Source organism: Microbacterium sp. NPDC060117 (genome assembly GCF_042729315.1).
GTDB lineage: Bacteria > Actinomycetota > Actinomycetes > Actinomycetales > Microbacteriaceae > Microbacterium.
Genome location: NZ_JBHWXR010000002.1, coordinates 1 through 55035, shown reverse-complemented (window position 1 = coordinate 55035; position 55035 = coordinate 1). Strand labels below are relative to the sequence as shown.

The following is a 55035-nucleotide window of genomic DNA, read 5'->3' as shown; positions in this document are numbered from 1 at the left end:
CTCGGCATGCTCCCGCTCGATCGCATGCGCGATGAGGCCCAGCGACGGGGCGATGTGCTGCTCCGTGGTGCTCCACGCGCCCTCGACGGCGGCGGTCGGGCGGAAGGCGGACGCGTCGATGCGCTCGAAGTAGGCGGGCATGTTCGGATCCTATGTCGGCCGCGGCTGTTGCAGAGACCGGTCGGAACGACGTCACGCGGAGATCCTCCGCCGCTCAGGCCGCGGCGCTGGGCGTCGTCGAACAGGCGGAGAAGCTCCTGAGCGCCTGACGCTCCCACCGGCATCGGCATACCGCCTTGGGAGTACACGCAATGCATCCCGTGAGACGATGCGGGTCCCCCGGCGATCAGGAATCCTGAAGGCGGCGGATCCGCCACCGAGTCCTGGAGCGCGAATGACGAGCCCTGCCCCCACTCCCCCCGCACCGTCTGCGCCGGTGATCTCCGTGCGCGACGTGCAGAAGTCCTACGGCCGCGGAAGCGGTCGCTTCGACGCCTTGAAGGGGGTGAGCCTGGACATCGCGGCCGGCGAGAGCATCGCGATCATCGGCAAGAGCGGATCCGGCAAGTCCACGCTCATGCACCTGATGGCGTTGATGGATGAACCGAGCTCCGGGGCCATCGCGCTGAGCGGCCAGGACACGGCGACGTTGAAGGGGGCGGCGCTGAACCGGATCCGCAACAAGACCTTCGGGTTCGTCTTCCAGCAGTTCTTCCTGACCCCGAATCAGAGCGTTCTCGAGAACGTGGTGCTGCCGCTGAAGATCGCCGGGGTCGGTGCAGGTGAGCGGAGGCGACGCGGCATGGCCGCCCTCACGCAGCTCGATCTCGCCGACAAGGCCAGGAACAAGGCCGTGAACCTCTCCGGGGGGCAGAAGCAGCGCACCGTCATCGCTCGCGCGCTGGTCAACGACCCGCGCATCATCTTCGCCGATGAGCCGACCGGCAACCTCGATTCCGTGACCGGACGCGTCGTCGAGGACATCCTGTTCGCCCTGAACCGGGAACACGGGATCACCCTCGTGATCGTCACCCACGACGAGGATCTCGCCGCGAAATGCGACCGGCGCGTGCATATCAAGGACGGGCTGATCGAGGAGCCGGCGGCATGAGGACGCTCGATCTCATCGGCACCGCGATCTCGAGCACCTTCCGCTCGAAGACGCGCACCACGCTCACCATTCTCGCGATCTTCGTGGGCGCCTTCACGCTGACGATCACCAACGGGCTCGGCACGGGAATCAACAGGTACATCGACGACACGGTCTCCGGCTTCGGAGCGAGCGACGTCCTGACCGTCACGAAGAAGGCCGACTCCAGCACCGCACCGGGCAGCACGGCGCCGAGGGAGTACGACCCGAACACGGCGACGGCGGGAGGAGGGCGAGGCGGCGCCACCACCGTGGCCGTTCTGACGCAGAGCGACCTGGACGCGCTCGCGAGAGTGGACGGGGTGACCGCGGTGAAGCCGGTCCGCGCCGTCTCGGTCGACTACGTGCAGTTCGGCGACGGTAAGAAGTACATGATCAGCGCCGGCGGTCTCGTCGCAGGACAGACCGTGAAGCTCGCCGCGGGCTCCGCGCCGAGCGATTCGACCGGCGATCTGCAGCTCGCGCTGCCCACCGATTTCGTCACTCCGCTCGGCTTCTCGAGCGCCGCAGATGCCGTCGGCAAGACCGTGACGCTCGCGGTGACGGATGCGACCCGCACGCAGCACACGATCGAGGCGACGGTCTCCGGCGTCTCCGAATCGACCTTCAGCCTGACCGGGGGTGCCGCGAGCATGCTGCCGAATGATGCGCTGACCGGAGCGCTCTACGATGCCCAGCAGACGGGCGTGCACGCGGATCAGCAGAACCGCTACACACAGGCCAGGGCCTGGTTCGCCCCCTCGTCCTCCCCCGCGCAGGTGACCGCACTGCAGCATCGCCTCACCACGGCCGGCTTCAGTTCGACGACGGTCGCGCAGCAGCTCGGCACCTTCAAGGCGGTGATCGACGGGATCGTGCTGGTCCTCAACGCCTTCGCGATCATCGCGCTGCTCGCCGCGAGCTTCGGCATCATCAACACCCTCTACATGTCGGTGCAGGAACGGACCCGCGAGATCGGTCTGATGAAGGCGATGGGCATGGGCTCCGGGCGCGTGTTCGGGCTCTTCAGCCTGGAGGCGACGTTCATCGGCTTCCTCGGCAGCGCCCTCGGCGTGCTCGGCGGCATGCTGGTCGGCAGCGTCGTGAGCCGGATCCTGGGGCGCACGCTGCTGTCCGATCTGTCCGGACTGCAGCTCGTCGCATTCGACGCGAGGTCCATCGTGTCGGTGATCCTGCTGGTGATGGTGATCGCCTTCCTCGCCGGCACCCTCCCCGCGGCACGGGCCGCGCGCCAGGATCCCGTCGAGTCGCTCCGCTACGAGTAGCCGGGTCACCGGCCGGTCCGGAGGCGCCGGCGCCGTGGGAACACCTCGCCACGCGCGGTACGGTGAACTCGTCGAGCATCGACGTCGCATGAGAGGAACAGAATGCGCCCCTACCTGGACAAGGCGATCCCCGACGCGTGGAAGGCCGCGTCCGAGTACTCGGACGCGGTCGCGAGGGCGACGGCGGCTCGCGGCCTCACCACCGCCGAGGCCGAGTTCATCAAGGTGCGCGCGTCGCAGATCAACGCGTGCGCGTTCTGCCTCGACCTGCACGCCCGCGAGGCGCGGGGGGCCGGCATCACCCAGCAGAAACTCGATGCGCTGCCCGCGTGGCGCGAGTCCGACCTCTACACCGAGCGGGAGAAGGCCGTGCTCGCGATCGCCGAGGCCGCGACCCGGATGCCGCTCGGCGAGGAGGCGAAGGCCGATCTCGCCGCCGCCCGCGGACTGCTGGGCGACGACGTCTTCGCCGCCGCCGAGTGGGTCGCGCTGACCATCAACATGTTCAACCGCCTCTCGATCCTCAGCGAGCATCCCGTGCGCCCGCGCGACGCCGAAGGCAACCTCATCCGCTGATCCGCACCTCGGAGGTGGGAGATGATCCAGGGAACCGACACGCGGCGACCGCCGTCAGGGCCGGGTTGCGCCGAGTGCGAGCGCGACGCCGGCTGGTGGTTCCACCTGCGCCGATGCATGGAATGCGGGCATGTGGGCTGCTGCGACGACTCCCTCGGGCAGCACGCCACGGCGCACTACACCCAGACGGGCCACCGCTTCATCCAGAGCTACGAGCCCGGCGAGGACTGGTTCTGGGACTACCGCACCGCGCAGGTGGTCGACGGTCCCGAACTCGCCCCGCCGCGGAGCCACCCCGAGAATCAGACCGCACCCGGTCCGGCCGAGCGTCTGCCGGCGGACTGGCAGGACCAGCTCCTCCGCGCCAGAGCGGAGCGTGCTGCGGACTGACCGGACGGACTCAGCCGGTCTGTCCGGCCCGTCCGCGCCGTGACGCCGCTCCGATCGTCACGGCGAGTGCGGCCAGCACCACCGCCGCCCCGAGCAGCGCACCATCGCCGAGCCACTGATGCGCGGCCGCGCCGGCGACGGCTCCGGCGGCCAGCGAGGCCCAGAGCAGCAGCGGACGACGCCACGCGGTCGCGGAACGGCCCGTGACGAGGGCGGCGAGCGCGAGGCCGAGGCTGACGAGCGTGCCCGTCGCGTAGGTGATCGCGATCCGTGCCCTCCCCTCGGCCAGGTAGAGGGTGTTCAGAGCGCCCATCGCACCGGCCAGCAGCGCGAAACGCCACACGGCGTGCGGGAACGCGAATCCGACGGACGCGCACACCGCCACGGCGACGGCGCTCGCCGCGACCACGAGGCCGCGACGCCGAGCGCGCGGCCCCACGACGACCCCGCCCGCGGTGACGCCGACCACGAAGGCGGCGACGAGCGCGAGCGGGAGCAGGGCGCGCAGCGGGCCGTCCGCCCAGATCTCGACTCCCGCCTGCGTGGAGTTGCCGCTCATGAACGAGACGAAGAGCCCGCCGGTCTCGATGAAGCCGACGGCGTCGACGAACCCGGCGACGGCGCTGAGCGCCAGGGAGAGCGCGACCCCGCGCCGGGAGACCTCTCTCACGATTCGGATCCGCTCACTCGCACCGGTCCATCCTGAGGCCGGGTGCGGCTCTGCGGCAAACCGGGAAGAACGTCGGGCCCGCCGGAGGATCCGACGGGCCCGACGCGCGGACGGCGCGCTACTGCGCGACAGCCTCGTTCCGACGCGGCAGCACCCATCCCGCGCGCGGGAAGTGGCACGTGTAGCCTTCGGGGTACCTCACGAGGTAGTCCTGATGCTCGGGCTCGGCCTCCCAGAACGGGCCCTTCGGCTCGATCGTCGTCACGGCCTTGGCCGGCCACAGTCCCGAGGCGTCGACGTCGGCGATCGTGTCGCGGGCGACGCGCTCCTGCTCGGGGCTGAGCGGGAAGATCGCCGAGCGGTAGCTCGTGCCGATGTCGTTGCCCTGGCGGTTCATGGTCGACGGGTCGTGGATCTGGAAGAAGAACGCGAGGATGTCGCGGTACGTGGTCTTCGACGGATCGAAGACGATCTCCACGGCCTCCGCGTGTCCCGGGTGGTTCCGGTAGGTGGCGTGATCGTTGCTGCCGCCCGTGTAGCCGACGCGCGTGCCGAGCACACCCGGCTGGCGGCGGATCAGATCCTCGACCCCCCAGAAGCAGCCGCCGGCGAGGACGGCGGTCTCGGCGCCAGGAACCTGGGCGATGGATCCGGTGTCGGCGGGTCCGCTGGTCATGATGCGTTCTCCTCTGGGGTCTGCGGGGTGGGTGGTCTCGAACAGTCCACGGTACGCGCCGTAGCCCTGCTCCTCGAGCTCGGCGGCGGGGATGAAGCGGAGAGAAGCCGAGTTCATGCAGTATCTCAGCCCTCCGGCGTCCCGCGGGCCGTCGTCGAACACGTGACCGAGGTGGCTGCCGGCTCCGGCGGAGATCGCCTCCGTGCGCACCATGCCGAAGGTGCGGTCGGACTTGGTGGTGACGGCGTCCGCGTCGATCGGCCTGGTGAAGCTCGGCCACCCTGTTCCGCTGTCGAACTTGTCCGTCGACGAGAACAGCGGCTGTCCGGAGACGACGTCGACGTAGATGCCGGGATCGTGGTTGTCCCAGTAGGCGTTGCGGAACGGCGGCTCGGTGCCGCCCTCCTGCGTCACCGCGTACTGGTGCGCGGTGAGCGCGCTCAGCGCCTCATCGGTCCTGCGATAGTCGGTGGGATTCATCGTGATGCTCCTCCTCTGACGCCGCTGGCTGCGGCGTCATCAGGAAGAACCACGATCGCGGCGGATTTGGTCCCGCGAAGCTGTGGCCCTGCTGTGAGTTCCCGGCCCGCGGCTCAGTCGCTCGCGCCGACGGCATCCCTCGGCGTGCGCCCGCCGGCGAGAAGCAGCGTGAACGAGACCAGCACGCACAGGGCGGTCAGGGCGAGGAACGACAGCGTGAACGAGGTTCCCGCCGCGAGCGCGCCGATCGCCAGCGCACCGATCCCGGTGCCCGCGTCGAACGCGACGTTCCACGCGGTGCTGGCGACGCCCTTCGCGTGCTCCCCGGCGACCTCGAACGCACGCACCAGGGTCACGTTCTGCATGGTGCCGAACGCCGTGCCGACGAGGAGCGCACCGCCGATGAGAAGAACCGGGCTCGCGGGACCCGCCACCCCCGAGATCGCGGCCGCGATGGCTCCGAGGCCGAGCGCCGCGATCGCGAGCCCGGGCAGCACGAACCGATCCGCGCCGAATCGGTCGGCGGGGCCCCCGACCGCCCAGCGCGCGAACGCCGCGGCCGCGGTGTAGAGGAACAGGACGACGACCGTGAGCGCCGCATCGGGCACGAACTGAGGCGTGAAGGTGGTGATCGCACCGCCGGCGCACGTGACCGCGGTGAGCGCGAGGATGGGGGGCCAGAGCCGCACGAGTGCGCGACGCTCCTCGGACGGGCTCTCCCGTGGATCAGCCGCCGGTCCGGCACCGCGCCGGAGCCCTCCCGCTGCGGCGGCGCGCGCATGCCGCGCGATCGCGCCGCCCGCGGCGAGCGCGAACGGGACTCCGACCAACGGCAGCCCGGCGACGGTCAGGGCGACCGGCATGCCGGCCTGATCTGCGATCCATGGCGAGATCGGGGTGAGCACGAGCTGGGCGCCTGCGACCGCGAGCCCGTAGGCGCCGATCGCCCGTCCGCGTCGCTCGGGCGGGAACAGCGCGCCGATGGCGGAGGACCCGCTGACGGTGACGATGCCGAACCCGATGCCGCGCACCGCCGCGAGGGCCAGCACCTGCCCGGGCGTCGTCGCGAGGATCTCACCGAGCGCCGGCAGGCCGAGCAGCAGGCATGCGAGCGCGAGGCTGACCCGCCAGCCCATCCACGAACGCATCCGCTCCACTACCAGCTGAGTGAGGATCGTGGCGGCCATCAGCACCGCGTTGACGAGCCCCGCGAGGAGCTCGTCACCGCCGAGCGCGACCATGTGCATCGGCGCCACCGGCAGCATCACCGCGAACCCTGCGAAGGCGAACGTCGTCATCGCCAGCAGCGCGGGCATGCCGGGCTCACGCCACGGCGGGCCCGCGGGGTTCGCGATCCGCACCGCGTCACCCTGATCCTGAGCGCTCATCACCGCGCCACCCTATCGAGTCCTGCGCCAGTGGGCCCGCCCGCGCTGCCGCGCGGCATCGACAGCACGGCCTGCCGGTGCCAGAATTCGGCGTACGGGGGCTGGACGAGGGGACGTCGTCATGGGCAGAGTTCCGAGCGCCCTGCGTATCCGCCCCCGTGCACACGGCGTCTGCACCCTGGTCGTGCTCGCTCTGCTGCTGACGGCGTGCACGGCCGGTGAGGCTCGACCGCAGCCGTCCGCGACGACCACCTCGTCCGCGACGCCGGCAGCTCCCATCGCGGGTCTCTTCGACGTCGGCGGCGGCCGCAGGATCTATCTCGAGTGCCGCGGGAGCGGAGCGGCGACGGTCGTCCTGATCGGCGGACTGCGTGCCGCCGCCGATTACTGGAACCGCACGGACACCAAGCCGATCACGGTGATGCAAGGCATCGGCGAGAGCGCGCGGGTGTGCGCCTACGACCGCCCCGGCACCGTGCGCGAGGGGAACGCGTTCAGCAGATCGGATCCGATCCCGCAGCCTTCCAGCGAGCGCTCGGCAGTCGCCGACCTCCATGCGCTCCTCGCCGCCGCCGACGTGCACGGCCCGTTCGTGCTCGTCGGCCATTCGTACGGCGGCTGCATCGCGCGGTTGTATGCGTCGACCTACCCCGACCAGGTGAAAGGGATGGTGCTGGTCGACGCGCTCTCCGAGGCGGTCGCCGATGCGATGTCGCCTGAACAGTACGCGCAGCTGCAGACGTCCCAGCAGGTGCCCGCGGAGGACATCGCCGCATATCCGGGGATCGAACGGCTGGATTCCGAGGCCGTGAACGCTGAGCTCCGCACGGCACCGCCGATCCGGCCGATGCCGCTCACGGTGCTGTCCGCCGACCGGCTCATCGCCCCGCAGTGGCAGGCGATGATCGACTCCGGCCAGCTGCCGCCCGGGACGCCGAGCGATCTCGGCGCGGCGGTGGACAAGGCGCAGCAGGTCTCGCAGGCCTTTCAGGCTCATCTCGTCCCGGGCACGGTGCACATCACCGACACGCACAGCGGACACGACATCCCGCTGGACAATCCCGTGATCGTGATCGACGCCATCCGCGACGTCGTCGCCAGGACGCGCTGACTTCGCGCCGTCCCGGCGGGTCAGCCCGCCGCGATCCAGGGTCGGGTGAACCCGAGCACGCGCTCGCCGTCGAGATCCGCGAGCGAGACGCCGACGAATGCGGTCGCCGCCTCCGAGCTCTGCCAGCGGAAGCGGTACTCGTCCGCCAGGACCGCTTCGGCGATCGCGGCACCGGCGGACTCCGCGGTCTGCGCGTTCGCGAAAGCCCCCGACGAGCGCGCGACGTAGGCGGCGAGGAGGGATGCATAAGGGCCGCCCTCCTCGGGACGGACGACGTTCGCCACGAAGGAGCTGGCGACCGCCGCCGGCTCGATGACGCTGACGCGGACGCCGAAGCGCTCGGCGACGACGGCGAGGGACTGCATGAACCCCTCGACGGCGAACTTCGCCCCGCAGTACGCGTCCGCGAAGGGCTGCCCGACGGTGCCGCCTACGCTCGTGATGGTGAGGATGCGGCCGCTGCCGCGCTCGCGCATGCCCGGCAGTACGAGCTTGGTGAGGTTCACCGGCGCCAGGTAGTTGACGTCGAGCTGATCCTGCACCTGCTGCATGCTGAGCTGCTCGGCCGTGGCGACGCTGCCGCGGCCGGCGTTGTTCACCAGCACGTGGATTCCGCCGTGTTCCGCCTCGATCTCGGCGACGAGCCGTGCGGCGGCGGCATGATCCACGACATCGAGCGCGCGCACCTCGACCTCGACGCCGGCCGCAGCGGCCGCCTCCCGCAGCTCCCCCGCGCGGCCCACGTCGCGCATCGTGGCGACCACGTGCAGCCCTCGGCGCGCGAGTTCGACCGCGGCGTGCAGCCCCATGCCGGAGGAGGTTCCTGTGATCAGTGCGACGTCGGTCATGCGAGAACACTATGCCCGTCGCGCCCACGCGGAACACCGGATTCTCGCCGCCCGTCCGTGGTCGGCGGGGCTCACTCCCGCCGTGGGGACGCCGCGCCCCGCGGGTACCCGCCGGGCAGGCGGTCCGGCGTCCAAGGACCCCAGTGCGGGGGCGGTCCCTCGCTCGGGCTGAGCGGGGCGTACCGTCGCCAGGCAGTGACGTAACGGAAGCCGGCGTACCAGACGGCCAGCGCCACCACGCAGAGCCCGATCAGCACGCCGGCCACGACCGCGATGACCTTTGGCGCGCCGAGCGCGGTGCACATCCCTCCGACGAACATCCCCGTCACGGTCGCGTTCACGAGCACGCTCAGCATCATCGACGAGCCCAGGATCTGCTCGATCCCGCTGCGATGCCGGAAGAACGAGTACGTCACCCTCATGCCCAGCTCGTCGTCATGCGTCGAGGCGAGGAAGTAGGCGGCGGAACCCGGATCCACGTCCGCGTAGCCGGCACGGATCCGGTTCATCGCCGTGACGTACATGAAGTCCTCTTCCGAGACCACAAGCACGCGCATCAGCGTCAGCAGCCCGACGGCGGCGAGGAAGCCGAGGATCCCGAGAGCGGCCGGAGGGAACCAGTCCGCGAAGTGCGACGCCTGGCCGAGGAGCCCGATCGTGACCAGTCCGGCGGAGACGAGCGTCAGGTGGATCGTGATCCGGGTGAGCACTTCGCTCTGCGCCGTGCTGCGCGCGGCGAGCAGCCCCCAGTGCTCGGTCGCGAGTATCTGCAGCCGGCGCGCGAGGGCCGCGTCGGCGGTGCCATCGTCGACATCCGTCCCCATGATCCATGGTCCCACCGAGGCGGGGACGGCGGAAGGGGCGACGGCCGCGGGACGATGGATCCGGCGGCACGAACCCGGCCCGGTGTCCCGCCGGGCGTGCAGGATGGGGGCATGACATCGCACACCCCCTCCCCGCGGCAGCTGCGCCTGATCATCGAGACCGACGATTTCGACAGCGCGATCCGGTTCTATCGCGACGTGCTCGGGATGCCGGAGCAGCTCGCCTTCGCCACCGAGGGTGACGACCGAGTGGCGATCCTGCATGCCGGCGTCGCCACGATCGAGCTGGCGACGCCGACGCACGCGAAGAACATCGATGACGTCGAGGGGGCGCCGCACACACCGGGAGTGCTGCGGATCGCCCTGGAGGTCGCCGACACCGAACAGGCCGTCGCGGCCGCGCGAGACGGCGGCGCCGAGGTGATCGCCCCGCCCGTGAAGACGCCCTTCCAGAGTCTCAACGCCCGCGTGCAGGGCCCTGCCGGCTGGCAGGTGACCTTCTTCCAGGAGCTCGAGACGCTCGAGGAGCGCGCCGCACGGGAGGGCTTCACGACGGACGACGTGCGCGACCGGTGAACGGCGCGTGACGCGCGCCGCGGTCAGGTCGCGGTCAGCGCGGCCTGGAGTTCGCGGATGGTGACAGCCAGATCTCCGCGCGCGAGCAGTCCGGCACCGAGCGGCCCCGCCCGGTCCTCCCCCAGCGCAGGCAGCTGGGCGAGCGCCGCCCGGACGGGCGCGGTGAGGTGCGCGAGCTGCCAGCGGACCTCGTCCTCCCGCGCACTATCGCGATCGGGCGCCACCAGGCCGGCCGCCTTCGCGGCGTAGGCCGCCGCTCCGAGGGCGTGCGCACCCATGTGCGCCACACCGGACGCCTGGCCCGCTGCCCGCGCTGCGGCGACCGCGGCGGGACCGATCACCGCCTGCGCCGCCCGGCCGGCAACGAAGCGTCGGCGGATCTCTCCCGCCGCATCGAGCTCGCCCCGCCCGAACGCCCTGGCCCGTGCGATCCCGTCCCGCGGGCGGTCGTCATCGGGCGCCTCAGCCTCGAACAGACCGAGCACGCGCTCGGCGCAGTCCGCGGCCCACAGAGCCACGACTCGCCGTTCCGCCTCGCTGAGCGCCTGCCGAGATGCCATCGCCGCCATTCTCGCGCGCAGACGACGGAACAGCGAACGGCGCAGCGGGTCGAGGCAGGTCAGCCGACCGGCCTGCTGTGCCCGCGGCGGGCATCGCGGTCGAATACGCCGAGGATGTCGGCCGGTCCGCCGGCCGCGCCGATCGCGTGCGGGATCATCGTGGGGAACTCGGCGGCCTGGTCCGCCTCGATGAGGAACCGTCGGTTACCCAGGCGCAGGGTGACGGCTCCCGAGAGGACCATCAGCCACTCCTTGCCCGCGTGCGCGCGCAGACCGGTCGGACCATCGGGCACCGGGTCGACGAGGCGTCGGCGCACGACGGTCAGGTTCGGATCGGATCGCATCGGCCAGCGCAGCAGACGTCCGCCCTCCTCCCGGGTGGGTCGGATCACCACATCGGCGACGTCCGTCTCGACGAGCTGATCGAGAGTGGTGTCGAGCGCTCGCGCGAGCGACGCGAGCTGGTCCAGCGCCAAGCGGCGCTGTCCGTTCTCGATGCGACTCAATGTCGAAGCGCTGAGGTGAGAGCGTTCGGCCAGCTCGTCGAGCGACCAGCCCTGCGCGACCCGGAGCGCGCGAAGGCGCTGGCGCACCAGGGCATCCACCGAACCATCTTCTTGCGTCATACGCAAGACTCTATGCGCTTGAGGCATGCACCGTCCTAGCCTGAGGGGCCGAGCCACCCGTCGGCGATCGACCGAATGGCCCGGATAAGCAAGGAAGAACGTGGAGAGGAATGGGATGACGGAGACCGAGGAGCTGCCCCAGGAGATCGTGGATGCCGTGGTGATCGGTGCCGGCCCCGCCGGCCTGAGCGGAGCGGTCACCCTCGCCCGATCACGCCGATCGGTCGTCGTGATCGACAGCGGCGAGCCGCGCAACGCCCCGGCAGAGGGCGTGCACGTGCTGCTCGGCCGCGAGGGTATCGCCCCGCTCGAGCTGCAGGCCCTGGGGCGAGAAGAGGTGCGCGGCTACGGCGGCAGTGTCACGCACGGGACCGTGGCATCCGTGCTGCCCGGAGACCCCGACAGCGCAGAGCCGTTCACCGTCGAGCTCGACGACGGGCGGATCGCCCGCGCGCGACGTCTGCTCGTGGCGACCGGAGTCCGCGACATCCTCCCGGAGATTCCCGGGCTGGCCGAGAACTGGGGCCGAGGCGTCGTTCACTGCCCGTACTGCCACGGCTGGGAGCTGCGGGAGCAGCCGATCGGCGTCCTCGCGACCACAGCCGGATCCGTGCACCAGGCGCTGCTGTTCCGGCAGCTGTCGGACGACGTCGTCTTCTACGCCGCAGGCAGGGACCTCGACGCGGACACGCGGGCGCGGTTCGCCGCACGCGGCATCCGAATCGTGGATGCCCCGGTGGCGGCCGTCGAGTTCGCCGCGGACGGCGTCACCGGCGTTCGCCTCGCGGACGGCAGCGTCGAACCCCGCCGCGCGATCACCGTCGCGAGCATCGTCGAACCCCGCCTGACCGGACTCGACGGGCTCGCCTTGCCACTGGAGGACCTGCCGGGCGGCGCGGGACGGCGCGTCCTCAGCGGCCTGGCCGGCGCCACCACGGTCGCCGGAGTGTGGGTCGCGGGCAACGTCACCGATCCGTTCGCCCAGGTCGGCGCGTCCGCAGCGGCCGGAGTCATGGCCGGGGCGCACATCAACGCGGACCTGATCGCCGCAGAGACGGACCGCGCACTGCACGACCAGGACAGCGCGGCAGCGTGAGCAAAGCGGTCCGCTGAGCCGGGCCCCGACGGCCGACGGCATGCAGAAGGCCCGGAGACTCTGGTGAGTCTCCGGGCCTTTCTCGGTCGGGCTGTTGGCAAAAGCCGTTGTGATGCCCGTTCGTCCCCGCACCCGCGCACGCCGTTCCTACACGACTTCAACGGTTTTCCAACTGCTGTCCAACCAGTCACTACACCGGCCGGAGCAACTCCTTCGACTGTCACGTTCGAGGGACGTGGCTACGTGCTTACCAGCCAGAAGTCATGAACATCGGATTGGGATCGTCTCCCCCCTCCTCGTCGACCTGCTCGATCTCTTGCGCTCGAACGCTGCGGACAACCCTGTGCATGGTGATGTCATCTGCCGATAGCGTGAGCGTCGGATGCCGCTGATTCACACGAGCCAGTTCGGCTGTAGTCGGTGGATCTGACTGAAAGTCTGCGCCGTGACCAAAGAACAGCGCGATATTCCGGGGGCCTGTACTGTCGTCGTTACCCTCCTCTTGGAGGAACGATTTGCCTGGTCCGGCTTCGGCGTTGAGCTTCTCTGTGAGATGGGACGGCCACGCAATGCCGTCGATGTGATCGACCGGAACCCATCGCAGCCACTCGGCGACGACTTGAGTGGGCGTGTAGTCGAACGCTTCTCTTCCGTCGAGCACTACAGGGGCAGTGATCATGTCTGTGAAGTGCTTCTTGAAGCGCGCGAACATCCATCGTCTCCTACTGTCGTGATCCGTTGCGAAGATGCTCGGCAACGTCGTCAGCGGCCGAGTGAAGTCGAGTATCCTCAGTGCCTTCGTAGTTCTGAACGCACCCATGATGGCCTCGTCGTAGTCGGAGTGTAGAGCGATCTCAGCGATTGCGACTTGTGGGTCATCGGCTGAGTAAAAGAGGCTGATCCCAGGCGGGGAAAGGCGACCGTTCTTCGCGAGGTTGGATGGCGCGGGACCTAGCTGGGTACTTGGTTCAGCGCGCACCTCGTCGAGTAGACGGCGAGCATCGTCGGTCATGCGTCCGCGGTACAGCCTCGATCCTGCCGACAGCTCCACCACCAGGTCGGACTCGACGTATGCGAGCAGCGATTCGAGGAACCTTCCGATTCTCGCGGGGGGTTCGTCCTCGAAGCCAGGCCGATCGGATGCTCCGATGACGACGAACCGGCTCTCCGTTCGGACCGTAGCGGAGTAGGCGTGCCAGCCCAGCATCGACGGGTCGATAGTGCCGCTCGGAATCCAGGAATCCGAAGAGTTGATTGCTGCAATCAGACATTCGACGATCTGCATGGCGTACGCAGGATCAATGGCTTCCTCGACGGTCTCGTAGACCACATAGGTGTTGTCGTACTCATCGTCGTACTGCCACGGGTCCCCGCCCCCATCCGTCCACTGGTACAGCCACGTGACCACGTCCCACACCCGAGTTCCGAGTTCGTCCATGGCGACGGCGAAAGGCTCCTCGGAGCGCTCGGACGTTCGCTCGCAGAACGAGCATTCGAACTGGTCCGCGACTTCGCCGAGAGCGTCGCGCAACACGTCGTCTGTGATGTGGCTTAGGCAGACCGTTTCTTTCATTCCGCGGATGCCGTAGAAATCCGATTCCTCCACGCGCTGATGCTATCCGCACTCTCCAACGCGTGGTGAGCCGATGATGTGGCGTCGCCCGCGCGAAAGGTCCAGCATCTCACCGGCCACTTTGGGCGTGGTTCATGATGATTCGCGTCGCCTCAAGCGGCGCAAGGCGAGCGAACTTGCTCTGCAACCATGGCAAGGACGCAACGTTGAGTATTTCCAACGCACCTTGACGAGTCTCAACGGCCAGTCCGCCGCGACGCGATCGTCGTCCAAGCCGGGCTCAGTCGCGCCTCCGATTCGTTGCCATCCATCTTGGGAGCTTGCGTCGGGACACCAGCTTGCTGGGGGTGGAGCCGTCGAGCCATCGTCATATTGACGTCAGCGCGTCCGCCATCTCCTGCACCGACCTCTTCTCGAGGAGTATTGCCGACCTCCAGGACTGTTCGCTAGCCGCGATCAAAAGAAGCTGCATCTCGAAAGGCGCGCACAGCAATGATGATTCGCTCCGGGAACGTAATTGGCGCCGCCCGCTCCGATACCGCCCCTAGCTCTCGGATCTCCCGCACGTTACGCGCATAGGTCCTGGCCACCGACTGCGCGGCAGACTTGGTCGCGGCCCCTCGAAGCGTCCAGTCAACCAAGAATCGTGGACTGCGGCGCCGCCACGATGCGGATCCTGCACAGAAACACATGACCGAGAGAACGCTGATCCCGGCCTCGGGCCCCGACCCGTTGAAGACGTTCGCTACGAGGATTGCTGCGAGCAGATACATGCCCCCTGGAAGACCCCATCCGGCAAACTTGCTTGACCGGTCCTGGGCGATCAGACCGATCTGAACGCCTTGCACACTGACGGCACTCAAGACCAATGCAATCGCCGCAAGCAGCGAGAACAACACGACAACGGAGCCAATCCGAGGAACGACGGCCACAGCGATAGCCGTCCCGATCAAGCCACCGGCGACAGTGTTGGCGATGACTACCAACCAGACTGGCTTTCGCGATCTGTTTCCGAGGTCGCGCAATCGCTGCCGCGCCCCGTCTCGCGAGCTTTCAGCCATCGCCAGGCGCAAGGCGTGCTCCGCGACGACAAACGCACCCAGTTTGGTCGCGAGGAAGAACATGACACCCGAGACGGGCACGATCACGAATAACGCGCCCGCCTGAGCCGGATCCGCAATACAAGTGGCAAGAATGATCGCAAGCGCCGGAACGAGCGCAGCTGTCATCGCCTCGGCGACGGCTCCGAGGATGCGTCGAGTCCGGCCGGCTGTTGTCGCGTCACCAACCAGCTGCCCACCGATCACGATCGCGTAGAAGCCGAGCAGGACTGGGATGTAGACCCCGAACGCCCACCCAATGTGTTGCATCACGGTCTCGCCCATCGCTGGGAGGCAGCTTATGGCTCGCGCGAAGCTGTCAATGCTGCCAGAAAAGGTAAAGATGATGGCTGCCGAGAAGAACACCGCCATCGTCGCCATCCCAGCGATCTCGGATGCCGCTTCTTTCGCAGGACGGGCAGGGGGTAGTTCGCCCGCCGGCGCCAGGTGTCTCATCCCGACACAATACGAGCAGCAGACGACATTAGCTGTTAGTCACTCCGGGCTGACCTGGCGCAGATGAGCCGCGCGAGCCTCCACTCCAGCTCCAGGGACCTGCAACTATGCTTGCGGCGTCGCCACCGCCTTGAATGCACTGAAACTCCCAAGGCCGTGAAGGAGGCCGCCGGCAAGCCGTTCGACGATCGCCTCGGGCGAGTCTTCGATCTCGGCGATGTGTGCTGTCGTAATCGATTGGAAATCGTCAGCCGAATACGGGTGATTCGACACCGAATAGTCCTGCCGTTGGCTCACCTGATAGCTGTAACACCCGGCAATCCCGTCGGCTCGAAATCCGAAGCCCCAGGAGCCGCGATACCCGGTGTGTGACGAGATCCACTGGGCGACTCGCGCCGCCTGCCAAGCGTAGCCAACCGCGCCAAAGTCAAAGATGACTTCGAATGGCTTTGCGCCCATGTACGCCTGGATCTCGTCAGAAAGACGGCCGAGGAGGATGCCGAAGCTGCCGTCGTCGCGGAGCTCGAAGTCGACCAGATACTCCTCGCGCTCATTCCCGTCGAGCTTGGGTACACCGGGCTGCAGGTAGGTCAGCGCCGACCCATCGCGCCGCCTCACCCAATTGGTCCCCGCGCCAAGCGATGGCTCGAAGTTGCGGAACGGTGCAGGAAGCTCCCGCATGGCCCAGGCCACCAACTCAAACGCAGGCGTATTGTTCTGCGCGCGGGACACGTCGAGGAAGGAACCGGCAGGGATCGAAGTCAACGGCACCGCTACGAGATGGAGATGAGCGTGCTCCCGAGCCCGTCCTTCCGGGAGGACTGGCCGCGACGCCCACTCCGCGAGCGTCCTCTCAACGAGAGCGTCCCCCGGCTCGCGCGCTGCGTGCAAGGCGACGACCTCCGCGTCCGTCAACCTTCGTTTAGTGCGGTCTCCTCGAGCGTGATACCGCCCGTCGACCATGTGCGGTGCCTGGCTCGACGGAGGCACCTCGACAAACACGTACCCGGCAGCTGGATCTGTCTCGCTCGGGATATCTCGGACGCGGATGAACAGCGGTGGATCAATCCGGTTTGAAGCAATCTGCTCGATCTTCTCCGCCAGGCCCTCGAGCGGCTGAGGTTCGAGGGAGAACTGCCGTGTGGACTTGTCCTCGGCAACGCCAATGAGAAGCGCGCCACCGTGGATGGCGAAGCTGGCGAGGTCGCGGGCTGTCTCCGCCCGGCCTGAGTCGGTAGCACCGACTTCGCGCTTGACGTCGAGATGGACATTCTCGGCCAGGTTGCCCTCAGCAATCGCCTGCTCAATCTCGGACTCGGTGGTCGGTTTCCACATACGCACAGTTTGACTCATGCCTCAGACAACGAAGCCGTCACCGTCGTTCCGCTAGGCCCGCGGCGGCGGGAGCCAGCTCAACGAAACAGCACGGAGGCCTCTCGCGTCTCCACGTTCGACCAGTCACGCATCCGAAGGAGTTGCTTGACCGCGCGGACTTGTTCGCGTTGGCAACCGCCACGCCGTCACCATCTCCGCAGGAGACATCGGTGCTCCAGACATACAAGGCGGTGGCGGCGGGTGCTGTCCTACGCCCACAAGCACCGTCTCATCTGGTTTGCCCCGTGCTCGTGCGGGTAGCCGCCTTCACCGGTCTGCGCATCGGCGAGGTCGGCGCGTTGCGCATTCGCGACATCGACCTGCGCCCCGGCGAGATCCAGGTGCGCCTGAACCGCGTCGAGACGTCGGAAGGGCTCGACAACGTCTCTCCCAAGAGCCGTGCGGGCAGACGTGACGTGCCGATCCTGGACCACAGACTGCTCCGAGACCTCGCCGTGTATCTCCGAGAGCACCCACACCGCGACAACCTGGAGGCGGACCTGTGGCCGGGGAAGACCCGGGGACCCTCGAAGATCAACTACGCATGTGCGTTCCGGCCGAAGGGCTTCACCGGCAGCACCTTCAAGAAGGCGTGCGACGCGGCAGGGCTCTCGGGCCTGCACTTCCACGAGCTCCGCCACACCTTCGCCACGCTGGCGCTGGAGTCCGGCTTGCTCACCATGTACGAGCTGTCCGTCGCGATGGGTCACGAGAGCGAGAAGGTCACCAACAAGACCTATGCCCACCTGCGCAAGCGCGACCACACCGCCCGCCGTGCAGCGTTCTCGGCGTTCCTGCAAGAGTCGGACGCGCCGTCCGCTCCCATCCGAAGCATCAGCGGAGTCTGACAAAGCACCGAGAGGCCGAAGCGCTAGTCAGTCGCGGGATTCTCTTTCCGCCATTTCGCCTCAGCCTTGCGTATCTCCGACCATGCGGCGAGACCTTTAGCGCCACAGTCACAGTTGCGAGGGTACGAATGGTCGAGGACCTCGGCCGGAGCAAGTCTCTGAGCCAACATCTTCCGTCCCCGTATCTTTGAGCCGAGACGTGAGGTAGATAGACGCATCCGCCAACTAGGATGCGTCAGCCATTGGCCCGTGCCCCAGATCGAAAGCGCACTTTGGACTCGACGGACACGTCGCTGATAGGCGCGATCAGCCTGGAGGTACTCGTCGTTCATCCACGTCTCGTGATCGCGGGTGTAGTGCATCCATGAGTGCAGGATGTTGAACTCATGTTGGAGCGTGAAATGCCAGTCATATATCCACTGCCGCGCCCATGCACTCCTACGCGGCTGGAGCATCATCAGGTCGACGGACTCCTGCACCGCCCAGTTGATCGAATGCATGTCGTAGTGGTGAGCCGTAGCGCCGTGCGGGGGCACGAGGCGCATAAAGGCCACCTGCGGTCCGTCGCTCGATACCCATTCGTCACCGATGCCGAACACGGTCTGCAGCTTTTGCCTAACCCACTCTTGACGAGCGTCGATGGCGCGGTCATTTCGTCCGAACACGCGCTGCATGATAGGGCCGACGACCGCACCGATCACGCCCGAGAGTGCACCGACGAGAACTACTATCCACAGTGGTTCGGCCGAGTTCACACACCCAGCCTAACGATGCCCGAGGACCGCCGCGCCACGGATGCCCGTGGATAACCGGGGTCTTTCTCGGGTCCTCGGCCTCCGGACGGCATGCAGAAGGCCCGGCAGATCCTCAGATCTACCGGGCCCTTCTCGGTCGGGCTGACAGGATTTGAACCTGCGACCCCTTGACCCCCAGTCAAGTGCGCTACCAAGCTGCGCCACAGCCCGTGGACGACCGCGCCGGAGCGCGGGCAACTCCCTTATCGTAGCCGACTCCTGAGGGCTCCGCGAAACCGGCGCGGTCCGGGCGCGGCGCGGATGTCGACGGCGCCGCGTAGGGTCGGGATCATGACCACGATCACGACGAAGGCAGCGACGCCCACGGAGTGGGACGACGTACAGCAGACGCTCACCGGAGGCGGCGACGGTGCCTCATGCCAGTGCGTCTGGCCGGTGCTCCGCAACAAGGACTGGAACGCGACCACGAAGGAGCAGCGGGTCGAGATCCTGCGCGATGAGATCACGACCGGCCCGCCGCCCGGAATCGTCGCGTACGTCGATGGCGAGGCCGCAGGCTGGATCCGCATCGGTCCTCGACCGGCGCAGGCCCGGCTCGGGTACACGCGCACCATCGTCGCCGCGACGCAGGAGCCGCTCGACGACGGCGACGTATGGGCGGTGAGCTGCTTCTCGGTGCGCCGCGACCAGCGCGGCCAGGGGCTGAACGCGGCGCTCCTGGCAGCGGCCGTCGACTACGCCCGCGAGTCGGGCGCGCGCGTCATCGAGGGCTACCCGGTCGACACCTCCGCCGTGAAGGTGTCATCGAACGACCTGTTCCACGGGGCGCTGTCGACCTTCCTCACCGCAGGATTCTCCGTCGTCGGCGAGCTGCGCTCGGGGCGTCCGCTGGTGGCCCTGAACGTCGCCGCATAGCGATACGGGTGGATCCGGTCACGGCGAGCGGCACGTCAGCGCACTCCTACGATGGAGGGATGCAGAGCCGCACCCGACTTCGCGCCCTGTGGCCGTTCGCGCCGTACATCGTCGTCTCGGCGATCCACGTGATCGCGAACGCGACGCACAGCCCGCTCACGACGCCGACCAAGGCGCTCCTCATGCCGCTGCTGGCCCTGCCCGTCCTGCTGGCGTGGAAGACGCTGGCACCGCGGGGCGCCGCTGTCCTGCTGACGGCGGCGTTGGCCTTCTCCTGGCTGGGCGACGAGGCCGGCCTGTTCTTCGCGTTCGCGCCCGAACTGCCGCTCATGCTGGGCTTCTTCGGCCTTGCGCACATCGCCTACATCCTGCTGTTCCTGCGTCACCTCCGCGTGCGCCGACTGCCGATGTGGACCGTCGTCTTCGTGCTCTGGTGGCTGTTCATGATCGCGATCCTCGGCCCGCACACCGGATCCCTGCTCGTCGCCGTCGGCGCGTACGGCATCGTTCTGGCGGGCACGGCGGCGACGTCCGCCCGCTGCCGGACGATGATCGCCTGGGGAGGCGTCTTCTTCCTCTCCAGCGACTCGATCCTCGCGTTCCGCCTGTTCCAGCCCGAGGCGATGCCCGACTGGACCAGCCCCGCGGTCATGGTCACGTACACGATCGGACAGGGCCTGATCGTCGCCGGAGCGCTGCTCGCACTGCGTCACGAGGATCCAGACCCGGCGCACGCCCGCGTCGCACTCGCCGACCGCGACAGGGAGTCGCTCGCATGAGCGTCGAACCGTGGGCGAGCGGGCCCGTTCGCATCGACAGCTGGCTCTGGGCAGTGCGCGTGTTCAAGACGCGCTCCGCCGCGACGACCGCCTGCCGCGCCGGACATGTGCGACTCAACGGCGATGGGGTCAAGGCCGCGCAGACCGTGAAGATCGGCGACGAGCTGCGGATCCGCATCAGCGGGTTCGATCGGATCCTGATCGTCCGCCAGACGCTCGTCAAACGGGTCGGCGCACCCCTCGCCGCCGTCGCTGCCGAGGACCGCACTCCCCCGCGCGACCCGGTCGCCGCCGCAGGCCTCCGAGACCGCGGCGCGGGCCGGCCCACGAAGCGCGAGCGCCGCGACATCGACCGCCTGCGCGGACGCGAGCACGACGGACAGCGCACCGAGTGGTGATAGATAATTCTCCCTTGATCAGGGAGAAAGTCCGCCCGCATCTCTTCCGTTCATCGAACATTTGTTCTATACTGGAGGCATGACCGAAGCCCCGCTCCCGCCCACCGCAGAACGCGGCGCGCTCCTGGATGCGTGGGTGGCGAAGCGGGCCGAGATCGCGCGACTCGAGGGCGAGGCATCCGAGCTGCTCGCCTCCAGGGCCGAGCGCTTCGACGCGGACGTTCGTGCCGACCCTCAGCACCGCGACATGATCCGCCGGTCGATGATCGCGGAGTACTCCGCTGCCGGGCGCATCTCGAAGACCGCCGCGGAACTCGGCTTCAACGACGCGGCGGCGCTGGTCGAGTTCTTCCCCGCGCTGCGGCACGCCCTGCGACGGGGCGCGATCACAGCGCAGCACGTCCGTGTGCTCGTCGCCGCTGCCGCTCCCGTCCGCGAGGCGGTGCTCAACGGGCTCCTCGATGCCGATGCGCTCGCGGTGTACGAGACTGCCGCACTCACGATCGCCGAGCACGAGACACCCGCACGCACCCGACCGCACGCTCGGCAGATCGCCGCGACCCTCGCCGGGGAGAGCATCAGGGAGCGTCACGCCAGGGCTGAGTCCGAACGCCAGATCACGATCCGGCCCCTCGATGACGGTCTGGCTCTGCTGACGGCGGTGCTGCCCGAGTTGTATGCCGTCGCGATCATGGATCGTCTTCGCAGTCTCGCGACGGCCGTCGCGGCTGCGGGGCGGACCCGCCGCGAGAACGATCTCGATCTGATCTTCTCCGATCCGATCTCGGAGCGCTTCGCGGGCGCGGATCCCGACGAGTTCCCGCTCCCCGAGGATCTCCTCCCCGACGACCCTCGACTGGAGACGTACGACCGCATCGCCGCAGCGGGAACATACGCCCTCGACCCGGACCATGACCTGCACGATCCCCAGACCGACACCTGCGCAGCCACCAAGGTCGGCCCCGATGCCCGACCCGAGTTCGTCGCGGCCGACGGCCGGACCCGCCGTGAGATCGAAGCCGACACCTTCATCGATCTTCTGCTCGCCTCGACGCCCTCCGAGGCGCTCGGCACGGGTCTGGGTCGGATCACCGCGACCGTGCAGGTCACGATCGCGGGCACCACGCTCGCCGGCGAGGACGACCGGCTCGCTGAGCTCGACGGGCATGGTCCGCTGCACCCCGACATCGCCCGGGATCTCGCCCGCGAGGCCGGCGGGTGGAACCGGCTGTTCCTGGATGACACCGGAATGGTCACGAAGGTCGACCGCTACACGCCGTCGACGGCGATGAAGCGGTTCCTCCGGGCAAGGGATCAGCGGTGCCGTTTCCCGGGGTGCCAGACTCCCGCCCGCCGCTGCGAGATCGATCACAACGACGACTTCGCCCGGGGCGGATCGACGGAGATCACCAATCTGAGCGACTTCTGTCGGGGTCATCACGCGCTGAAGCATCCCGATATCGACGACGGCCACCGCTGGACCGCTCGGCAGCTCCCCGATGGAACCCTGCGCTGGACGAGTCCGATCGGCCGCACGTACGACGACCACGCACCGCGCCGCGTCATGTTCGCCTGAACTCACGCCGCGGACGTGTGCCCTGCCGGCGGCTGCCGAGGCTACCCGCCCGCCGGCTGCGTCGCCTCATCCAGCTGATCGAGCAGCCAGCGCACCGGCCGCACCTCGGCCGGATCTCCCTCGCCCGACAGCGCCTCGATGCGGGCGGTCAGGGCGCGATCGCTCGTGACGACGAACACGCGGTCGCCCGAAGCCAGGTGTTCGGTGGCGACGTCGACGATCGCGTCATCACCGGCTGCGGGAGCCCGCACGACCTCGACGGCGCACGCCACATCGGCGCTGTCGGCGGGATCCGAGACGTCCCGCGCCGCACCTTCGGCGACGAGCACCACCCGTGGGTGCCAGCGCGTCGAATCCAGCGCGACCCGATCGGCGGAGACGCCTCGACGCGCCCAGGCGTCCAGCCGGTCGCGGAGACGTGCCGTCGCGGAGGCACGGTCCTTCCACCAGCCGTCCGGCACGGATCCGACGACGTTCGCGGCATCGACGACCACCACCGGTCGCAGGTCCAGCAGGGCGCGCAGTTCCGGCCACGCGGCGGCGAAGCCCGGATGCAGCGAGCGACGATCCACCTCATCGACGGGCACCCATTGCAGCGCCAGGCTCTCGGGATCGCTGATCACCGGCTCGAACGGCACCACCACGTCGGCCACCACGGTCGTGTAGCTCCAGATCCCCAGATCCAGCACACTCTCGAAGCGTGCACGGACGGCGCCGTCCGGAACGCCGGCCTCCTCCTGCGCCTCACGGATCGCCCCCTCGCGGGCCGACTCCCCGTCATGCAGGGCTCCCCCGGGCAGCGCCCAGGTTCCGCCGTGGTGCGACCACGCGACCCGATGCTGCAGCAGCACGCCGCGCTCGCGGTCGTACGCGAGCAGCCCCGCGGCTCCGTACCTGCCCCAGTACCGCTCCCCCGTCGGCGCCACCACCCAGGCGTCGCCGCTGTTCAGCGGACCGTGTGGGCGGCGAGGCTCGCCAGGCTCCGGAGGGACGATCGTCACTCCTCCACCTTTTCACACGCCGCCGATCGATGGCTCCGTGCGACGGATCGTTGCACGCCCGCACCGTTGCGAGAATGGTGGGCATGAACGACGCCTACGAGCTGGACGACGATCCCTCCCGCATCCAGACCGAAGCCGTGTGGATCTGGCTCTCGACCGAGGTCTACTGGGGGCGCTGGCGCACGCGCGCCGACGTCGAGACCCAGCTCGCGAACGCATGGCGCGTCGTCGGCGTCTATCGCGCCGACACCGGCGAGCAGGTGGGTTTCGCCCGCGCGGTCTCGGACGGCGTCGGGTTCGCCTACCTCGCCGACGTCTACGTCGACCACGCGCACCGCGGCCACGGCCTCGGCAAGCGCATGATGCAGCTCATGATCGACGACGGCCCGGGTGCGGACATGCGCTGGACGCTGTTCACGAGCGACGCGCACGGCCTCTATCGTCAGTTCGGATTCACCGAGCCCGACCGCACCGCGATGGTGCGCGCCGCGCGTCAGGGCTGACCGGACAGGAACGGCGCCGACTCGGAAGTCGGCGCCGTGTCCCTCAGCGCTGCCGGCGCTCGCGCACCCGCATGTTGATCACGATCGGGGTGCCCTCGAAGTCGTAGAGCTCGCGCAGGCGCCGCTGGATGAACCGGCGGTAGCCCGGGTCGAGGAACCCGGTCGTGAACAGCACGAATGTCGGCGGACGCGTGGTCGCCTGCGTGCCGAAGAGGATCCTGGGCTGCTTGCCGCCCCGCAGCGGGTGCGGGTGGGCGGCGACAAGCTCGGTGAGGAACGCGTTGAACTTGCCCGTCGGAATGCGGCGGTCCCAGTTCTCCAGCGCCGTCTCCAGCGCCGGGACCAGCTTGTCCAGGTGCCGGCCGGTCTTCGCCGAGATGTTCACGCGCGGCGCCCAGGCGACGTGCGCCAGGTCCTGCTCGATCTCGCGCTCCAGATACCGGCGACGGTCCTGGTTCTCCATGTCGTCGTCGAACAGGCGGTCCCACTTGTTGAACGCGAGCACGAGGGCCCGGCCCGACTCGAGCACCATGTCGATGATGTTCAGATCCTGCACGCTGATCGACTGACTCACGTCGAGCACGACGACGGCGACTTCGGCCTTCTCCAGCGCCGTCGACGTGCGCAGTGAGGCGTAGAAGTCCGCACCCTGCTGCAGGTGTACGCGGCGGCGGATACCGGCCGTGTCCACGAAGCGCCACAGCTTGCCGCCCAGCTCCACGATCTCGTCCACGGGATCGCGCGTGGTGCCGGCGAGGTCGTTGACGACGACGCGTTCCTCGCCCGCCGCCTTGTTCAGCAGCGAGGACTTGCCCACGTTCGGACGGCCCAGGATCGCCACGCGGCGCGGTCCGCCGATCTCGCCCTTGGCGACGGCGGAGACCTCGGGCAGCTTCTCCATGATCGCGTCGAGCAGGTCGGCGACGCCGCGTCCGTGGATCGCGGACACGGGATACGGCTCGCCGAGGCCGAGGTTCCAGAGCGCCGCAGCCTCGGGCTCCTGCCGGGCGTCGTCGATCTTGTTCGCGACGAGGAAGACGGGCTTGCCGCTCTTGCGCAGCAGCTTCACGACGTGCTCATCGGTCGAGGTGGCCCCGACCATCGCGTCGACGACGAACAGCACCACGTCGCTGAGGTCGATGGCGACCTCAGCCTGCGCGGCGACCGAACGGTCGATGCCCTTCGCGTCGGGCTCCCAGCCGCCGGTGTCGACCAGCGTGAAGCGCCGGTCCATCCACTCGGCCTTGTACGTGACGCGGTCGCGCGTGACACCGGGGGTGTCCTCGACGACCGCCTCGCGGCGACCCAGGATCCGGTTCACGAGCGCGGACTTGCCCACGTTCGGGCGCCCGACGATCGCCACCACGGGCAGCGCGGGCAGGTACTCGATCCCGTCCTCGCCGGCGATGAGGCCGGCGAGGAGCTCGGCGTCCTCATCATCCAGGTCGTAGTCGTCGAGGCCCGCACGCAGAGTCGCGGCGCGCGATTCGACGAGCTCCTCGTCCATCGCGTCCAGCTTCTCCGCGAGGCGGTCTTCGCCGCCCTCGTATTCTTCGTCAGCCATTCTCGGCTCCTCGCTGCGCTCCTGGCGCACGTCGCTCGATCACCGCGATCACGGCATCGATGGTCTCCTGGAAGTCGAGGTCGGTCGAATCCACGACCTCCACTCCCTCTGCGGCGGTGAGGAAGTCCACCACCGCACTGTCTTTGGCATCCCGGTGGTGCAGGGCGGCGGCGACCGCACCGGCGTCCTCCGCATCCAGCTCCGCGGCCCGGCGCGCGGCACGCACCTCGGGCGCCGCGGTGAGCAGGATCCGCACGGGCGCATCCGGGGCCACCACGGTCGTGATGTCGCGCCCTTCCACCACCACGGCCGGGTACTCCGCCTCTCGTGCGATCCTGCGGAACGCGTCGTTCACCTGCACGCGCACGGCCGGAACGCGGGCCACGCCGCTCACGGCACCCGAGACGCGCGGTTCGCGGATCGCGTCGGTCACGTCGGCCTCTCCGACGTGCACGAGGCGGTCGTCCGGATCGAGCCCCTGCGCGAACGGGAAGTCGGCGGCCGCGGCCAGCACGGCGGCCTCGTCGGCGGTGTCGTCGCCCCGCTCCAGCACGTGCCAGGCCAGAGCGCGGTACGCGGCGCCCGTGTCCAGGAAGCCGTAGCCCAGGCGTCGCGCGACGGCCTTGGACACGCTGGACTTGCCGGATCCGGCAGGGCCGTCGATCGCGACGATGAACGGCGCCTGCGGCGCGGTCCCGGAGCTCGTCGAAGGGTCAGTCATCGGGCATGCTCGCAATCCGCCAGCCTCTGGCCTCGAGACCTTCGACCGCGCCGCGGAGCGCGGCCGGGGTGACGCTGATCTCGGCGAGACCGAACTGCGCGCCCGGGGAGTGCTCCAGGCGCAGGTCCTCGACGTTGACCTCGAGTTCGCCGAGTTCGCCGAACAGGCGTCCGAGCTGGCCCGCGGTGTCGTCGATCATCACGACGAACGACTCGAAGCGCCGGTTCTGGCCGTGCTTGCCGGGCAGGCGCTCCACGCCCTCGTTGCCGTGCCGGATCGCTTCGGCGACCGTGCGCCGGGATCCGGTGCGGTCCGGGTCGCGCAGCGCGTCGGCGACCTCGGCGAGGTCCGCGGCGAGCGCGTCGAGCACCGAGACGACCGGTGCCGCATTGGCGCCGAGGATCTGCACCCACAGCTCGGGCGCGGAGGCGGCGATGCGTGTCGTGTCGCGCACGCCCTGCCCGGCCAGCCGGAGCGAGCCGTCCTCAGCATCGGCGAGGCGTGCCGCGAGCAGGCTCGCCACGACCTGCGGCACGTGCGAGGTCAGCGCGACCGCGCGGTCGTGCTCCTCGGGCGTCATCTCGAGCGGCATCGCCTCGAGGTCGAGAGCCAGGCCCTCGACGAGCGCGAGGTCCGCCGCCCGGGTCTCCTCGTCGCGGCAGACCACCCACGGTCGGCCGATGAAGATGTCGGCCCGCGCCGAGATCGCTCCCCCGCGCTCGCGACCCGCGAGCGGATGGGATCCGATGTAGCGTGTGAGGTCGACGCCGCGCTCACGGAGCACGCGCAGCGGCTCGAGCTTGACGCTCGCCACATCGGTGACCACCGCGTCGGGGAACCGCGAGAGCTCGGCCTCGATGACATCGGCCGTCACATCCGGCGGCACGGCCACGACCACGAGCGACGGGGTGTCGTCGGCCCGCGCGGCGCGGCCCGCGCCGTAGTCGATCGCGAGGCGCAGCTGCGCGGGAGAGGTGTCGGCGAGGGCGACATCGACGCCCTTCGCAGTCAGGGCGTGCCCGATGCTGGCGCCGAGAAGCCCCGCGCCGACGATCCGGATGGTTCCGGACAGCCGCGCGGCACGCTCGTTCGGCGTCCTGCTCGTGTCGCTCACTCGTTCTCCTGCGCGTCTCCCCGGTCGTCCGCCGACGCATTCGAAGCGTCGTCCTCCGGGGATTCCTGGCGCGACAGGGTCAGAAGCGCGCCGAGTTCGATTTTAGTCAGTTCGCGCGACTTCCCCGCCGGGAGGGTTCCCAGGTGCAGCGGACCGAACTGGCGCCGCACGAGCTCGGTGACCGGATGCCCGACCGCCGCGAGCATCCGTCGCACGATCCGGTTGCGTCCGGAGTGCAGGGTGAGCTCGACGAGACTGGAGCTCGCGGACGAGTCCAGCAGACGGGCTTTGTCCGCGGCGATCGGTCCGTCCTCGAGCTCGATGCCCCGCGTGAGCTTCGCGATCGTCTGCGCGGTCACCACGCCCTCGACCTTCGCGATGTAGACCTTGGTCACCCCGAACGAGGGGTGCGCGAGCACGTGGGCGAGGTCTCCGTCGTTCGTGAGGATGAGCAGTCCGCTGGTCTCGGCGTCCAGCCGCCCGACGTTGTAGAGGCGCTCCTCGTAGTCCTTCGTGAAGCGGCGCAGATCCGGCCGCCCCTTCTCGTCCTTCATCGAGGAGACCACGCCGGTGGGCTTGTTCAGCATGACGTAGCGCTTGCCGGTGTCCAGCTGCACGGCCGTGCCGTCCACGTCGACGAGATCGTTCTCCGGGTCGATCCGTCGGCCGAGCTCGGTGACGACGGATCCGTTCACGCGGATCCGTCCCTCGACGATGTACTGCTCGATCACGCGTCGCGACGCGACGCCGGCGTTCGCCAGCACTTTCTGCAGGCGCACGCCCTCAGGGGCGGCGAACGGGTCTGCGGGGGCGGGGGTCATCGGGCGATCCTCTCGTCGAAGCCTTCGGAGCCGTCGTCCAGCAGCGGGGAGATCGGCGGCAGCTCGTCGAGCGAGTTGATGCCGAGGTTCTGCAGCAGGGCGTCGGTCGTGCCGTAGTTGATGGCGCCGGTCTCGGAGTCCTGGAAGAGCTCGGTGATGAGCCCGCGGCCCAGCAGCGTGCGCACCACCGAGTCGACGTTGACGGCACGGATCGAGGCCACCTGGCTGCGGGTCACGGGCTGCTTGTAGGCGATCACGGCGAGCGTCTCGAGCGCGGCCTGCGACAGCCTTGCCGGCGCCTGCCCGCCCACGAAGTCGGCGACCAGGTCGTCGTAGTCCTCGCGCACGTAGAGCCGCCAGCCCCCGCCGACCTCGCGCAGCTCGAAGCCGCGCCGCGGTCCCTGCCCTCGACCGTCGTACTCGTCGACGAGGGACTCGATCGCCTGCCGCACCGCCGGCACCGGCGCACCGACGGCGGCCGCGAGGGAGACGAGGCTGTGCGGCTCATCGATGATGAGCAGGATCGCCTCGAGCTTCTCCGTCAGCGGCAGCTCCACGGTCACGGCGTCATCGGTCATGGTCTCATCGGTCATAGTCGGCTCCCAACGTCGCCAGCATCTCGTCGGTCCAGTGCTCGGCCGACCAGCGCAGGGTCAGCTCGCCCAGCGGCTCCAGCTGCTCGAAGCTCAGTGCCGCGTGCCGGTACAACTCGAGCACGGAGAGGAATCGCGCCACCACGACCCCGGGCTCCACCGCACCCGCCACGATCTCGCGGAACGTCACGGATTCGGCGCTGCGCAGCAGCGTCACCACGATCGCGGCCTGCTCGCGGATGCTGACGAGCGGCGCATGCAGGTGGTCGAGGCCGACCGTGGGGATCTCCTTCGGAGCGAACGCGAGGAGCGCGAGCGTGCCGAAATCGGCGGCACTGAGCGTCCACACCAGCTCCGGAGTGCGCGCGCGATGCTTCTCGTCCAGCCGCACGGCGCGGGCGTGGCGCCGATCCTCGTACTGCAGGCTGCGGGCGAACCAGACGGAGACCTCCTTGAACGCGCGGTACTGCAGCAGCCGCGCGAACAGCAGATCCCTGGCCTCCAGCAGCGCGACGGACTCCGCATCCACGAGCTCGCCCTGCGGCAGGAGCCCGGCGACCTTCATGTCGAGCAGCGTCGCCGCGACCACGAGGAACTCGCTGGTCTCGTCGAGATCCTCATCGGAGCCCAGCTCCCGCAGATACGCGATGAACTCGTTCGTGACCTTGCTCAGCGACACCTCGGTGATGTCCATCTCATGCTTCGAGATGAGGTTCAGCAGCAGGTCGAACGGCCCGTCGAAGTTGGACAGCGAGACGCGGAACCCGGAGGCGTCCTCGGCGACCGATTCGGGCTCAGCGGCGTCCGGAGCGGGAGCGCTCTCGTCAGGCGACGGCGCCACGGGCGACCAGCTCCCGGGCCAGTCGCAGGTACGCCTGTGCGGCGGGGTGCTCCGGCGCGAACTCGGTGATCGGCACTCCCGACACCGAGGCGTCGGGGAACTTGACGGTGCGCCCGATCACGGTCTCCAGCACATCGTCTCCGAACGCCTCGACCACCCGCTCCAGCACCTCGCGGGAGTGCAGGGTGCGCGCATCGTACATCGTGGCGAGCAGTCCGTCGAGCATGATCGAGGGGTTGAGGCGGTCCCGCACCTTGTCGATCGTCTCGATGAGCAGAGCCACGCCGCGCAGGGCGAAAAACTCGCACTCCAGCGGGATCAGCACGCCGTGCGCCGCGGTGAGCGCGTTCACCGTGAGCAGACCCAGCGAGGGCTGGCAGTCGATCAGGATGACGTCGTACTCCCCCGCGACCTGGCGCAGGACGCGGGACAGGATCGTCTCCCGGGCGACCTCGTTGACGAGGTGCACCTCAGCCGCGGACAGATCGATGTTTGCGGGGATCAGGTCGAGGCCTTCGACATGCGTGTGCACGATCACCTCGCGCGGATCGCGCTTGGTGTCCAGTAGCAGGTCGTAGATCGTCGGGATGTCGTGCGTCGGGATCCCGAGACCCGCCGACAGCGCGCCCTGGGGGTCGAAGTCGACGGCGAGCACCTTGCGCCCGTACTCGGCGAAAGCGGCGGCGAGGTTGATCGACGTCGTGGTCTTGCCGACGCCGCCCTTCTGGTTGCAGAGGGCGATGATGCGCGCGGGGCCGTGAGCCTTCAGCGGAGCGGGGATGGGGAAGCCCTGGTAGGGACGCCCGGTCGGCCCGATCGGGGTGTCGTCCTTCGTCTTCTTCGCCACGTTTCTCCTGCTCGTCGTGCTCGATCGATCATAGCCGCCGACGAGGTTGCAGCCCCGGCCCCACACGCCGATCCGGCGGATCAGCCGACGCGCATGCGTTCCCTCGCCGCGGCGATCAGTCCGTCGAAGAGCCCGGGATCCGCATCCGTCTCGGGGTGCCACTGCACCCCGACCGCGAACCGATCGCCCTCGCCCTCCATGGCCTGCAGCACGCCGTCCGCGTCGTGCGCGACCGGGCGATAGCCGGGATGCTGCGCGACGGCCTGGTGATGATGCACGGGAACCGTGATCTCCGTGGCCACCAGTCCGGCCACCCGACCCTCGGCATCCACCCGCACCGAGGCCGAGCCGTACGACGTCGGCCCTCCCCCGTGCTCGCCGTGGCCGACCACGTCCGGCAGATGCTGGACGAGCGATCCGCCGGCCGCGACGGCCATGATCTGCATGCCGCGGCAGATCCCGAGCAGAGGCAGGCGGATCCGCTCGGCCTCCGCGAGCAGTGCGAACTCCCACGCGTCGCGATCGTCGTACCAGCGCACCACGCTCGGGTCGGGCTCCTGCCCGTATCGCGCGGGGTTCACATCCGCCCCGCCCGCGATAAGGAGTCCGTCCAGGCGCGCGAGCGCGTCGGCAGCCGCGCCCGCTGCCGCGACCGGGGGCAGCAGCAGCGGCACGCCGCCGGCGCGCTCGATCGAACGCGCGTAGTCGCTCGGCAGGAGGTCGGCCTCGACCTGCCGCCAGGTGCCCCAGTCGGCGGCCTGGCGGTAGGTCGTGAGCCCGATGATGGGGCGCGGCTCAGACACGGTCCAACTCACTCGAAGTCGGAATCCAGCGGGGTCACGTACGCGTTCGAGAGCCCGCCGTCCACGAGGAAGTCCATCGCCGTGATGAAGCTCGACTCATCGCTGCCGAGGAACGCCACCGCATTCGCGATCTCCTCGGGCTCGGCGAAACGCCCCATCGGCACGTGCACGAGCCGGCGCGCGGCACGCTCGGGGTCCTTCGCGAAGAGCTCCTGCAGCAGCGGCGTGTTCACCGGGCCGGGGCAGAGCGCGTTGACGCGGATGCCCTTGCGGGCGAACTGCACGCCGAGCTCGCGGGTCATCGCCAGCACGCCGCCCTTCGACGCCGTGTACGAGATCTGCGAAGTGGCGGCGCCCATGATCGCGACGAACGACGCGGTGTTGATGATGGATCCGCTGCCCTGCTCCAGCATGTAGGGCAGCACGGCCTTGCAGCAGTAGTAGACGCTGGTGAGGTTGACGTCCTGCACCAGGTTCCACGCGTCGATCCCGGTCTTCAGGATCGAGTCGTCGGACGCCGGCGAGATCCCGGCGTTGTTGAAGGCGATGTCGATGCGACCGTAGGTGTCGTGCGCGACGGCGAACAGGTTCTCCACCTCGGCCTGGTCCGTGACGTTCACCTTCACGAACACACCGCCGAGCTCCTCCGCGATGCGGGGGCCGTTCGCCTCGTCGAGGTCGCCGATCACGACCTTCGCACCCTCCGCGACGAACTTCTTCGCCGTCGCCAGACCGATGCCGCTGCAGCCGCCGGTGATGACGCCGACCTTGCCTTCGAGCTTTCCCATTCCTGTGTTGCCTTTCGCTGTGTGGGGAGGAGTTCAGTACGTCGTCGAGATGAACACGTTCTTCACCTCGGAGAAGGAGTCCGGCGCGTCCGGTCCGAGCTCGCGCCCCAGCCCGGACTGCTTGAATCCTCCGAAGGGGGTCCAGTACCGCACCGACGAGTGCGAGTTGATCGAGAGGTTGCCGCTCTCGACGCCGCGGGCGACGCGCAGGGCCCGGCCGATGTCCCGGCTGAAGATGGATCCGCTCAGGCCGTACTCCGTGTCGTTGGCCTTGGCGATCGCGTCGGCCTCGTCACGGAACGGCATCACGGCGAGCACCGGCCCGAACAGCTCCTGCGACCACACCGGGTCGCTCACGCTGCGCGGGAGCACCACGGCGGGAGCGAGCCAGAACCCGCCGTCCCAGTCCGCGCCCGCCGCACTCTGCCCGCGGAACGCGATGTCCGCGCCGTCCAGGTGCGCCGCGACCGCATCGCGCTGTGCCGCGGAGACCATCGGGCCCATCTCCGCGTCCTCCGCGGACGGATCCTTGACCCGGAACGCCTCGACCGCGGGCTGCAGCAGGTCGAGGAAGCGTTCGTAGACGTTCTCCTGCACGAGGATCCGCGAGCGGGCGCAGCAGTCCTGGCCGGCGTTGTCCAGACCTCCGCCGGGGGCTGCAGCGGCGGCGGTCTCGAGATCTGCGTCGTCGAACACGATGTTCGCGTTCTTACCGCCGAGTTCGAGGGTGAGGCGCTTGACCTGGTCCGCGCACCCGCGCATGATCCCCTTGCCGACCTCGGTCGACCCGGTGAAGCACACCTTGCGCACGAGCGGGTTCGTGACGAAGCGATCGCCGACCACGCTGCCCTTGCCGGTGATGACCGTGAACACGCCCTCCGGAAGTCCGGCTTCGAGGGCCAGCTCGCCCAGGCGCATCGCGGTGAGCGGAGTGAGCTCAGCAGGCTTGAGCACCACCGTGTTGCCCGCGGCGAGCGCCGGGGCGAACCCCCAGCCGGCGATCGGCATCGGGAAGTTCCACGGCACGATGATGCCGACGACGCCCAGCGGCTCGTGGAACGTGACGTCGATGCCGCCGACGACCGGGATCTGCTTGCCGAAGTGGCGCTCGGGACTCGCGCTGTAGTAGTTCAGCACGTCACGCACGTTGCCCGCTTCCCAGCGCGCGTTGCCGATCGTGTGGCCGGCGTTCGCGACCTCGAGGGCGGCGAGCTCGTCGATGTGCGCCTCGACGACGCTCGCGAACGCGCGCAGCAGCCGGGCGCGATCGCCGGGGGCGATCGCCCGCCACGCGGGGTAGGCCCGGTGGGCGCGCTCGATCGCTGCGTCCGTCTCGCCGAGATCCGCGAGCCCGACCTCGCCCACCGGCTGCCCGGTCGCGGGATTCAGGACGGTGAAGGCGCCGCCCGCGCCGAATCGAGAAGAAGGGATCCTCATGCGCTCAGCCTTTCGAAGTCTCCGATGAACCCGTTCACAGCCGCTCGAAGCCGCGGCGCAGCTCCCAGTCGGTCACGGCCGCGTCGAAAGCCGCGATCTCGACGTCCGCGTAGTTCACGTAGTGGCGCACGACGTCCTCGCCGAAGACCTCGTTCGCGATCGCGGACTGCGCGAGGGCCTCGCGCGCCTCGCGCATCGTGGACGGCACCGTCGGGGCGCCGGACTCGTAGGCGTTGCCCTTCGTCTCCGGCTCCAGCGGCAGCTCGTGCTCGATGCCGTAAAGGCCTCCGGCGAGCATTGCGGCGAGTCCCAGATACGGGTTCATGTCGCCGCCGGGCAGGCGGTTCTCCATGCGAGCCCCCGCGCCGCGCCCCACCAGACGCACCGAGCTCGTGCGGTTGTCGATGCCCCAGGCCACCGCGGTCGGCGCGAACGATCCCTTCACGAAGCGCTTGTACGAGTTGATGTTCGGCGCGTAGAAGAGCGTGAAGTCGCGCATGGTCGCGAGCACGCCGGCGATGAAGTGGTCATAGAGCGCGGAGCGGGCTCCGCGCTCCGCATCCCAGAACACGAGGCCGTCATCGTCCTTGCCGCGCAGCGACATGTGCACGTGGCAGGAGTTGCCCTCGCGCTGATTCGGCTTGGCCATGAACGTGATCGACTGGCCGTGCTGACGGGCGATGTCCTTCGAGGCCGTCTTGTAGTACGCGTGGTTGTCCGCCGTGGTGATGACCTCGTCGTAGAGGAACGCGATCTCGTGCTGACCGAAGTTGCACTCCCCCTTCGCCGACTCCACGTTCAGCCCCGAGGCGTACATCGTGTTGCGGATCTCGCGCAGCAGCGGCTCGACGAGCGTGGATCCGAGGATCGAGTAGTCGATGTTGTAGCGGTTGGCGGGCTCCAGGTCGCGATAGCCGGAGTCCCACGCGCGGTCGTACGGCGTGTTGAAGATCACGAACTCGAGCTCGGTGCCGGCGAGCGCCTTCCACCCGTGGGAGGCGGCGCGCTCCGTCTGCGCCCGCAGGATCTCGCGCGGCGAGACCCGCACCGCGTCGCCGTTCGCCCCCGCGAGGTCGCACTGGATCATGACCGTGCCGGGGCGGTGCGGCAGGAGCCGGATGGTCGCCAGGTCCAGCACGAACTCCATGTCGCCGTAGCCGTCGGCCCAGGAGGCGTGCGCGTAGCCGTCGACCGTGTTCATCTCGACATCCACGGCGAGCAGGTAGTTGCACCCCTCGGTCCCGTGGCCGAGGACCGAGTCGAGGAAGAAGCGCGCGTGCAGGAGCTTGCCCTGCAGCCGCCCCTGCATATCGGTGAACGCGAGGATCACGGTGTCGAGCGAGCCGTCGAGGATCCGCGCGCGCAGCTGCTCGACCGTGAGCATCCGGTCGTTGCGGGCGGGGACGAGGAGATCGGAGGAGTTCATGTGCAACGGTGTCCTTTACTTCAGAAGGCCCTTGAGGAGCGCGGCAGTGGCGTCGCAGTGCGCCGTCATGATGTCGCGGGCCTGATCGGCGGAGCCGTCCAGGATCGCCGCGACGATCGCACGGTGCTCGGTCTCGGAATGGTCGATGTTGGTCTTGAGGAAGGGGATCTCGGCGAGGAGCTGGTGGATCCGCACCTGCACGGCGCTGCAGGAGCGGGACAGTTCGTCGGATCCGCAGACGGTGGCGATCGCGAGGTGCAGCCGGGCGTCGGCCTGCCGGTAGTCGGCCGGCGTCTCGGCCGCGGCGAGGTCGGCGAGGCTGTCGGTGAGGAGCGTGCGCTGTCCCTCGTCCAGGGGGGTCAGCGCCGCCCGGTAGGCGGCTCCCGGCTCGATGACCGAGCGGAAGACGATCACGTCGTCGATCTCGGCCCGGCGCGGCGGGGTCTGGTCGGCCGGCCACTGCTCCGCGGCCGGCAGGACGACGGTGCCCCCTCCGCGCCCCCGGGTCGTCGTGACGAGCCCGGCGGCGCGGAGAGCGCTGATGGCCTCCCTCAGGGTGGCGCGGGAGACGCTGAGCCTCTCGGCGAGCTCGCGCTCGCCGGGGAGCTTCGTCCCCACCCGGAAGATCCCGAGCCTGATGGCCGAGCCCAGCTGCTCCACGCAGCTCTCGAAGGCCATATGCCCCCGGACCGGGTGCAGCGCAGCGTCCACCAGAGGAGAGTCCATCGCGTCCGTCATGCTCGGATCATTCCTCCAAGAGCTTGTCCGGCGCCATCGTCAGATGCTCGGCCTCGGCCGTGGATGCCATGAAGTCCCTCTTGCCGTAGGCATACCACAGCACGATCGCGAGGATCGCGACCACGGCGACGGCGATCGGCGCGTAGTTGAACGTGTCGATCGTGATCGGGTTCACGGGCGGGAGCACGAACAGGATGATGATGAAGATCACCCAGACCACGGCGATCCATCCCACGATCGTGCTCCACTTGCCGAGATGCCACGGCCCGGGCGTGAAGCCCTTGTCCAGCCGACGCAGGAACACCGGCGTGACGTAGGCGATGTAGAGCCCGATGACCGCGACCGAGGTGACGGCGAGATAGGCGGTGGTGTTGAACAGCGCGGGCGTGGTCAGGATGATCGAGAGCACGACGCACAGCCAGATCGAGTTGGTCGGCGTGCCCGTGCGCTTGTTGACCTTCGCCCACAGCCGCGCCCCGGGAATCGCGTTGTCCCGGGAGAACGCGTAGCTCATCCGGGAGTTCGCCGTGACCGAGGCCATGCCGCAGAAGAACTGCGCGCCGCAGACGATGAAGAGCAGGAACTTCGCCATCGTCGGGTTGTTCAGCGCGTCGAGGAAGATCTGGGCCGGGGGCAGACCGGTCTCGGATCCGAGCAGGCCTGCGATTCCCTTGTCGCTGCCGTCCTGGATCGCCGCGGTGATCGAGAAGAGCAGGATCCAGCCGCCGATGATCGAGATCACGACGCTCATCACGATGCCCTTGGGAGCGGCGACGGCGGCGTTCTTGGTCTCCTCGGCGACGTGGGCGGAGGCGTCGTACCCGGTGTAGGTGTACTGCGCCATGAGCAGGCCCATGAGGAACACGTACGGGCCGAACGACCAGCCGGTGCCGTTGTACCAGTGCGTGAACGTCCAGCCGACGTCCTGGTGCTGGGTGGGCATGATCCACAGCGCGCCGACGATCACGAGCACGCCGACGATGTGCCACCAGGCGGACACGTTCGAGAGCAGGCTCACGATGTTGACGCCGAAGGTGTTCAGGAGACCGTGGATGACGATGAGGACGACGAACAGGCCGAAGGTGCTGGCCTTCGTCGGCTCGATCCCCCAGACGAGGTTCGCGAACGCCATCATCGTCGTCGCGGCGCCGAAGTCGATGGCCGCGGTGACCGCGACCTCGCCGAGGAAGTTGAACCAGCCGACGCCCCATGCCCACTGCCGCTTGTTGCGCTTGGCGAGGCGGCCGGCCCAGAAGTACAGCCCGCCGGCGGTCGGGTACTTCGAGCACACCTCCGCCATGGCGAGGGCGACCATGAGCACGAAGACGCCGACGAGCGGCCAGCCGATCGTGATCGCCGAGGGGCCGCCCGAGTTCAGGGCGATGGCGTACGAGGTGATGCATCCCGCAAGGATGGAGATGATCGAGAAGGAGACGGCGAAGTTGCTGAACCCCGACATCCCCCGGTGCAGTTCCTGCTTGTAGCCCAGGGCGGCCAGGGCTGCGGCGTCGTCGTCGATCGGGTGCGAGTCCGGCGCCTTTGTCGATTCGCTCATGGAGTGCTGCCTGCTTTCAGTGGAGGGAGCGTGTGCAGCGATTCTCGCAATGCGAAAGACCAACTGTCAATGGTCTGACTTCAAACCATTAGCGTGCCCGCGGATGCGCAGTCGCGTAGACGTCGCGCAGCGTGTCCACCGAGACGTGCGTGTAGATCTGCGTCGTCGCGACCGAAGCGTGCCCCAGCAGCTCCTGCACGACGCGGACGTCGGCACCGCCCTGCAGCAGATGGGTCGCGAAGGAGTGCCGGAGCGTGTGCGGAGAGACCTCCGCCGTGATCTGAGCCCCCTCGGCGGCCGCGCGGATGATCAGCCAGGCGCTCTGACGACTGAGGGGCGCGCCTCGGGCACCGAGGAACAGCTTCGACGATGCGCGTCCCCTCGCGGCCAGTGCGGGACGCACCCTCGTGAGGTAGGCGTCGACCGCCGCGCGCGCGTACGAGCCCACCGGGACGATCCGCTCCTTGGATCCTTTTCCGCGCAACCGCAGCACCTCGCCGTGCGCGAGGTCGTCGACGTCGAGTGAGACCGCTTCGGAGACGCGTGCACCCGTGGCGTAGAGCAGTTCGAGGAGGGCGCGATCGCGGATCCCGATCGGATCCTCCGCCGACGGGGCGGCCAGCAGGCGCTCGACCTGATCGATCGTGAGCGCCTTCGGCAGCCGCCGAGGCTGCTTCGGCGGGCGGAGCCTGGCGCTCGGATCCGCGTCGGCGATGCCCTCCCGGGCGAGGAAGCGATGCCAGCCGCGCACCGAGGACTGCAGCCGGGCGAGGCTCGATGCGGCCGGGGGCGGTTCGGAGCCGGCGCGCTCCGCAGCGAAAGCCGCGACGGTCTCCGCGGTGATCGCCCCGGTGTCGGCGATGCCCTGCGCGCCCAGCCACGTCACGTACCCGCCCAGATCGCGCCGGTACGCGGCGAGCGTGTGGCCTGCGAGCCCTCGTTCGATCGTCACGTGCCGGAGATACGCGTCGAGCGCCCGGTCGAGCTGCACCTCAGGCTCCGGGGTTCTGCCGCTCCGACGACGACAGGCGCCGTTCGGCGGCCAGGATGCCCACCGCGAGGATCCCGTTGCGCAGCCGCCCGGCCAGCACTCCGTCCGCGGCCTCGCGCAGCGGCACCCACGCGAGCCGGATGTCGGCCTCCTCGTCGGTGCGCGCGAAGGTCTCCCCCGCCGGGCTCAGGCCCGTGGCGAGGTAGATGTGGACGATCTCGGAGTTGCTGCCCGGTGTCGTGTACGTGGAGACGAGCGGCTCCCAGCCGGTCGCGACGAGATCCGCCTCCTCCGCGAGCTCGCGCCGTGCGGCGTCCATCGGATCCTCGCCCACGACGTCGAGCAGCCCGGCGGGCAGCTCCCAGTCGCGCTGCCGGATCGGGTGCCGGTACTGCTGGAGGAGCAGCACTCGTCCGCCCTCGTCGACCGCGACGACCGCCGCCGCGCCGGAGTGGTCGATGTACTGCCGCACGATCTCGCCATCACCGTAGCGGACGCGATCCTCACGGACTCCCCACACCGCGCCGCGATACACCTCGGAGCTCGAGAGCACCTCCGGAGTGAACGACTCGTCGTGCGGCGCGGTGGAGGTCCCGGTCACGTCAGTCCTCGTCGTCGAACAGCTCGCTGGAGCGGTGCCGCTCGATCGCAGCGCCGACGAGCCCGCGGAACAGCGGGTGCGGGTCGGTGGGACGCGAGCGCAGCTCGGGGTGCGCCTGCGTAGCGATGTAGAACGGGTGGACGTCGCGCGGCAGCTCGACGTACTCGACGAGGTCGAGCTCCGGGTTGAGACCCGAGAACGACAGCCCGGCCCCCGCAAGACGATCGCGGTAGGCGTTGTTCACCTCGTAGCGGTGACGGTGGCGCTCCGACGCCTCGGCCGCGCCGTAGAGCTCGGCGGCGAGCGAACCCTCGCCGAGCGTCGCCTTGTACAGGCCCAGGCGCATGGTGCCGCCCAGGTCGCCGCCGTCGAGGATCTCGACCTGCTCGGCCATGGTCGCGATGACCGGCTCAGCCGTGTCCGGGTCGAACTCGCTCGAGGACGCCCCGTCGATGCCTGCGACATGGCGCGCGTACTCGATCACCATGCACTGCAGGCCCAGGCACAGACCCAGAGTGGGGATGCCCTGCTCGCGGGCGAAGCGGAGAGCCCCGAGCTTGCCCTCGATGCCGCGGATGCCGAAGCCGCCGGGCACGCAGATGCCGTCGACGTCGCTCAGCGCCTTGGCCGCTCCCTCGGGGGTCTCGCAGGAGTCGGACGGGATCCAGCGGATCTTCACGGCGACCTCGTGCGCGAAGCCGCCGGCCTTGAGCGCCTCGGTGACCGAGAGGTAGGCGTCCGGAAGGTCGATGTACTTGCCGACGAGGCCGATCGTGACCTCGTGCTTCGGGTTGTGCACGGCCTGCAGGACCTTCTGCCAGCGGGACCAATCCACGTCGGCGGCCTTGTCGAGGCCGAGCGCCTCGACGATGTAGGTGTCGAGTCCCTGGTCGTTGAGCATGGTCGGGATGTCGTAGATGCTGGGCACGTCGATCGCGTTCACGACCGCGTCCTCGTCGACGTCGCACATGAGAGCGATCTTGCGCTTGTTGGACTCGGTGACGGGCCGGTCGCTGCGCAGCACGAGCGCGTCAGGCTGGATGCCGATCGAGCGCAGCGTCGCGACGGAGTGCTGGGTCGGCTTGGTCTTCTGCTCGCCGGACGCGCCCATGAACGGCACCAGCGACACGTGCACGAAGAACACGTTCTTACGGCCCAGCTCGTGGCGGATCTGCCGTGCCGACTCGATGAACGGCTGCGACTCGATGTCGCCGACCGTGCCGCCGATCTCGGTGATGATCACGTCGGGTCGGGGCGTCTCGTCGGCCTGCAGGCGCATACGGCGCTTGATCTCGTCGGTGATGTGCGGGATGACCTGCACCGTGTCGCCGAGGTACTCGCCGCGTCGCTCCTTGGCGATCACCTGCGAGTAGATCTGACCGGTCGTCACGTTCGCGGCCTGGCTCAGCTCGATGTCGAGGAAGCGCTCGTAGTGCCCGATGTCGAGGTCGGTCTCGGCGCCGTCGTCCGTCACGAACACCTCGCCGTGCTGGAAGGGGTTCATCGTGCCCGGATCCACGTTCAGATAGGGATCCAGCTTCTGCATCACGACGCGCAGTCCGCGGGCGGTGAGCAGGTTGCCGAGGCTGGCCGCCGTCAGGCCCTTGCCCAAAGAGGAAACGACACCGCCCGTCACGAAGATGTGCTTGGTGGTGTCGTTGTCTGTCCGCGCGGCTGAGTTCTGCATCACGGGCTTTTATCTTATCAGCAGGATTAGCGGTCGTCACCGTCCGACACGTCGCGCGTCGCCGCGAGGCGCGCTTCCAGCTCGGCCCGATGCGGCGGGTTGGCCCCCGCGCGGGACACGGTGATCGCCCCGGAGGCGAGCGCGGTGTCGAGCGCCGCGACGGCGTTCTCAGCCGGGATCGGTGCGCCGGTGACGAGCAGGCGGTCCGTGCCGTCGCGGAGCAGCCCGAACAGCAGTCCGGACATGAACGCGTCGCCGGCGCCGATCGTGTCGACCACCGACACCGGCAGGGCGGGACGCACGTAGTGCACCCCGTCGACGAGCGCGACGACCCCCTGCGCCCCGCGAGTGACCGCGACGAAACGAGCACCGGCCGCGGCGAGCTCCTCCAGGACCTCGTCGACACCCGCGTCCGGCCGCAGCCATGCCGCGTCCTCGTCACTGAGCTTGACGACGTGCGAGACGGCGGCCAGCTCGAAGACGCGCCGGCGCGCGGCGTCGGCCGAGCCGATGACGTCCACCCGGATGTTCGGATCGAACGAACGCAGGGTGCTGTCGGGAGCGCCGCGGTAGGCCGCGAGCAGGGCGCTCGACCCTGGCTCCCGCAGCGCGCCGATCGATCCGGTGTGCACGAGCGCGAGTCCGTCCAGTTCGGGCACCGTGATCTCGCCGGTCAGCGCGAACTCGTACTCCGCGCTCCCGTCCTCGGCGAGTGTCGCCGTCGCCGTCCATGATTCGCCGGCCTCGAGCGTGTCGGCACCGACACCGACGCGGTCCGCCGCGAGGTGCGCCCGGATCATGTCGCCGTACGCGTCGTCGCCGATCCGGGCGTGCAGCACCGGCGGCCGACCCAGCCGCGCGAGACCGACGGCGACGTTCATGGGCGAGCCGCCCGCGTGCGCCGCTCCGCCCACGACGATGTCCACGAGGGCCTCGCCGATCACCGCGATCCGCGGATGCGTCATGCCGGGTCCACCTCTCCTGCTTCCACGATCAACTCGTCGATCCGCACACTACCGCCCACCGCGTGCAGAGTGACGCAGTCGGAGGATCGCTCGGCCACGCGATCGGTGAGCACGGCGGTCCCGTCGTCGGCGAACAGCTCGATCGAACCGCTGTCCAGCCAGAGCACCGCATCCAGGCCGCCTCCGCGCACGGGCATGCGCTCGACGCTGCCGAACGCGTCCGGGAGCCCCGCGGCGCCGATCCGGCGATCCAGGGCGAGCTCGCCGTCGTGCACGTGAAGGACCGCGGCCGGCGCGACCTCCTCGCCGAAGCGCAACTCGGCCGATGCGCCGTGATCCAGCCGCAGACGCAGCCGGATCCGCGACGGGGTCGGCGCATCGAGAGTCAGTGGCGCACCGGGCCTCACCTCCGCCTCGGCGACGGCGGCGATCGTCCTCAGCGCCGGCCCGATCGGCTCCTGACGAAGGCGGATCCGGCCGTCCGCCGTGACGAGCGACAGTCTGCGGCCGAGCGTCATCGCGCCGCGCTGCGGCTCGATGCCGAACGGCGGCATCTGCTCCGCATAGTCCCAGTTGCTCATCCACGCCATCAGGATGCGGTCTTCGTCGGGAAGCCCGGCGAACGTCACGCCGGCGTAGCAGTCCCGCCCGTAGTCGAGCCAGTCCAGGGCGGCCAGCTCGGCCTCCGACGACTCCGCACCGGCCTCGACCTCCGGGATCACGAGGTCCGGCACGAAGCGGACGCCGTCGAACGACCCGACGACGTACATCGTGCCGGATCCGCCGGCCAGTCCACCGGGGTTCATGCTCACGATCAGCACCCAGCGCACCTCACGGGGATCCCCGTCCACCGGCAGCGGGAACAGATCCGGGCATTCCCACACCCCGAACGCGGTGCCGCGCGGGCCGTACTCGGAGAGGAACTCCCACCGGCGCAGGTCGTCGGAACGGTAGAGGACGACCTTCCGCTGCATGGCCTCGACGGCCACCATGACCCAGTACTCCCCGCGGGCGCCCGAATAGCGGAACACCTTGGGGTCGCGGAAATCGGCGGATCCGCGATCCAGCACGGGGTTCCCGGGGAACATCGACCAGGTCAGGCCGCCGTCCGCACTGGATGCGATCCCCTGCGACTGATGCCCGGCCGCCCGGTCGGCGAGCGTGAACACGGCCACGAGCGGGGCCGCGCCGTCGGCGGCCAAGCCGCTGGTGTTGCTTGCATCGAAGACCGCACACCCCGAGAAGATCTCATGCTCCGCCGTGTAGCGGATCGCGATCGGGAGCTCCTGCCACGCCACCAGATCCGTGCTGGAGGCATGACCCCAGCTCATGAATCCGTGGTCGGCGCCGTGCGGGTTGTACTGGAAGTACAGGTGGTAGAGCCCGTCGTGGAAGATCAGCCCGTTCGGGTCGTTCAGCCAGTTGCGCGCTGAGGAGAAGTGGATGAGCGGGCGTGTCATGGGCGGGTCCTCCAGGAGGGCTGCGGTCGTCATGGTCGGGTGCGGATCTCGAGGGACAGCAGTTCGGCGACGCCACCGTTGACGAAGAAGCCGACGTGTTCGCCCGCACGCCGGTAGAGGCGGGTGCTCAGCGCGACGCGACGGTCCACGACCGCGACGAGGATGTCCTCCGACACGACGATCTCGACCCGGTGCCGCCCGGCCGGCAAGGTGCAACGTCGTTCGAAGACGAACGGCACGTCGCCGGAGATCTGCCACTGCTCGCCGCCGGTGATCGTGCGCGGCCAGCGATCGAACACCACCCGGTCGTGACGCGGCTCCAGCCGGATCGCCCCGGCCTCGTCGCCGTCCGCGGTCGAGCGCACCAGGAGCCCCACCTCCTCCGTGCCCTCGGCGATGTCCAGTTCTGCCGTGAGCAGGTAGGTGTCGGGCAGCTCGGCGTCGCCGATGGCCTGCGCGAAGCCGTCCGTGCCGTCCAGACGCACCGGCACCGGCATCGTGCCGGGCGCCACGGGCACGGAGAACGACGCGAGGAACTCGTCCGGCAGCCGGAAGGACAGGGTGCCGTCCGTTCCCTGCGTCGCCTCGAGGGTCGAGAGCGTTCCCGCCCACTGCCAGGCGCCGTCGTCGGTGGCTCCGTCACGGCTCGCGATCCAGCCGACGAAGAAGCGCCGCCCGTCGCGTTCGACGGTCTTCGCCGCGTAGAAGGGCCGCGCATCGACCGTGTCGTCGTCGGGAACGAGCCAGGGTCCGTCGACGGAGCGGGAGATCCGGTATCGGGTGCAGAACGCGTCGGAGAACTCCGAGTAGACCAGGTACCACCAGTCCCCCCAGCGGAACACGTCGGGGCACTCGTGAGCGATGTAGCGGCGCGGATCCCAGAACGGCGCGGCCGGGGTCCACGTCATGAGGTCCACGGAGGTCAGCTGCGCGATGGTGCCACGCCGGCGCGTCGGCCCCTCGGCGTGCCGTGCCGCGACCAGCATCCGCCAGGAGTCCCCATCGCGGAACACGAACGGATCCCGCCAGTCCCCCGTCTCGTACCCCTCGGGGGCGCCGAACGTGAGCTCGGGGTGCTTGACCCATGCGCTTGGCCCGGTCGCACTGGTCGCGTGTGCGACGAGCTGCAGCGCGCGACCGTCCTCACCGAGGCGCGCCGGATTGTTGGCGGTGGAGAACAGATGCGCGACGCCGTCATTGTCGATCACGACGGATCCGGTGTAGACGTTGAAGTCCTCGGCGTCCGGTCCGCCACTCGGGACCGCGACGCCGTGATCCTCGAAGTGCACGAAGTCGGTGGTGGTCACCAGATGCCAGGGCATCCCGCTCTTCGGCACCTTCCGATCGTCGAAGAGATACCAGAGGTGGAAGACGCCATCGCGCTGGAACGGGATGACATCTCCGACCCAGCCGCCGTCGGGACGGAAGAACACGGTGTCGGTCATCGGGGCGAGCTCCGTTCAGGGGTCGGAAGGGGACGGCGCCGCCCGCACCACAGGACCGCAACAGGTCCTGCGGCACGGCGCGCGTGATCGCGTGCTAGCGGGACGAGCCCGCTGTGACGCCGGAGATGAAGTAGCGCTGCGCGAAGATGAACAGCAGCACGCTCGGGATCATCGCGAGCACCACGCCGGCCAGGACGACCGAGATCGAACCGGTGCCGAGATTTCCCTGCAACCCGACCAGTCCGAGCGGCAGAGTGAAGTTGCTCTGGGACTGGAGGAAGATCAGCGGGCGATAGAACTCAGCCCAGAATCCCGAGAAGTTCAGGATCGCAAGGGTCGAGATCGCAGGGGCCGCCATCCGTGCGTACACGTGGAAGAAGACGCCCCACTGGCTCGCCCCGTCGATGCGAGCGGCTTCGCCCAGCTCTTTCGGCATCTGCATGAAGTACTGCCTCATGAGGAACGTGCCGAAGGCGCTGCCGAGGGCCGGGATGATCAGCGATGCGAGGCTGTCCGTGAGCCCGAGCGTCTTGATGATCAGGAACACGGGGATGATGATCGTCTGCAGCGGAACCATCATCGTCGCCAGGAAGGCGCCGAAGATCCAGTTCTTCCCGGGGAACGAGATCATCGCGAAGGCGTACCCGGAAAGCGTGCAGGTGATGGTCTGCCCGACGACGATGACGAGCGTGACGATCGTGCTGTTCAGGAAGAACTGCCCGATCGGGATCTGCTCGAAGACGGCGGCGTAGTTGCCGAAATCAGGAGCGAACGGGATCCACTGCGGCGGGTTGGTGAAGGCATCGGCGGGTGTCCGCAGGGAAGTGGAGAACGCCCACAGCAGCGGCCCCAGCGCGAAGACGGCGGCGATGATGAGGGTGATCAGACCGGCGATCCTGCCGATGCGGAAGACCCGCCGTCTTCCGACGACCGCCCGCCGCATGGGCCGACGACCGGTCACGAGCGTGGTGGTCGCGCTCATTGGTAGAACACCACCTTCCGGGAGGCGAGGAACTGGATGCCGGTGATCGCGAGGATCAGCAGCAGGAGGATGATGGCGATCGCCGACGAGTAGCCGAACTGGAGGTTCTGGAACCCTGTCTGGTACATCGAGATGGTCGCGGTCGTGGTCGCTGTCCCCGGCCCGCCCTTGGTCATGATGTAGGGCTGGTCGAACAGCTGCATCGCGTTGATCAACGCGATCACCGCCGCGAACAGGATCGTCGGGCTGATCAACGGGATCTTGATCCGGAACAGCGTGCGCAGCGGGCCGGCTCCGTCGATCGAGGACGCTTCCAGCACGTCTGTGGGGACCGCCATCAACGCGGACACGAACAGCACGAAGGTGAAGCCCACCTGCTGCCAGACCACGATCAGGACGATCGTCACCTGCGCGCCGAACGGGCTGGTGAGCCACGGGACGTTGGAGAGCCCGAGCAGGTTCAGGTAGTAGTTGATCGCGCCGAACTTGTTGTCGAACAGGTAGCCCATGAAGATCGCCACGGCCGCCGTGGAGGCGAGCAGCGGTAGATAGAAGGCCGTGCGGAAGAAGGTGCGCCCGAAGGTGGAGGTGCGCTGGTTGACCAGCACCGCGAGGAACAGCCCGAGCGACAGCTGCAGCACGACGATCGCGATCGCCATGCAGATGGTGACGCCGAACGACTGCAGCACCGGACCGTCCGAGAAGAAGCGCTCGTAGTTGCCGAGCCCTGCCCAGGTCGGCGGGGAGATGACGTCCCAGTCGAAGAACGACAGGCCGAGCGACGCGAGGATCGGCGCGAACGTGAACACGGTCACGAACAGCATCGCCAGCCCGATCATCGCGAAGCCGAACGTCGCCTCCCGCCGGGCCGTCCGCCGCGCACCGGGGCGACGGACGGGCCGGGGAGGCTTCGCACCGCGGGGCGTCGCACGAGGTGCGACGTGCGCAGGAGAAGCGGTGGTAGACATCAGCTGCCCTTCGCCACCTTCTCGAGATCGCTCTGCATGGCGTCGAGAGCGGCCTTCGCGTTTCCGGACGAGATGGCCTCGGTGGTGCGCTGATTCAGCGATGTCGCGAGGGCGTTGTAGTACGACGGCGCCGAGATCGGCACGGATCCGTCGAGCTGGTCGTAGAACACGGACCAGTTCTTCGGCCCGGTCGTCTTGTAGCGCTCAGCGGTCATCAGCGACTTGCGTCCCGGTGTCGTGACGTTGCCCGGGAACATGATGTCGAAGCTCTCCGGCTCGATCATCATCTTGATGACCTCCCACGCGGCATCCTTCTTCTGCGACGACTGGAAGATCGAGTAGCCTCCTGTGCCGAACAGGCTCTTGTTGCCCTTCCACGTGGGGAACGCCTGCACGTCGAAGCTGCCGTCCTTCATCCCCGCGTTGTGCAGGCCGCCTGCCCAGAACCCGCCGCCGATGGTCATCCCGACCCGGCCGGAGGAGAACAGCCCCTGCAGGGTCGCGCCGCCGCCGACATCGGGCGATGGGGAGTAGCCGGCCTTCTGCAGGTCGATGACGTACTGCAGCGCCTCGATCGACGCGTCGGAGTTCGCCGTCGGCGCCCCCCACTTCCAGCCGCCCTTGCGGCCTTCGATGCTCTTGTCGCCCGCGTCGTAGGCCTTGTTCCACAGCCAGTCGCCGCCCGGGTACTTGCCCTCCTCCACGAGATTGCCGCCGTTGGCGTAGAGGAAGGAGGTCCAGCTGCCCCACAGCCGCACCACCCAGTCGAACGGGAGGATGTCGCCGCCGACCTTGGAGATCTTCTCCGCCGTGGTGTGGAAGTCATCGATGCTCCACCCGGTGGCGGGAGCCGACGCGCCCGCACGCTGCAGCACGTCGTTGTTGAAGAACATGCTGCCCGCGTTGAAGCTGTCGGGCATGTTGTAGAGATGGCCGTCGACCATCATCGCCTCGATCAGCGCGGGGTGGATGTCGTTGAAGTAGCTCGACTTCAGGCTCGACATGTCCTTGCTGACGTAGTCGTCGAGCGGGACGATGAGCTTCTTGCCCGCCATCAGTTGCAGGCCCTCGGTCGCGACGCTCACGATGTCCGGCGCCTGGCCGGCTGCGATGAGCGTCAGCACCTTCGCGAGGAAATCGTTCCAGTCGGTGCCGTTGATGGCGGTGATCTTCAGGCTCAGGTCCTTATCGATCTTCTTGATCTTGGGCTGCAGCGCGGTCTGCAGCGTGGTCGCCGCCTTCTGGTCGCCGAAGTACAGCATCGTCAGCGTGCCGGTCTTGGATCCCCCGCCGGACGGTGCGCAGCCCGTCAGGCTCGCCCCCATCCCCAGCAGCGCAGCACTCGCCAGGCCATAGCCTCCGAGCCGCAGAAGATCACGTCGACCCATCACAGGTCCGAACTCGCGTGCCATCAACTTCTCCTCTCTGAGAGTGAATCGGCTTGCACCTTCTTGTGCAGATCAGGGTGTGGTGAACCGATTTATCCGACGCTAACACCTACCAGCAAAGGCACGCAAGCGATGTTGCTAAATTAATTCACCATAAGTGACGGATCCGCTAGGTTAGGAGGAGGCGATGGAGAGGAGGCTGACGATGTCGACAGCGCCGAGGCCCACACTTGCGGACGTCGCACGGTTGTCCGGCCTGTCCAAGACCGCAGTCAGCCTCATCCTCAACGACAGGCCGTCCCGATTGTCGGACGACGCCGTCGACCGGGTCAGGACCGCAGCGGCACAACTGGGCTACAAGCCGAATCCCGCCGCGCAGAGCCTGCGCTCCGGGAAGACCCGTTCGATCGGATTCATCTCCGACCAGGTCACGATCACGCGCTTCGCCTCGGCGATGGTGCGCGGGACGCTCCGTGCCGCCAAGGAGCTCGACCACACCGTCCTCATCACCGAGACCGGTGACGACCCCTCGCAGCTAGCCGCCGCCTTCGATGAGCTCATAGACCGTCGCGTCGACGGTGTGATCGTCGGCCTGATGGCCGCGCGGATGGTCGACGTACCGGCGGCTCCTCGCGGCATCCCGGTCGTGATCGTCAACGGACGCACGCCGGACGATCTGCCCAGCGTGCTGCCCGACGAGTACGCCGCGGGTCACGCTGTGGCCTCGGTGCTGCTGGATGCCGGTCACTCACGCGTCGGATTCATCGGGGACGTGCCGCACATCGCCGGCGACCCGCGTCGGTCCGTCACGATCGCGCGGCGCCTCGCGGGCATACGCGACGCCTTCGCCGAACGCGGCGTCGCCGGCCCTGTCGACGTCGTCGTCGAGGACTGGACGACGGCCATCGGCTTCGGGCAGACCCAGCGGATGCTGGACATGCACTCCGACCTGACCGCGATCATCGCCGCCACCGACGGGGTCGCGTTCGGCATCTATCAAGCCCTGAGCGAGCGCGGTCTGAGCATCCCCGCCGACATCTCCGTGGTGTCGTTCGACGATGAGGACCTCGCCGGACTGGTACGCCCAGGCCTCACCACCGCGCGGTTGCCGTATGAGCAGATGGCACGGGTCGGCGTCGAGATGCTGCTCGGTGAGCGCGACCTCGCCCATGAGCTGCTGCCCATGCCGCTGATCGTCCGGGACTCCGTGCGCGACCTGCACTGACCTGCCTCGGGGCCGCCGGATCCGCGGACGTAGGCCTCAGTCCTCCCGCAGGGCGAGCAGCTCGCGGGCGTGCTCGAGCGCAGCCCCCGAGTCGGCGAGACCGGAGAGCAGGCGCGCCATCTCGGCCTCGCGGTCCTCTCCGTCGAGGCGGCGGACGCTGGAAGCCGTCACCTGACCGTCATTCGCCTTCACCACACTCAGGTGGTTGTTCGCGAAGGCCGCAACCTGGGCGAGGTGCGTGACGGCGATCACCTGGGAGGTGCGGGCGAGCCTGGCCAGTCGGCGCCCCACCTCGATCGCGGCCGCACCGCCGATGCCGGCGTCGACCTCGTCGAACACGAAGGTCGGGACCGGATCCGTGCCGGCGATGACGACCTCGATCGCGAGCATGACGCGCGACAGCTCGCCTCCCGACGCGCCCTTCGCGACGGATCGCGGATACGCGCCGGGGTGAGGAGCGAGCAGGATGGCGACGTCGTCGCGCCCGTGAGTGCTCTCGGGCCCCTCGGTGACCGCGACCACGAGACGAGCATCCGGCATGGCGAGGGCGTGCAGCTCCTCGGTCACGGCGGCGCCGAGCCGGCCGGCGGCCTCGGTGCGCGTCGCGGTGAGGGCCGCGGCGGCCTCGTCGAGCGTCGCCCGAGCGGTGTCGCGCTCGACGGTGAGCCGTTCGATGTGGTCGGAGTCGTCATCGAGCTCGGCGAGTCGTGCGGATCCGGTGTTCCAGAGCTCCAGCGCTGCGTCGAGGGTGCCGTGGGCGCGGACCAGACCCGCGAGAGCGGCCCTGCGCTCCTCGACCGCCGCCAGCTCATGAGGGCCTGACTCGTCGAGATCGGCGAGATAGCCGCTCAGCTGCGCCGCGATGTCGGTGGCGCGGTAGCCGATCTCGGCGATGCTCTCCGCGATCGAGGTCAGCTCGGGATCGCCCGCACGTTCCAGAGCGCGTCGGGCCTCCGCCGCCAGGGTCGTCACGTCGCTGGCGCCGTCCTCGTCCGACAGCGCCGCACGAGCGATGGCGGCGGACTGACGCAGCTCCTCCGCGTTCGCGAGGCGCTCCGCACGCTCGGCGAGAGCGTCGTCCTCCCCCGGCTGCGGATCAGTGGCCTCGATCAGCGCGAGAGCCTCGCGAAGATCGGCGGCCTCTCTCCGGCGACGCTCCTGGTTGCCGCTGATCTCCTCGAGCTCGGCGGACAGGGCGCGCCAGCGCTCCCAGGCAGCCTCGTACTCAGCCTTGACGAGCGCGATCGCGGATCCGCCGAAGCGATCCAGCGCGTCCCGCTGCGCGGCGGCGGACCGCAGCCGCAGCTGTTCGGACTGGCCGTGCACGACGACCAGGTCGTCGGCCAGATCCGCGAGCACTCCGGCCGGGGCCGCGCGACCGCCGACGCTCGCCCGGCTGCGTCCCTCCGCGGTGAGCGTGCGGGAGACGTACAGCTCGCCGCGCTCGTCATCGTAGGGCTCGAGCTCGCCGCCGGCATCGGCGACGGTGTCCGCGACCGATCCGGCACTCGGTACAATCCACACGCCGGCGACCGAGGCCTGGGCCGCCCCCGCGCGCACGGCGCCCGAATCGGCCCTGGCTCCCAGCAGGAGTCCGAGGCCCGTCACGACCATGGTCTTGCCCGCGCCGGTCTCGCCCGTGATCGCGGTGAATCCCGGCCCGATCTGCAGCACCGCCTCGGCGATGACACCGAGATCGCGCAGGCGCATCTCCTCGATCACGCGTCCGCCCCCCGCCAGCCGGAGACCGGCAGCTGGAACTTGCGCACGAGCCGGTCGGTGAACACGCTCGGGTGCAGCCGTGCAAGGCGCACCGGGCGCGAGGAACGGCGCACGATGACCCGCGCGCCGCGTGGGAGCTCGTGCGAACGCCGCCCGTCGCACCAGAGGATCGCGGTGCCGTCGTTGCGATCCAGCAGCTCGATCGCGACGGGTGCGCCCGGTGCGACCACGAGCGGTCGCGCGAACAGGGCATGGGCCGACAACGGCACCACGGCGATGGCCTCGACACCCGGCCAGATCACCGGGCCACCCGCCGAGAAGTTGTACGCCGTCGCGCCGGTCGGCGTCGACACGACCATCCCGTCGCAGCCGAAGGTGGTCAGCGGGCGCCCGTCGATCTCGACGACCACCTCGATCATGCGCTCGCGACTGGCCTTCTCCACGGTCGCCTCATTCAGCGCCCAGGTGCTGTAGAGCACGGATCCGTCGGCATCCTTCACGCGCACCGCGAGCGCCATGCGCTCCTCCACTGAGTAGTCGCGGTCGATGACGCGCGCCACCGCGGCGTCCATGTCGTCGCGCTCGATCTCGGCGAGGAAGCCCACGTGCCCCATGTTGATGCCGAGGACGGGTGCCGTGCCGTCGCGCACGAGTTCGGCCGCACGAAGGATGGTGCCGTCGCCCCCCAGTACGATGGCCAGCTCGATGTCCTCGACGGGAATGTCCGTCCCCAGGACGTCGACGTCCGCGAAGAACTCGTCCTCCGCCGCCAGCTCGGCCCGGTCGTCACCGGAGAGAACCGGCCGCGCACCCGCGCTGCGGAGTGCGGTGACGACCCGTCGGGCGGCCTGCACGGTCTCGTCCCGGCGCGCATGTGCGACGACGAGGATCCTGCGCTCGTTCATCGGGCTCCTGCCATCTCGTCGATCGTGCTCATCCATTCTGTCGGATTGCCTTCGGCGCCGCGGGAACGATCCCCCGCTCGCAGATGCACCAGGTACTCGGCGTTGCCGTGCGTGCCGAGGATCGGCGAGGGCAGCAGCCCACGGACACCGAATCCCTGATCCCACGCGCTCCACAGCACGCGGGCCACGGCATCGGCGCGGATCGCGGGGTTGGTCACGAGCCCGCCGCGCACCGCGGTGCGCCCCACCTCGAACTGCGGCTTGATCAGCAGCACGACGTCGGCGTCGGCGTCGGCCGTGACCGCGATCGCGGGGAGCACGAGCGTCAAGGAGATGAAGGACAGGTCGCCGACCACGAGCGACGGCTTGACGCCCTCCCCCGTCGCCGCCGCCAGAGCCGCGGCGTCCATGTGACGGACATTGAACCCTTCCACGGCGATGACACCGGGATCCAGGCGGATCGATGCCGCGAGCTGGTCGTGCCCCACGTCCACCGCAAGCACCGCACGAGCACCGCGCTCACGCAGGACCTGGGTGAAGCCGCCCGTGGACGCGCCCATGTCCAGCGCGAGCCGCCCCGCAGGATCGATGCCGAAGCCGTCCAGCGCGGCGATGAGCTTGTGCGCGCCGCGGCTGACGTAGTGATCGGCGCCGGCGACGTCGATCGCGTCGCCGTCCTCGACCTTCGTGGACGCCTTGACCACGGGCCTCCCGTTGACGGTGACCAGACCGCCATCGATGAGCGTCGCCGCGTGCGTACGGGACCGGGCGAGGCCGCGTTCCGCCAGAGCGGCATCCAGACGAGCCGTCATCCGCGATCGGGACCCGGCTGCGTGGACGTGGCGGCCCGCGGCGCGCTCTCCAGCCGACGCGCCAGGTCGTCGTGCAGGGTCTGGTAGGCCGCGGCGCGAGAGTCCAGCGGCTGTCCTTCGATCAGGCGCAGTCGACTCCAGAGCCCGTCCAAGGGATCCGGTTCCGTGTTCTCGCTCACCCCCTCAGCCTACGGCGAGATGGTGACGTTCCGACGGATTACGGGCGGTGGAACGGATCCGCGTACAGGCGCTCGGGCACGCGGAAGCCGAAGATCTGCCGCCCGGTGCGCCAGATCGCCGCCGTGCCCGCGCGCACGAGATCGATCGGCCGATCGCCCTCGCTGAGGATCGTGATGTCGGGACCGTCCACTCGGACGGACGCGCCCCGCACCGTGACCGTGTCGCCCTTGATCTGCGTCGAGGGGTACGGTTCGTCCAGTTCGCGCAGGTCGCCGAGGATGTACGTCGGACGCGAGCCCTCGGCGGCGGCCAGAAGGTGCTTGGGCCGATCGATGCCGGTGAGCACGAGCACGGACTCGATTCCCGCGCGGGACGCTCCGGCGATGTCCGTGTCGAGACGGTCGCCGATGAACAGCGGGTGTTTCGCACCGAACCGCGCGACGGCCTCCTCGAAGATCGGCGTCTCCGGCTTGCCCGCGACGGTCGCGAGGCGGCCGATGGCCGTGTGCACGGCCGAGACCAGCGTCCCGTTCCCGGGGGCGACACCGCGCGACTGCGGGATCGTCCAGTCCGTGTTCGTCGCGATCCACGGGATACCGCCCTCGTCCTCGGGCAGCTTCAAGGCGAACGCCGCCTCGGCGAGGTCCGTCCATCCCACCTCGGGAGCAAACCCCTGAACCACGGCGGCGGGAGCGTCGTCCGCGCTGCGCGTGACGCGGAATCCGGCCTTGTGCACCTCGTCGACGAGGCCCTCCCCGCCGACGACGAGAACCGTCGATCCCGCCGGGATGAGGGTGCTGACGAGGCGCATCGCGGCCTGCGGGCTGGTGACGACCTCGTTCGGGGCGACAGTGAGTCCGAGCTCGGAGAGGTGAGCGGCGACCGACGCATCGGTGCGCGAGGCGTTGTTGGTGATGTAGCCGAGGCGGCGCGACTCCTCGACCTTCTTCAGGCTCTCGATCGCGTGCGGGATCGCGCCGGCGCCCGCGTAGACCACGCCGTCAAGGTCGGCGAGCACCACGTCGACGTCGGTCAGCGGCGTGCGCTTGTCCCGGGAGAACAGGCTCACTCGGCCCTCTCCGCGTCCTCCGGATGCGCTGCCTCTGCCGGTTGGGCATGCGGGAGCACGTCCCCAGCGGACTCGCGTTCGGCGCTCTCGGACTGAGCACCGGCCACGTCGATGCCGTCGGACTCGACGGTCTCATCGTCTTCGCCAGCCTCCGCGGCCTCGTCGTCTTCGCCGGCCTCGTTCTCGTCGTGGGCGACGTCGATGCTCTCCGACTCCTCAGCGAGATCCTCATAGGCGTCCTCGACGATCAGTTCCTCGTCGTCGCCGTGACCGAGCGCCGCCGACGCGACCTCTGCGCGCTCCTGCCAGAACGCCGCCTCCTCGACGCGGCCGAGGTCCTCGAGCACCGCGGCACGTGCGGCGAAGAGTGCAGGGCTCCAGTCGAAGGCCAGGTCGGGATTGAGCTCGGGGATCTCGAGCTCGCCGAGTGCCAGCTCCGTCTCGCCGCGATCCAGGCGAGCGCCCGACATCGCAATGGCGAGCGCCACGCGCGTCGCGGTCGGGAGCGCCGCCCGGTCGACCGAGCGCGCCTCTTCCAGCGCACGGTCGGGGCGCCCCATGCCGCGCTCGCTGTCGACGATCAGTGCGATCTGGTCGTCGCTCCCGGAGATCCGACGGTAGGTGCGCAGCTCCCGCAGGGCCAGGGCGAAATCGCCCATCGCGTACGCCGTGATGGCCACGGACTCCCGCACCACCGCGACCCGGCCGGCACGGCGCGACGCCGCAAGGGCATGCAGGTGCGCGCGTTCGGGGTCCTCATCGATGAGCTGGGCTGCCATGGCGAGGTGACGCGCGACCTGCTCAGCGTTCTCCTTGCTGAGGGTTTTCAGCTCGTTCCGGGCAGAGGGATGAAGATCGCGCGCCGTGACGTCGTCCGGAAGCTCCGGGTCGCGCGGTCGGTCAGCAGCGAAAGTGTCACGACGAGGCCGGTCGCCTTCGCGGCGCGGACGGTCGTCGCCACTGCGGAACGGCCGATCTCCATCGCGGCGCGGTCGGTCGTCGCCGCCACGGTAGGGGCGGTCGCCGTCACGGCGCGGGCGGTCGGTGCGATCCGAGGACCCCCGGTACGGGCGGTCGCCATCCCGACGCGGTCGGTCGTCGCCACTGCGGAACGGTCGGTCACCGTCACGACGCGGTCGGTCGGTGCGATCCGAGGCCGCCCGGTAGGGGCGGTCGCCGTCGCGGCGCGGACGGTCATCGCCACTGCGGAACGGCCGGTCGCCATCGCGGCGCGGACGGTCATCGCCGGTGCGGAGCGGGCGGTCCCCATCGCGACGCGGACGGTCGGTGCGATCCGAGGACCCCCGGTAAGGGCGGTCGCCATCGCGACGTGGGCGGTCGTCGCCGCCACGGTAGGGGCGGTCGCCATCGCGGCGCGGATGGTCGGTGCGATCCGAGGTACCGCGGTAAGGGCGGTCACCTTCGCGACGCGGTCGGTCGTCGCCGCCACGGTAGGGCCGGTCGCCGTCACGGCGCGGGCGGTCGGTGCGATCCGAGGTACCGCGGTAAGGGCGGTCACCATCGCGACGCGGGCGATCGTCGCCGCTACGGAACGGTCGGTCGCCATCACGACGCGGACGATCCGAGGAATCGCGGTAAGGGCGGTCGCCGCCACTGCCCTGCGGACGGTCACCGCGCGCAGGGCCCTGACGGAAAGAACGTTCGGAACGGTCGCCGTCGACATAGCGACGGGGCCGCCTCGCGTCGTCATCCTTGCGGTCGCGCGAGGGCTTGCCGTCTTCGGCCATGTCGGGACTCCTTCCGTTGAGCATGTTAACGCAGAAAGGCCACCCTGCGTTGGGTGGCCTTTCTGTTAAAGGAAGTCCGGCGGTGTCCTACTCTCCCACAGGGTCCCCCCTGCAGTACCATCGGC

At 69.1% G+C, this 55035-nt stretch carries 56 protein-coding genes and 1 tRNA gene (1 of these 57 only partly in view); 15 read left to right on the top strand and 42 right to left on the bottom strand.

Annotated elements, in window-relative coordinates; translation table 11 throughout:
- Nucleotides 1-141, bottom strand: the 5' end (the start) of a protein-coding gene (locus tag ACFWCK_RS06400; RefSeq protein WP_378805097.1) for a thioesterase family protein. The gene continues 639 nt to the left of window position 1, outside the view; only the first 141 of its 780 coding nucleotides appear in the window; its start codon is at nucleotides 139-141; its stop codon lies beyond the left edge, outside the window.
- A 253-nt stretch (nucleotides 142-394) separates the two neighbouring features.
- On the opposite strand from ACFWCK_RS06400, the gene ACFWCK_RS06395 reads away from it, so the two are divergent.
- The 4 genes from ACFWCK_RS06395 to ACFWCK_RS06380 all read left to right on the top strand — a co-directional run bounded on the left by ACFWCK_RS06395 (nucleotide 395) and on the right by ACFWCK_RS06380 (nucleotide 3381).
- Nucleotides 395-1111: an ABC transporter ATP-binding protein gene (locus ACFWCK_RS06395; RefSeq protein WP_378805095.1), complete on the top strand. Its 717-nt coding sequence runs from the start codon at nucleotides 395-397 to the stop codon at nucleotides 1109-1111.
- Nucleotides 1108-2415, top strand: coding sequence for an ABC transporter permease (locus tag ACFWCK_RS06390; protein WP_233309109.1), 1308 nt, complete (start codon nucleotides 1108-1110; stop codon nucleotides 2413-2415). Before ACFWCK_RS06395 ends, ACFWCK_RS06390 begins: the two co-directional genes overlap by 4 nt.
- A gap of 102 nt (nucleotides 2416-2517) precedes the next feature.
- On the top strand, nucleotides 2518-2991 hold the full coding sequence (locus tag ACFWCK_RS06385) for a carboxymuconolactone decarboxylase family protein (protein ID WP_233309108.1): 474 nt from the start codon (nucleotides 2518-2520) through the stop codon (nucleotides 2989-2991).
- A gap of 21 nt (nucleotides 2992-3012) precedes the next feature.
- A complete protein-coding gene (locus tag ACFWCK_RS06380; RefSeq protein WP_378805094.1) occupies nucleotides 3013-3381 on the top strand; it encodes a UBP-type zinc finger domain-containing protein in 369 nt (122 codons plus the stop codon).
- Nucleotides 3382-3391: 10 nt separating this feature from the next.
- Here the strand turns inward: ACFWCK_RS06380 and ACFWCK_RS06375 are convergent, their stop codons facing one another.
- The 3 genes from ACFWCK_RS06375 to ACFWCK_RS06365 form a co-directional block, all read right to left on the bottom strand.
- Nucleotides 3392-4051 carry a DUF1275 family protein gene (locus ACFWCK_RS06375; protein ID WP_378805093.1) on the bottom strand — a complete coding sequence of 220 codons (660 nt, stop codon included), beginning with the start codon at nucleotides 4049-4051 and terminating at the stop codon, nucleotides 3392-3394.
- Nucleotides 4052-4169: 118 nt separating this feature from the next.
- Nucleotides 4170-5207, bottom strand: coding sequence for a bifunctional methionine sulfoxide reductase B/A protein (locus tag ACFWCK_RS06370; RefSeq protein WP_378805092.1), 1038 nt, complete (start codon nucleotides 5205-5207; stop codon nucleotides 4170-4172).
- 113 nt (nucleotides 5208-5320) lie between these two features.
- Entirely contained in the window at nucleotides 5321-6595 is a 1275-nt protein-coding gene (locus ACFWCK_RS06365) for an MFS transporter (RefSeq protein WP_378805091.1), read from the bottom strand.
- Nucleotides 6596-6716: 121 nt separating this feature from the next.
- Here ACFWCK_RS06365 and ACFWCK_RS06360 point away from each other — a divergent pair, with 121 nt between their 5' ends.
- A complete protein-coding gene (locus ACFWCK_RS06360) occupies nucleotides 6717-7706 on the top strand; it encodes an alpha/beta fold hydrolase (RefSeq protein ID WP_378805090.1) in 990 nt (329 codons plus the stop codon).
- A gap of 20 nt (nucleotides 7707-7726) precedes the next feature.
- Here the strand turns inward: ACFWCK_RS06360 and ACFWCK_RS06355 are convergent, their stop codons facing one another.
- Entirely contained in the window at nucleotides 7727-8554 is an 828-nt protein-coding gene (locus ACFWCK_RS06355; RefSeq protein WP_378805089.1) for an SDR family NAD(P)-dependent oxidoreductase, read from the bottom strand.
- A 71-nt stretch (nucleotides 8555-8625) separates the two neighbouring features.
- On the bottom strand, nucleotides 8626-9378 hold the full coding sequence (locus ACFWCK_RS06350; RefSeq protein WP_378805088.1) for a hypothetical protein: 753 nt from the start codon (nucleotides 9376-9378) through the stop codon (nucleotides 8626-8628).
- A 111-nt stretch (nucleotides 9379-9489) separates the two neighbouring features.
- Here ACFWCK_RS06350 and ACFWCK_RS06345 point away from each other — a divergent pair, with 111 nt between their 5' ends.
- Nucleotides 9490-9954, top strand: coding sequence for a VOC family protein (locus ACFWCK_RS06345; RefSeq protein ID WP_378805087.1), 465 nt, complete (start codon nucleotides 9490-9492; stop codon nucleotides 9952-9954).
- A gap of 23 nt (nucleotides 9955-9977) precedes the next feature.
- Here the strand turns inward: ACFWCK_RS06345 and ACFWCK_RS06340 are convergent, their stop codons facing one another.
- On the bottom strand, nucleotides 9978-10514 hold the full coding sequence (locus tag ACFWCK_RS06340; RefSeq protein WP_378805086.1) for a putative immunity protein: 537 nt from the start codon (nucleotides 10512-10514) through the stop codon (nucleotides 9978-9980).
- A gap of 59 nt (nucleotides 10515-10573) precedes the next feature.
- Nucleotides 10574-11140 (bottom strand): helix-turn-helix domain-containing protein, encoded by a 567-nt coding sequence (locus ACFWCK_RS06335; protein ID WP_378805085.1) that lies wholly within the window; start codon nucleotides 11138-11140, stop codon nucleotides 10574-10576.
- A gap of 115 nt (nucleotides 11141-11255) precedes the next feature.
- Here ACFWCK_RS06335 and ACFWCK_RS06330 point away from each other — a divergent pair, with 115 nt between their 5' ends.
- Complete coding sequence (locus ACFWCK_RS06330) at nucleotides 11256-12236, top strand: NAD(P)/FAD-dependent oxidoreductase (RefSeq protein ID WP_378805084.1); 981 nt, start codon at nucleotides 11256-11258, stop codon at nucleotides 12234-12236.
- A gap of 247 nt (nucleotides 12237-12483) precedes the next feature.
- Here ACFWCK_RS06330 and ACFWCK_RS06325 read toward each other — a convergent pair whose 3' ends face one another.
- The 3 genes from ACFWCK_RS06325 to ACFWCK_RS06315 form a co-directional block, all read right to left on the bottom strand.
- The gene (locus ACFWCK_RS06325) at nucleotides 12484-13842 is read right to left on the bottom strand and encodes an RES domain-containing protein (RefSeq protein WP_378805083.1); all 1359 of its coding nucleotides are present in this window, start codon (nucleotides 13840-13842) and stop codon (nucleotides 12484-12486) included.
- Between the two features lie 413 nt (nucleotides 13843-14255).
- Nucleotides 14256-15365, bottom strand: coding sequence for a hypothetical protein (locus ACFWCK_RS06320; protein WP_378805082.1), 1110 nt, complete (start codon nucleotides 15363-15365; stop codon nucleotides 14256-14258).
- Nucleotides 15366-15470: 105 nt separating this feature from the next.
- Nucleotides 15471-16700, bottom strand: coding sequence for a helix-turn-helix domain-containing protein (locus tag ACFWCK_RS06315; protein ID WP_378805081.1), 1230 nt, complete (start codon nucleotides 16698-16700; stop codon nucleotides 15471-15473).
- Nucleotides 16701-16984: 284 nt separating this feature from the next.
- Between ACFWCK_RS06315 and ACFWCK_RS06310 the strand changes: the two genes are divergently transcribed.
- A complete protein-coding gene (locus tag ACFWCK_RS06310) occupies nucleotides 16985-17587 on the top strand; it encodes a site-specific integrase (RefSeq protein ID WP_378805079.1) in 603 nt (200 codons plus the stop codon).
- A 23-nt stretch (nucleotides 17588-17610) separates the two neighbouring features.
- Here the strand turns inward: ACFWCK_RS06310 and ACFWCK_RS06305 are convergent, their stop codons facing one another.
- Nucleotides 17611-18342, bottom strand: a complete 732-nt coding sequence (locus ACFWCK_RS06305) for a hypothetical protein (protein WP_378805078.1) — start codon at nucleotides 18340-18342, stop codon at nucleotides 17611-17613.
- Between the two features lie 136 nt (nucleotides 18343-18478).
- Nucleotides 18479-18552: transfer RNA gene (locus tag ACFWCK_RS06300), tRNA-Pro, on the bottom strand.
- Nucleotides 18553-18672: 120 nt separating this feature from the next.
- On the opposite strand from ACFWCK_RS06300, the gene ACFWCK_RS06295 reads away from it, so the two are divergent.
- The 4 genes from ACFWCK_RS06295 to ACFWCK_RS06280 all read left to right on the top strand — a co-directional run bounded on the left by ACFWCK_RS06295 (nucleotide 18673) and on the right by ACFWCK_RS06280 (nucleotide 22010).
- The gene (locus ACFWCK_RS06295; RefSeq protein ID WP_378805076.1) at nucleotides 18673-19257 is read left to right on the top strand and encodes a GNAT family N-acetyltransferase; all 585 of its coding nucleotides are present in this window, start codon (nucleotides 18673-18675) and stop codon (nucleotides 19255-19257) included.
- Between the two features lie 59 nt (nucleotides 19258-19316).
- Nucleotides 19317-20036, top strand: a complete 720-nt coding sequence (locus tag ACFWCK_RS06290; RefSeq protein WP_378805075.1) for a lysoplasmalogenase family protein — start codon at nucleotides 19317-19319, stop codon at nucleotides 20034-20036.
- The gene (locus tag ACFWCK_RS06285; RefSeq protein WP_378805074.1) at nucleotides 20033-20434 is read left to right on the top strand and encodes an RNA-binding S4 domain-containing protein; all 402 of its coding nucleotides are present in this window, start codon (nucleotides 20033-20035) and stop codon (nucleotides 20432-20434) included. The genes ACFWCK_RS06290 and ACFWCK_RS06285 overlap by 4 nt, the downstream gene beginning before the upstream one ends.
- Nucleotides 20435-20513: 79 nt before the next feature.
- Nucleotides 20514-22010, top strand: a complete 1497-nt coding sequence (locus tag ACFWCK_RS06280) for a DUF222 domain-containing protein (RefSeq protein ID WP_378805073.1) — start codon at nucleotides 20514-20516, stop codon at nucleotides 22008-22010.
- Nucleotides 22011-22051: 41 nt separating this feature from the next.
- On the opposite strand, the gene ACFWCK_RS06275 is transcribed toward ACFWCK_RS06280, so the two are convergent.
- Complete coding sequence (locus ACFWCK_RS06275; protein WP_378805072.1) at nucleotides 22052-23011, bottom strand: NUDIX domain-containing protein; 960 nt, start codon at nucleotides 23009-23011, stop codon at nucleotides 22052-22054.
- Between the two features lie 83 nt (nucleotides 23012-23094).
- On the opposite strand from ACFWCK_RS06275, the gene ACFWCK_RS06270 reads away from it, so the two are divergent.
- Nucleotides 23095-23514 carry a GNAT family N-acetyltransferase gene (locus ACFWCK_RS06270; RefSeq protein ID WP_378805071.1) on the top strand — a complete coding sequence of 140 codons (420 nt, stop codon included), beginning with the start codon at nucleotides 23095-23097 and terminating at the stop codon, nucleotides 23512-23514.
- Nucleotides 23515-23557: 43 nt separating this feature from the next.
- On the opposite strand, the gene der is transcribed toward ACFWCK_RS06270, so the two are convergent.
- The 22 genes from der to ACFWCK_RS06160 form a co-directional block, all read right to left on the bottom strand.
- On the bottom strand, nucleotides 23558-25078 hold the full coding sequence (gene der / locus ACFWCK_RS06265) for a ribosome biogenesis GTPase Der (protein ID WP_378805070.1): 1521 nt from the start codon (nucleotides 25076-25078) through the stop codon (nucleotides 23558-23560).
- Entirely contained in the window at nucleotides 25071-25799 is a 729-nt protein-coding gene (cmk, locus tag ACFWCK_RS06260; RefSeq protein ID WP_233309088.1) for a (d)CMP kinase, read from the bottom strand. Before cmk ends, der begins: the two co-directional genes overlap by 8 nt.
- Nucleotides 25792-26913, bottom strand: coding sequence for a prephenate dehydrogenase (locus ACFWCK_RS06255; protein WP_378805069.1), 1122 nt, complete (start codon nucleotides 26911-26913; stop codon nucleotides 25792-25794). Before ACFWCK_RS06255 ends, cmk begins: the two co-directional genes overlap by 8 nt.
- A complete protein-coding gene (locus ACFWCK_RS06250) occupies nucleotides 26910-27734 on the bottom strand; it encodes a pseudouridine synthase (RefSeq protein WP_378805068.1) in 825 nt (274 codons plus the stop codon). Before ACFWCK_RS06250 ends, ACFWCK_RS06255 begins: the two co-directional genes overlap by 4 nt.
- Nucleotides 27731-28327, bottom strand: a complete 597-nt coding sequence (gene scpB / locus ACFWCK_RS06245) for an SMC-Scp complex subunit ScpB (protein ID WP_378805067.1) — start codon at nucleotides 28325-28327, stop codon at nucleotides 27731-27733. The genes ACFWCK_RS06250 and scpB overlap by 4 nt, the downstream gene beginning before the upstream one ends.
- A complete protein-coding gene (locus ACFWCK_RS06240) occupies nucleotides 28317-29168 on the bottom strand; it encodes a segregation and condensation protein A (protein WP_378805066.1) in 852 nt (283 codons plus the stop codon). The genes scpB and ACFWCK_RS06240 overlap by 11 nt, the downstream gene beginning before the upstream one ends.
- Complete coding sequence (locus ACFWCK_RS06235; protein WP_378805065.1) at nucleotides 29152-30015, bottom strand: ParA family protein; 864 nt, start codon at nucleotides 30013-30015, stop codon at nucleotides 29152-29154. The genes ACFWCK_RS06240 and ACFWCK_RS06235 overlap by 17 nt, the downstream gene beginning before the upstream one ends.
- A gap of 80 nt (nucleotides 30016-30095) precedes the next feature.
- On the bottom strand, nucleotides 30096-30818 hold the full coding sequence (locus tag ACFWCK_RS06230) for a gamma-glutamyl-gamma-aminobutyrate hydrolase family protein (RefSeq protein ID WP_378805064.1): 723 nt from the start codon (nucleotides 30816-30818) through the stop codon (nucleotides 30096-30098).
- Between the two features lie 8 nt (nucleotides 30819-30826).
- Nucleotides 30827-31606 (bottom strand): 3-oxoacyl-ACP reductase, encoded by a 780-nt coding sequence (locus ACFWCK_RS06225; protein WP_233309081.1) that lies wholly within the window; start codon nucleotides 31604-31606, stop codon nucleotides 30827-30829.
- 33 nt (nucleotides 31607-31639) lie between these two features.
- Nucleotides 31640-33043, bottom strand: coding sequence for an aldehyde dehydrogenase family protein (locus ACFWCK_RS06220; protein WP_378805063.1), 1404 nt, complete (start codon nucleotides 33041-33043; stop codon nucleotides 31640-31642).
- A 34-nt stretch (nucleotides 33044-33077) separates the two neighbouring features.
- A complete protein-coding gene (locus ACFWCK_RS06215; RefSeq protein WP_378805062.1) occupies nucleotides 33078-34469 on the bottom strand; it encodes a glutamine synthetase family protein in 1392 nt (463 codons plus the stop codon).
- A 15-nt stretch (nucleotides 34470-34484) separates the two neighbouring features.
- On the bottom strand, nucleotides 34485-35207 hold the full coding sequence (locus tag ACFWCK_RS06210) for a FadR/GntR family transcriptional regulator (protein ID WP_378805061.1): 723 nt from the start codon (nucleotides 35205-35207) through the stop codon (nucleotides 34485-34487).
- A gap of 7 nt (nucleotides 35208-35214) precedes the next feature.
- Nucleotides 35215-36762 (bottom strand): amino acid permease, encoded by a 1548-nt coding sequence (locus tag ACFWCK_RS06205; RefSeq protein ID WP_233309077.1) that lies wholly within the window; start codon nucleotides 36760-36762, stop codon nucleotides 35215-35217.
- 88 nt (nucleotides 36763-36850) lie between these two features.
- Nucleotides 36851-37753, bottom strand: a complete 903-nt coding sequence (xerD, locus tag ACFWCK_RS06200) for a site-specific tyrosine recombinase XerD (RefSeq protein ID WP_233309076.1) — start codon at nucleotides 37751-37753, stop codon at nucleotides 36851-36853.
- Between the two features lies 1 nt (nucleotide 37754).
- Nucleotides 37755-38354 carry an NUDIX hydrolase gene (locus ACFWCK_RS06195; protein ID WP_233309075.1) on the bottom strand — a complete coding sequence of 200 codons (600 nt, stop codon included), beginning with the start codon at nucleotides 38352-38354 and terminating at the stop codon, nucleotides 37755-37757.
- A gap of 1 nt (nucleotide 38355) precedes the next feature.
- Nucleotides 38356-40041: a CTP synthase gene (locus ACFWCK_RS06190; protein WP_378805060.1), complete on the bottom strand. Its 1686-nt coding sequence runs from the start codon at nucleotides 40039-40041 to the stop codon at nucleotides 38356-38358.
- Nucleotides 40042-40067: 26 nt separating this feature from the next.
- On the bottom strand, nucleotides 40068-41006 hold the full coding sequence (locus ACFWCK_RS06185; RefSeq protein WP_378805058.1) for a carbohydrate kinase: 939 nt from the start codon (nucleotides 41004-41006) through the stop codon (nucleotides 40068-40070).
- Nucleotides 41003-42466 carry a glycoside hydrolase family 32 protein gene (locus ACFWCK_RS06180; RefSeq protein WP_378805057.1) on the bottom strand — a complete coding sequence of 488 codons (1464 nt, stop codon included), beginning with the start codon at nucleotides 42464-42466 and terminating at the stop codon, nucleotides 41003-41005. Before ACFWCK_RS06180 ends, ACFWCK_RS06185 begins: the two co-directional genes overlap by 4 nt.
- A 29-nt stretch (nucleotides 42467-42495) precedes the next feature.
- Nucleotides 42496-43911 (bottom strand): glycoside hydrolase, encoded by a 1416-nt coding sequence (locus tag ACFWCK_RS06175; protein WP_378805056.1) that lies wholly within the window; start codon nucleotides 43909-43911, stop codon nucleotides 42496-42498.
- 94 nt (nucleotides 43912-44005) lie between these two features.
- Nucleotides 44006-44893 carry a carbohydrate ABC transporter permease gene (locus tag ACFWCK_RS06170; RefSeq protein ID WP_378805055.1) on the bottom strand — a complete coding sequence of 296 codons (888 nt, stop codon included), beginning with the start codon at nucleotides 44891-44893 and terminating at the stop codon, nucleotides 44006-44008.
- The gene (locus tag ACFWCK_RS06165; RefSeq protein WP_378805054.1) at nucleotides 44890-45861 is read right to left on the bottom strand and encodes a carbohydrate ABC transporter permease; all 972 of its coding nucleotides are present in this window, start codon (nucleotides 45859-45861) and stop codon (nucleotides 44890-44892) included. The genes ACFWCK_RS06170 and ACFWCK_RS06165 overlap by 4 nt, the downstream gene beginning before the upstream one ends.
- The gene (locus tag ACFWCK_RS06160) at nucleotides 45861-47273 is read right to left on the bottom strand and encodes an ABC transporter substrate-binding protein (RefSeq protein ID WP_378805053.1); all 1413 of its coding nucleotides are present in this window, start codon (nucleotides 47271-47273) and stop codon (nucleotides 45861-45863) included. Before ACFWCK_RS06160 ends, ACFWCK_RS06165 begins: the two co-directional genes overlap by 1 nt.
- 181 nt (nucleotides 47274-47454) lie before the next feature.
- Between ACFWCK_RS06160 and ACFWCK_RS06155 the strand changes: the two genes are divergently transcribed.
- Nucleotides 47455-48474: a LacI family DNA-binding transcriptional regulator gene (locus ACFWCK_RS06155; RefSeq protein WP_233309068.1), complete on the top strand. Its 1020-nt coding sequence runs from the start codon at nucleotides 47455-47457 to the stop codon at nucleotides 48472-48474.
- Between the two features lie 36 nt (nucleotides 48475-48510).
- On the opposite strand, the gene recN is transcribed toward ACFWCK_RS06155, so the two are convergent.
- From recN to ACFWCK_RS06125, 6 genes are read right to left on the bottom strand one after another with little or no spacing between them, the layout of a single operon-like run.
- The gene (gene recN, locus ACFWCK_RS06150; protein ID WP_378805051.1) at nucleotides 48511-50196 is read right to left on the bottom strand and encodes a DNA repair protein RecN; all 1686 of its coding nucleotides are present in this window, start codon (nucleotides 50194-50196) and stop codon (nucleotides 48511-48513) included.
- Entirely contained in the window at nucleotides 50193-51101 is a 909-nt protein-coding gene (locus tag ACFWCK_RS06145) for an NAD kinase (protein WP_378805050.1), read from the bottom strand. The genes recN and ACFWCK_RS06145 overlap by 4 nt, the downstream gene beginning before the upstream one ends.
- Nucleotides 51098-51913 carry a TlyA family RNA methyltransferase gene (locus ACFWCK_RS06140; protein ID WP_378805049.1) on the bottom strand — a complete coding sequence of 272 codons (816 nt, stop codon included), beginning with the start codon at nucleotides 51911-51913 and terminating at the stop codon, nucleotides 51098-51100. The genes ACFWCK_RS06145 and ACFWCK_RS06140 overlap by 4 nt, the downstream gene beginning before the upstream one ends.
- Nucleotides 51910-52092: a hypothetical protein gene (locus tag ACFWCK_RS06135; RefSeq protein WP_378805048.1), complete on the bottom strand. Its 183-nt coding sequence runs from the start codon at nucleotides 52090-52092 to the stop codon at nucleotides 51910-51912. Before ACFWCK_RS06135 ends, ACFWCK_RS06140 begins: the two co-directional genes overlap by 4 nt.
- A gap of 38 nt (nucleotides 52093-52130) precedes the next feature.
- Complete coding sequence (locus ACFWCK_RS06130) at nucleotides 52131-53162, bottom strand: HAD-IIA family hydrolase (protein WP_378805047.1); 1032 nt, start codon at nucleotides 53160-53162, stop codon at nucleotides 52131-52133.
- The gene (locus ACFWCK_RS06125; RefSeq protein ID WP_378805046.1) at nucleotides 53159-53941 is read right to left on the bottom strand and encodes a hypothetical protein; all 783 of its coding nucleotides are present in this window, start codon (nucleotides 53939-53941) and stop codon (nucleotides 53159-53161) included. Before ACFWCK_RS06125 ends, ACFWCK_RS06130 begins: the two co-directional genes overlap by 4 nt.
- A gap of 6 nt (nucleotides 53942-53947) precedes the next feature.
- On the opposite strand from ACFWCK_RS06125, the gene ACFWCK_RS06120 reads away from it, so the two are divergent.
- Entirely contained in the window at nucleotides 53948-54979 is a 1032-nt protein-coding gene (locus tag ACFWCK_RS06120; RefSeq protein ID WP_378805045.1) for a hypothetical protein, read from the top strand.
- Nucleotides 54980-55035 lie beyond the last annotated feature (56 nt).

What these genes read in the sequence shown, in the direction of transcription:
- ACFWCK_RS06385 (WP_233309108.1), top strand. Translation starts at nt 2,518, where the DNA reads ATGCGCCCCTACCTGGACAAGGCGATCCCCGACGCGTGGAAGGCCGCG.
- der (WP_378805070.1), bottom strand. Translation starts at nt 25,078, where the DNA reads ATGGCTGACGAAGAATACGAGGGCGGCGAAGACCGCCTCGCGGAGAAG.
- ACFWCK_RS06215 (WP_378805062.1), bottom strand. Translation starts at nt 34,469, where the DNA reads ATGAACTCCTCCGATCTCCTCGTCCCCGCCCGCAACGACCGGATGCTC.
- ACFWCK_RS06330 (WP_378805084.1), top strand. Translation starts at nt 11,256, where the DNA reads ATGACGGAGACCGAGGAGCTGCCCCAGGAGATCGTGGATGCCGTGGTG.
- ACFWCK_RS06350 (WP_378805088.1), bottom strand. Translation starts at nt 9,378, where the DNA reads ATGGGGACGGATGTCGACGATGGCACCGCCGACGCGGCCCTCGCGCGC.
- ACFWCK_RS06285 (WP_378805074.1), top strand. Translation starts at nt 20,033, where the DNA reads ATGAGCGTCGAACCGTGGGCGAGCGGGCCCGTTCGCATCGACAGCTGG.
- ACFWCK_RS06270 (WP_378805071.1), top strand. Translation starts at nt 23,095, where the DNA reads ATGAACGACGCCTACGAGCTGGACGACGATCCCTCCCGCATCCAGACC.
- scpB (WP_378805067.1), bottom strand. Translation starts at nt 28,327, where the DNA reads ATGACCGATGAGACCATGACCGATGACGCCGTGACCGTGGAGCTGCCG.
- ACFWCK_RS06390 (WP_233309109.1), top strand. Translation starts at nt 1,108, where the DNA reads ATGAGGACGCTCGATCTCATCGGCACCGCGATCTCGAGCACCTTCCGC.
- ACFWCK_RS06190 (WP_378805060.1), bottom strand. Translation starts at nt 40,041, where the DNA reads ATGCAGAACTCAGCCGCGCGGACAGACAACGACACCACCAAGCACATC.
- ACFWCK_RS06355 (WP_378805089.1), bottom strand. Translation starts at nt 8,554, where the DNA reads ATGACCGACGTCGCACTGATCACAGGAACCTCCTCCGGCATGGGGCTG.
- ACFWCK_RS06370 (WP_378805092.1), bottom strand. Translation starts at nt 5,207, where the DNA reads ATGAATCCCACCGACTATCGCAGGACCGATGAGGCGCTGAGCGCGCTC.
- ACFWCK_RS06280 (WP_378805073.1), top strand. Translation starts at nt 20,514, where the DNA reads ATGACCGAAGCCCCGCTCCCGCCCACCGCAGAACGCGGCGCGCTCCTG.
- ACFWCK_RS06205 (WP_233309077.1), bottom strand. Translation starts at nt 36,762, where the DNA reads ATGAGCGAATCGACAAAGGCGCCGGACTCGCACCCGATCGACGACGAC.
- ACFWCK_RS06315 (WP_378805081.1), bottom strand. Translation starts at nt 16,700, where the DNA reads ATGTGGAAACCGACCACCGAGTCCGAGATTGAGCAGGCGATTGCTGAG.
- ACFWCK_RS06225 (WP_233309081.1), bottom strand. Translation starts at nt 31,606, where the DNA reads ATGGGAAAGCTCGAAGGCAAGGTCGGCGTCATCACCGGCGGCTGCAGC.
- ACFWCK_RS06210 (WP_378805061.1), bottom strand. Translation starts at nt 35,207, where the DNA reads ATGACGGACGCGATGGACTCTCCTCTGGTGGACGCTGCGCTGCACCCG.
- cmk (WP_233309088.1), bottom strand. Translation starts at nt 25,799, where the DNA reads ATGACTGACCCTTCGACGAGCTCCGGGACCGCGCCGCAGGCGCCGTTC.
- ACFWCK_RS06250 (WP_378805068.1), bottom strand. Translation starts at nt 27,734, where the DNA reads ATGACCCCCGCCCCCGCAGACCCGTTCGCCGCCCCTGAGGGCGTGCGC.
- ACFWCK_RS06290 (WP_378805075.1), top strand. Translation starts at nt 19,317, where the DNA reads ATGCAGAGCCGCACCCGACTTCGCGCCCTGTGGCCGTTCGCGCCGTAC.
- ACFWCK_RS06395 (WP_378805095.1), top strand. Translation starts at nt 395, where the DNA reads ATGACGAGCCCTGCCCCCACTCCCCCCGCACCGTCTGCGCCGGTGATC.
- ACFWCK_RS06380 (WP_378805094.1), top strand. Translation starts at nt 3,013, where the DNA reads ATGATCCAGGGAACCGACACGCGGCGACCGCCGTCAGGGCCGGGTTGC.
- ACFWCK_RS06155 (WP_233309068.1), top strand. Translation starts at nt 47,455, where the DNA reads ATGTCGACAGCGCCGAGGCCCACACTTGCGGACGTCGCACGGTTGTCC.
- ACFWCK_RS06180 (WP_378805057.1), bottom strand. Translation starts at nt 42,466, where the DNA reads ATGACACGCCCGCTCATCCACTTCTCCTCAGCGCGCAACTGGCTGAAC.
- ACFWCK_RS06220 (WP_378805063.1), bottom strand. Translation starts at nt 33,043, where the DNA reads ATGAGGATCCCTTCTTCTCGATTCGGCGCGGGCGGCGCCTTCACCGTC.
- ACFWCK_RS06145 (WP_378805050.1), bottom strand. Translation starts at nt 51,101, where the DNA reads ATGAACGAGCGCAGGATCCTCGTCGTCGCACATGCGCGCCGGGACGAG.
- ACFWCK_RS06125 (WP_378805046.1), bottom strand. Translation starts at nt 53,941, where the DNA reads ATGGCAGCCCAGCTCATCGATGAGGACCCCGAACGCGCGCACCTGCAT.
- ACFWCK_RS06360 (WP_378805090.1), top strand. Translation starts at nt 6,717, where the DNA reads ATGGGCAGAGTTCCGAGCGCCCTGCGTATCCGCCCCCGTGCACACGGC.
- ACFWCK_RS06340 (WP_378805086.1), bottom strand. Translation starts at nt 10,514, where the DNA reads ATGGCATCTCGGCAGGCGCTCAGCGAGGCGGAACGGCGAGTCGTGGCT.
- ACFWCK_RS06320 (WP_378805082.1), bottom strand. Translation starts at nt 15,365, where the DNA reads ATGAGACACCTGGCGCCGGCGGGCGAACTACCCCCTGCCCGTCCTGCG.
- ACFWCK_RS06140 (WP_378805049.1), bottom strand. Translation starts at nt 51,913, where the DNA reads ATGACGGCTCGTCTGGATGCCGCTCTGGCGGAACGCGGCCTCGCCCGG.
- ACFWCK_RS06295 (WP_378805076.1), top strand. Translation starts at nt 18,673, where the DNA reads ATGACCACGATCACGACGAAGGCAGCGACGCCCACGGAGTGGGACGAC.
- ACFWCK_RS06345 (WP_378805087.1), top strand. Translation starts at nt 9,490, where the DNA reads ATGACATCGCACACCCCCTCCCCGCGGCAGCTGCGCCTGATCATCGAG.
- ACFWCK_RS06185 (WP_378805058.1), bottom strand. Translation starts at nt 41,006, where the DNA reads ATGACGCATCCGCGGATCGCGGTGATCGGCGAGGCCCTCGTGGACATC.
- ACFWCK_RS06335 (WP_378805085.1), bottom strand. Translation starts at nt 11,140, where the DNA reads ATGACGCAAGAAGATGGTTCGGTGGATGCCCTGGTGCGCCAGCGCCTT.
- ACFWCK_RS06175 (WP_378805056.1), bottom strand. Translation starts at nt 43,911, where the DNA reads ATGACCGACACCGTGTTCTTCCGTCCCGACGGCGGCTGGGTCGGAGAT.
- ACFWCK_RS06170 (WP_378805055.1), bottom strand. Translation starts at nt 44,893, where the DNA reads ATGAGCGCGACCACCACGCTCGTGACCGGTCGTCGGCCCATGCGGCGG.
- ACFWCK_RS06160 (WP_378805053.1), bottom strand. Translation starts at nt 47,273, where the DNA reads ATGGCACGCGAGTTCGGACCTGTGATGGGTCGACGTGATCTTCTGCGG.
- ACFWCK_RS06165 (WP_378805054.1), bottom strand. Translation starts at nt 45,861, where the DNA reads ATGTCTACCACCGCTTCTCCTGCGCACGTCGCACCTCGTGCGACGCCC.
- ACFWCK_RS06365 (WP_378805091.1), bottom strand. Translation starts at nt 6,595, where the DNA reads ATGAGCGCTCAGGATCAGGGTGACGCGGTGCGGATCGCGAACCCCGCG.